Genomic DNA, 57,671 nt, shown 5'->3' with positions numbered 1-57,671 from the left:
CTTCCTCGCGGGCGTCCCGACGATGTACCACCACCTCGTCCGGGCCGCGCGCGAGGAGGGGTTCACGGCGCCGCACCTGCGCATGTGCCTGGTCGGCGGCGCGGTGACCACGGCCGCGCTGCGCCGGGCGTTCGAGGAGGCGTTCGGCGCGCCGCTGCTGGACGCCTACGGCAGCACCGAGACGTGCGGGTCGATCACCATCAACTGGCCGACGGGCGCCCGCGTCGAGGGGTCGTGCGGGCTGCCGGTGCCGGGGCTCGGCGTGCGGCTGGTGGATCCCGAGACCGGCGCCGACGTCGGGGCGGAGGAGGAGGGCGAGGTCTGGGTCCGCGGCCCGAGCGTGATGGCCGGCTACCACGGCCGGCCGGAGGAGACCGCCGAGGCGTTCCGCGACGGCTGGTACCGGACGGGCGACCTGGCCCGGCGCGACGCCGCCGGCTACTTCACCATCACCGGCCGGATCAAGGAGCTCATCATCCGGGGTGGGGAGAACATCCACCCCGGCGAGGTGGAGGAGGTCCTGCGGGGGCGGCCCGGCGTGGCGGACGTCGCGGTGGCGGGCCGTCCGCACGAGGTGCTCGGAGAGGTTCCGGTGGCCTTCGTCGTGCCGGGGCCCGAGGGCCTGGATCCCGAGGCGCTGTTCGCCGCCTGTCGGGAGCGCCTCGCCTACTTCAAGGTGCCCGAGGAGCTGTACGAGATAGCCGAGGTCCCGCGCACGGCCTCCGGCAAGGTCGCGCGGCGCCTGCTGCTGGAGCGTCCCGCTCGGCTGCGCGCGACGGGCGGCGGGCGCCACGAGTCGCTGTTCCGCCTGGACTGGATCCCGCTTCCCTCGGTGCCGGGCTGCTCCGGCGGGGGAGGCGCGCGACCCGAACTGGTGGTGACCTCGGCGGACACGGACGCGGGCGAGTTCTCGGCACGGCTCGCGGCCTGGGCGGCGGGCGACGGCGACGCGGGCGCACACCAGGTCGTCGTCACGCGCGGGGCGGTCGCCGTGGAGGGGACCGGCACCGCGATCGACCGCGCCCAGGCGGACGTGTGGGCGGCGGTGCGCGGCGTCCAGGCCGCGAACCCTGGCCGGTTCACGCTGCTCGACCTGGACGCCGGGGACGCGGAGGATGCCGGGGCCGACGCGGAGCGGTGGGCGGCCGAGGCGCTGTCCGCCGGAGAGCCGCAGGCGGCCGTCCGCTCGGGGGTCCTCCTGGTACCGCGCGCTGTCCGTGCCACCGCTCCGCCGGACGCGGCCCCGCGCGGCCCGATCGGCGCGGGCCGGGCCGTGCTCGTCACCGGCGCCGGCGGCGACCTCGGCGCGGCCGTGGCCCGCCACCTGGCCGACGCCCACGGAGCCGAAGTCGCCACCGTCGCCGACGACGCCGCCGACCGGGACGCCCTCGCCGCGCTGCTCGCCGCGAGCGGCCCGATCGGTGCCGTCGTCCACGCGCCCGGCGGACAGGACGCCGAGGCCGCCCTGGCGGGGGCGGTGAACCTGTCCGAGCTGACCCGGAACCACGACCTCGACGCGTTCGTGCTGCTCTCCCCGGCCACCGGGCTGCTCGGAGCCACCGGACGCGAAGGGGAGGAGGAGGCCGCCCTCGGCGCCTCCTTCGACGCGCTGGCCCGCCGCCGCGCGGCCGACGGGCTGCCCGCGCTGTCCTTGACGCTGGGTCCCGTCGAGGGCGACGGCCGTCCGCCGCCGCCGGGCGTCGGCCGCCTGACGGCCCGGGACCGTATGGCGGCGCTGGACGCGGCCCTCGCCTCGGAGGAGACCTGCCTCGCCGCCTTCCGCCTCGACCCGGCGGCGGTCCGCGGCGACGGGGTCCCGGCCCCGCTGCGCGATCTGATCGAGGCCCCGGCCCGTCCGGTGGCCGCGGACGACGGCGTGGCCGCCGACCTGCGCCGCCGGCTCCTGGACCTGCCCGGCCCGGCCGACCGCGACCGGCTGCTGACGGACCTCGTCCGGACGGCGCTTGCCGACCTCCTCGGCACCGGCGGCGACCTCCCCGCCGACGCGGCGTTCCGCGACCTCGGGCTCACCTCGCTGACCGCCGTCGCCCTGCGCGACCGGCTGGCCGCCGCCTCCGGGCTGCCGCTGCCCGCCACGCTCGCCTTCGACCATCCGACCCCGCTCGCCGTCGCGCGCCACCTGCGGGCGGAGCTGCTCGCCGAGCCCGCCACCCGGGACGCGGCCGTCCCGCACGCCCTGTCCGGCGAACCCGTCGCGATCGTCGGCATGGCCTGCCGCCTACCCGGCGGGATCGCCTCGCCGGAGGACCTGTGGCGCCTCGTCGCCGACGGCGCCGAGGCCATCACGGAGTTCCCCGCCGATCGCGGCTGGGACGTCGACTCCCTGCGGACCGCCACCCGGCACGGCGGATTCCTCCACGACGCCGGCGACTTCGACGCCGGCTTCTTCGGCATCTCCCCGCGCGAGGCCCTCGCCATGGACCCGCAGCAGCGGTTGCTGCTGGAGGTGTCGTGGGAGGCCCTGGAACGCGCGGGCATCGACCCGACGTCGCTGCGCGGCCGCGACATCGGCGTCTTCTCGGGCCTGATGTACCACGACTACGCCACCGACCTCGGCGAAGTGCCAGCTGACCTTGAGGGCTATCTGGGCACCGGCAACTCCGGCAGCGTCGCCTCCGGCCGCGTGTCCTACACCCTCGGCTTCGAGGGCCCGGCGGTGACGGTCGACACGGCGTGCTCGTCGTCGCTGGTGGCGTTGCATCTGGCGGCGCAGTCGCTGCGGTCGGGGGAGTCCTCGCTCGCGCTGGCCGGGGGAGTGGCCGTGATGGCCCGGCCCACCTCGTTCGTCGAGTTCACCCGCCAGGGCGCCCTCGCGGCGGACGGCCGGTGCAAGGCGTACGCCGACGCCGCCGACGGGACGGGCTGGTCCGAGGGCGTCGGTGTGCTGGTGCTGGAGCGGTTGTCGGATGCGCGCCGCAATGGTCATGAGGTGCTGGCGGTGGTGCGGGGCTCGGCGGTGAACCAGGACGGCGGGTCGAACGGCCTGACCGCGCCGAACGGCCCGTCGCAGGAGCGGGTGATCGGGCAGGCGCTGGCCAACGCGGGTCTGAGCGCCGCCGATGTCGATGCGGTGGAAGGCCATGGGACGGGGACGCGGCTGGGCGATCCGATCGAGGCGCGGGCGCTGCTGGCGACCTACGGCCGGGACCGTCCCGCCGATCAGCCGTTGTGGCTGGGGTCGTTGAAGTCGAACATCGGTCATGCGCAGGCGGCGGCGGGCGTGGCGGGTGTGATCAAGATGGTGCAGGCGCTGCGCCACGGCGTGCTGCCTCGGACGTTGCATGTGGACGCGCCGAGCGCGCAGGTGGATTGGTCGGCGGGCGGTGTGCGGCTGCTGACCGAGGCGCGCGCGTGGCCCGAGGTGGACCGGCCGCGCCGGGCCGGGGTGTCGTCGTTCGGCGTCAGCGGCACCAACGCCCACGTGATCATCGAACAGGGTCCGGACGCCGCGCCCGCCGGCGATGCCCTCGCGCCCGATCCGGAGGCGGTGGTCCTGCCGGTCTCCGCCCGTGCCGTCCCGGCGCTGCGCGCGCAGGCGGAACGGCTGCGGAACGACATGCTCGCGCGGCCGGAGACGCGGTCGGCCGACCTCGGGTCCTCGCTGGCCACCACCCGCGCCGCGCTCCACCACCGCGCCGTGGTCGTCGCCGCCGACCGGGACGAGGCGCTCACCGGCCTCGGCGCGCTCGCGGCGGGCGAGCCGGCGCCGACCGTCGTGTCCGGCGTCGCCGACGTCGACGGCAGGACGGTGTTCGTCTTCCCCGGACAGGGGACGCAGTGGGCGGGCATGGGCGCGGAGCTGCTGGAGACGTCCCCCGTCTTCGCGGCCCGGCTCGCCGAATGCGCCGACGCGCTCGCCGCCCACGTGGACTGGTCGCTCACCGAGGCGCTGCGCGGCCCGCTCGACCGCGTGGACGTCGTGCAGCCGGTCGCCTTCGCGGTCATGGTGGCGCTCGCAGAGGTCTGGCGCGCGCACGGCGTCCGTCCTGATGCGGTGGTGGGGCATTCGCAGGGTGAGATCGCGGCGGCGTGCGTGGCGGGTGCGTTGTCGTTGGAGGACGCGGCGCGGGTGGTGGCGTTGCGGAGCCAGGCGATCGCGCGCGGCCTGGCGGGGCGTGGCGGGATGGTGTCGTTGGCGGTGCCGGTCGAGCGGGTTTCGTCGTGGTTGGGCGATGGGCTGGAGGTCGCGGCGGTCAACGGTCCGGGGTCGGTGGTGGTCGCGGGTGAGCCGGGTGCGCTGGACGATCTCGTGGTCAGGGCTGAGGCCGAGGGTGTGCGGGTGCGGCGGATCCCGGTGGATTACGCCTCGCACACCTCGCATGTGGAGTCGATCGAGGCCGAGCTGGCGGGCCTGCTGGATGGGCTCGCCCCGCGAGCGTCGACGGTTCCGTTCTTCTCCACGGTCGAAGGACGCTGGCTGGACACCACCGAACTCGACGGCGGCTACTGGTATCGCAATCTGCGGCGCCAAGTCCGCTTCGCCGATGCGGTGCAAGCGCTGGCGGAGGACGGGTTCCGGACGTTCGTCGAGGTCAGCGCCCATCCGGTGCTCGTGCCGAGCATCGCGGAGGTCGTCACGGAACCGTCCGTGGCGGTCGGGACGCTCCGCCGCGACGACGGCGGGCTGCGGCGCTTCCTGCTCTCGCTCGCCGAACTCCACGTCCGTGGCGTGCCGGTCGACTGGACGGCCGTCTTCGCCGGGTCCGACCCGCGGCGGGTCGCGCTTCCGACGTACGCCTTCCAGCGCGAGCGGTACTGGCTCCAGCCCGCCGGCGCCCACGCGGCGGCCGGATCCGAGCCCGCCGGGCATCCGCTGCTCGACGCGGCCGTCCCGCTCGCCGGCTCCGGCGGCGCGGTGTTCACCGGGCGGTTGACCGAACGCGACCACCCCTGGCTCGCCGACCATCGGGTGGCCGGGGCGGTGGTGCTGCCGGGCACCGCGCTCCTGGACGTCCTCCACCACATCGGCGCCCTGCGCGGTGCCCCGGCCGTCGCCGAGCTCACCGGGTCGGCGCCGATCGTGCTGCCCGAGGGCGGGGCGCTCGACGTCCAGGTCCGCGTCGAGGAGCGGTCCGTCCGCGTCCACACCCGCGGCGGGCCCGACGCGGAGTGGACCGAGAACGCCACCGCGACGCTCGGAGAGGACGAGCGGCCGGGCACCGCCGTCCCCTGGCCGCCGCCTGCCGGCGCGCGCCGTCTCGACCTCGACGGCTTCTACGAGAACCTCAACGTCGAGTACGGCCCCGCGTTCCGCGCCGTCCAGGCCGTTTGGGCGGGTGACGGGGAGGCGTGGGCCGAGCTCCGGCTGCCGGAGGAGGCCGACCCGGAGGGGTTCGGCTTGCATCCCGCGCTGCTCGACGCGGCCCTGCACCCGATCGCCGCCGCGGCGCTGCTGCCCGACCCCGACCGGCCGCGCCTCGCCTTCTCCTGGTCCGGCGTGCGCCTGCACGCGACCGGTGCCCGCGCGCTGCGCGTCCACCTGACCGCGACCGGGCCCGACACCGTGGCCATCAGCGCGGCGGACCCGTCGGGCGTCCCGGTCGTCGATGTCGAGTCGCTCGCCCTGCGTCCGCTCGACCCCGGCCGTCTCGCCGCCGGCGAGGCGCGCGACCGGCTGTTGGAGGTCGCGTGGGTTCCGGCGGGGAAGCCGGGTCACGCGGCGCCGGAGGTCGTCGTCCACCGCGTCGGGAGCGGTGACGCCGGGCGGCCTCTCCCCGAGCGCGTCCGCGCGGTGGGGTGGGAGACCCTGCGCCTGCTGCGCGACTGGCCGGACGACCCGCGCGCCGCGTCGGCCCGCCTCCTGGTGGTCACCGCGCCGGACGACCCGGTGCACGAGGCGGTGCGGGGCCTGCTCCGCAGCGCGCAGTCCGAGCACCCGGGCCTGTTCGCGTCCCTGGTCACCGACGATCCCGGCGAGGAGGCGGTCGCCGCCGCGCTGCCGTTCATCCCCGAGGAGCCGCAGGTCGCGGTGCGCGACGGGCGGGTCCTGGTGCCCCGCCTGGCCCGCGCGCCCTTCCCGGCCCCGCCGGAACGGTCGCGGCTGGCCGGCGGGACCGTGCTCGTGACCGGGGCGACCGGCGGGCTCGGCCGCCTCGTCGCCGAGCACCTCGTGCGGGAGCACGGCGTCGCGGAGCTGGTACTGCTGTCCCGGACGGGCGCCCCCGCCGAATGGGTCGCGGAACTGTCCGCTCTCGGGGCCGGGGTGCGGAACGTCGCCGCCGACGTGGCCGACCGGGCCGCCCTCGCCGAGGTCGTCGGACAGGTCGCGGACCGGCTGACCGGGGTGGTGCACGCGGCCGGCGTCGTCGCCGACGGCGTCCTGGCCTCGCTCGGCCCGCTGGAATGGGACGCCGCCCTGGCGCCGAAGGTGGACGGGGCCTGGCATCTGCACGACCTCACCCAGCACCTCGACCTCGCCGCCTTCGTCCTGTACTCGTCGGCGTCCTCCACGTTCGGCAGTCCCGGGCAGGGCAACTACGCGGCGGGCAACGCCTTCCTCGACGCGCTCGCCCGGCACCGCCGCGAGGAGGGCCTGCCCGCGGTCTCCCTCGCGTGGGGCCTGTGGGGCGGTACCGCCGGAATGGGCGGCCGCCTCTCCGGCACGGACCTGGCGCGGATGGCCCGCTCCGGTACGCGCCCGCTGACCGCCGACGAGGGCCTGGCGCTGTTCGACGCCGCGCTGGAGAGCGACCGGCCGGCGCTGGTGCCGATCCGGCTGGACCTCACCGCCGTCCGCGCCGCCGGAGAGGCACCGCCGCTGCTGCGAGCCCTGGCCCCCGCCCGGCCCCGGCGACCGGAGGCGACGGCGCCCGCGAGGGCGGACGTGACCGCGCCCGCCGACCTCCTCGGCGTCGTCCGCGCGACGGCCGCCGCCGTGCTCGGGCACAGCGGAGCCGACGCCGTCGAGCCGGGACGCGCCTTCAAGGACCTCGGTCTCGACTCCCTCACGGCGGTCGAGCTGCGCAACCGGCTGGCCGAGGCCACCGGCCTCCGCCTGCCCGCGACCCTGGTGTTCGACCACCCCACGCCCGCCCGGCTCGCCGAGCGGCTGCGATCCGAACTGTCCGGGACGGCTCCCCAGGCAGCGGCACCGGAGCCGACCACGGCCGGCGCGGAAGAGGACGCCATCGCCATCGTCGCCATGGCGTGCCGCTTCCCCGGCGACGTGGACTCGCCCGACGCCCTCTGGCGCCTCGTCGCCGCCGGCGGTGACGCCATCGCCGGATTCCCGACGGACCGCGGCTGGGACCTCGACGGCGTCTACGACCCCGACCCCGACGCGCCCGGCGGGACCTACGTGCGGGGCGGCGGTTTCCTGCGCGGCGCGGCCGACTTCGACGCGGGCTTCTTCGGCATCAACCCCCGCGAGGCGCTGGCCATGGACCCGCAGCAGCGGTTGCTGCTGGAGGTGTCGTGGGAGGCCCTGGAACGCGCGGGCATCGACCCGACGTCCCTGCGCGGAACGCCCACCGGTGTCTTCGTCGGGACGCACGGCCAGGACTACGGGACCGGCGGCGCGCGCGGCCGCGCGGACGAGGGATACCTCGTCACCGGGAACGCGGCGAGCGTGCTGACCGGCCGCGTGTCCTACACCCTCGGCTTCGAGGGCCCGGCGGTGACGGTCGACACCGCGTGCTCGTCGTCGCTGGTGGCGTTGCACCTGGCGGCGCAATCGCTGCGTACCGGGGAGTCCTCGCTCGCGCTGGCGGGCGGCGTGTCGGTCATGTCCACGCTGGAGGGCGTCATCGGCTTCAGCCGGCAGCGCGGGCTGGCCGCCGACGGGCGGTGCAAGGCGTTCGCGGAGTCCGCCGACGGCTTCGGCATGTCGGAGGGCATCGGTGTCCTGGTGTTGGAGCGGGTGTCGGACGCGCGCCGCAACGGCCACGAGGTGCTGGCGGTGGTGCGCGGCTCGGCGATCAACCAGGACGGCGCGTCCAACGGCCTGACCGCGCCGAACGGCCCGTCGCAGGAACGGGTGATCCGGCAGGCGCTCGCCGGCGCGGGCCTGACGGGCGCCGAGATCGACGCCGTGGAAGCGCACGGCACGGGCACGCGGCTGGGCGACCCGATCGAGGCGCAGGCGCTACTGGCGACCTACGGCCAGGACCGTCCCAACGACCGGCCGCTGTGGCTGGGGTCGGTCAAGTCGAACATCGGCCACACCCAGGCGGCGGCGGGCGTGGCGGGTGTGATCAAGATGGTGCAGGCGCTGCGCCACGGCCTCCTGCCCAGGACCCTCCACGCGGAGGAGCCGACGTCGGAGGTCGACTGGTCGGCGGGCGGCGTGCGGCTGCTGGACGAGACGCGCGACTGGCCCGAGGCCGACCGGCCTCGCCGGGCGGGCGTGTCGTCGTTCGGCGTCAGCGGCACCAACGCCCACGTGATCATCGAAGAGGCTCCGAGCCTCAACGCCGACGCCTCCGTGCCGGACGAGGAACCCGGCGCCGTGGTGTGGCCGGTGTCCGCGCGCGGCGGGCGGGCGCTGCGGGCACAGGCCGCGCGGCTCGCCTCCTTCGTCGCCGACCACGAGGACTTCACCACGGCCGAGATCGGGCATGCCCTGGCCACCGCCCGTGCCGCGCTGGACGAGCGCGCGGTCGTCGTCGCGGCCGACCGGGAGGAGGCCGCGGCCGCACTCGAAGCGCTGGCCCAGGGCGCTCCGGCCTCTGCCGCCGTCACCGGGACGGCGAACGTCACTGGCAAGACCGTCTTCGTCTTCCCCGGTCAGGGAGCGCAGTGGGTCGGAATGGCGGACGAGCTGGCCGGCGCCTCGCCGGTCTTCGCCGATGCGCTGAACGAGGTGGGAGCGGCCCTGGAGCCGTACGTGGACTGGTCCTTCGAGGAGGCGCTCACCGGCCCGCTGGAGCGGGTGGACGTGGTGCAGCCCGTGTCGTTCGCGGTGAACGTGGCTCTCGCCCGGTTGTGGGAGTCGTTCGGTGTCCGTCCTGACGCGGTGGTGGGTCATTCGCAGGGTGAGATCGCCGCCGCGCATGTGGCCGGGGCGTTGTCGTTGGAGGACGCGGCGCGGGTGGTGGCGTTGCGGAGCCAGGCGATCGCGCGTGGGCTGGCCGGGCGTGGCGGGATGGTGTCGTTGGCGGTGCCGGTCGAGAAGGCTTCGTCGTGGTTGGCCGACGGGCTGGAGGTCGCGGCGGTCAACGGCCCGGAGTCGGTCGTCATCGCGGGTGAGCCGGATGCGCTGGACGATCTCGTCGTTCGGGCTGAGGCCGAGGGCGCGCGGGTGCGGCGGATCCCGGTGGATTACGCCTCGCACACCTCGCACGTGGAGTCAATCGAAGCCGAATTGGCGGGCCTGCTGGACGGGATTTCTCCGCGAACGTCGAACGTCCCCTTCTTCTCCACGGTCGAAGGACGCTGGCTGGACACCACCGAACTCGACGGCGGCTACTGGTACCGCAATCTGCGACGCCAAGTCCGTTTCGCCGACGCCGTCCAAGCACTGGCCGGAGACGGGTTCCGGACGTTCGTCGAGGTCAGCGCCCATCCCGTCCTGGTGCCGAGCGTGCAGGAACTCGTGGAGGAGCGCACGTCGGTGGCCGTGGGGACGCTGCGCCGCGACGAAGGCGGGCTGCGGCGCTTCCTGCTCTCGCTCGCCGAGCTCCACGTCCGCGGCGTGCCCGTCGACTGGTCACCGGTCCATGCGTCCAAGAGCGGACGGCGGGTGCCGCTACCGACGTACGCGTTCCAGCGGCGCCGCTACTGGATCGAGGCGGTCGACCCCCTCCTGGACACCATCGCCCCAGATCCGGACACCGGAGGCGTGCTCGCCGGAGGCCGACTCTCCCTGGGAAGCCGCCCCTGGCTCGCCGATCACACCTTGGTGGGACGCGTGCTGCTCCCGGGCGCGGTCTTCACCGAACTGGTGCTCCAGGCCGCCGCGGAAATCGGAGCGGCGACCATCGAGGAACTGGTCATCGAGACGCCGCTGGAACTCCCCGAGCAGGGGACCGTCCGCGTCTCGGTCACGGTCGGGGAGGAGGACGGGTCCGGGCGACGCCCCGTGAGCGTCCACTCCCGCCCCGAACCGGACGGTCCGTGGACGCGGCACGTCACGGGCCGCGTGTCGGCGGACGCCCTCGACCCCGCGCCGGCAAGCCCGCAGTGGCCGCCGCCAGACGCCGAACCGGCCGCCGTCGACTCCTTCTACGCCGGTCTCGCCGAACGCGGGTACGAGTACGGTCCGGCCTTCCGCGGGCTGCGCGCCGCCTGGACCCGCGAGGACGAGGTGTTCGCGGAGGTGGAACTGCCCGGCGGGATCGAGGCGGAAGGCCACGCCCTGCATCCGGCCCTGCTGGACGCCGCCCTGCAAGCGGCCAACCTCGGCGCGGCACCGCGTCCGGCCGGCGGCGGGACACTCCTGCCGTTCGCCTGGAACGACGTCACGCTCCACACGACGGGCGCCACCGCGCTCCGCGTGCACGCCGCACGGGCGGGCGACGACGCCGTCACGTTCGCGATCACCGACCGGTCGGGACGGCCCGTCGCCGGGATCGGGTCGCTGGTGCTCCGGCCTGCGGCCGTGCCCGCCGCCGCTGCGGCCACCGACGCGCTCCACCGCATCACGTGGACGCGGGTCCGGGCGGTGCCGGACGCCGCGCCGCTCGCCGCCGGTGACGTCCTCGACCTCACCGGCATCCCGGCCGGACCGTCCGCCAAAACGGCCCGCGACCTGGTCGTCCAGGCGATGCGGCGCATCGCCGAGGACCCGCCGAAGGTCGTCCTGACTCGCGGGGGACCGGCGGGCGCCGCCGTGGCGGGCCTGGTCCGCACGGCGCGTCTCGAAGCACCGGACCCGATCACGCTGGTCGAGGCCGACGACCCGGACGCCGCGCGGGCGCTGCTGCCCGCGGCCGTCGCCTCGGGCGAGCCGGAACTCGCGGTCCGCGAAGGCGGCCTCCACGCGCCCCGCCTCGCCCGAGCGCGCGCCACCGGGGAGCCGCCCCGCCTCGACCCGGACGGCACTGTGCTGATCACCGGCGGCACGGGGACGCTGGGCGGGCTGGTCGCCCGCCATCTGGCGACCTCTCACGGCGTCCGCCACCTCGTGCTTGCGAGCCGCCGCGGCCCGGCCGCCCCGGGCGCCGGCGAACTGGCGGACGACCTGCGCGCGGCGGGCGCGGACGTGCGCATCGTCGCCGCCGACGTCTCCGACCGGGATGCTCTGGCGGGCGTCCTCGCGGAGATACCGGCCGGGCATCCGCTGACCGCCGTCGTCCACGCGGCGGGCGCGCTGGCCGACGGGGTGCTCGCGTCGCTGACCCCGGAGCAGGTGGAGGCGGTGTTCCGCCCGAAGGCGGACGCCGCCTGGCATCTGCACGAGCTGACCCGCGACCTGGACCTGGCGGCGTTCGTGCTGTTCTCGTCGGGCGCGGGGATCTTCGGCAACGCCGGGCAGGGCAACTACGCGGCGGCCAACGGCTTCCTCGACGGGCTGGCCCGGCTCCGGCGCGCCGAGGGGCTGCCCGCCCTCTCCCTGGCCTGGGGCCTCTGGGAGCAGGCCAGCGGGCTGACCGGCCGCCTCGGGGAGGAGGGCCGCGACCGTCTGGCCCGTGGCCTGCAACTTGCGCTGCCGACCGACGAGGCGCTCTCGCTCCTGGACCTGGCGCTGCGCGTGGACGGCGAGGCGGTGCTCGTCCCCACTCGCCTCGACCATGCAGCTCTCCGCGACCGGGCCGGTGAGGGCACGCTTCCGGCGCTGCTGCGCGGCCTGGTGCGCACCGCTCCGCGCCGGACCGCCACCGCCACCGCCACAGCGACCACGGCCGACGACGCGGCGGAGCCGGCCCGCGAGACCCTCGCCGACCGGCTGGCCCGGCTGCCGGAAGCCGACCAGCGGCGCGAACTGGCCGGGATCGTCCGCGCCGCCGCCGAGGACGTGCTCGGCCTGGCCGCCGGCGAGACGCTCCGCGCGGACCAGGCGTTCAAGGACGCCGGATTCGACTCGCTGACGGCCGTGCGGATGCGCAACCGCCTCGCCGAGGCGACCGGCGTGCGGCTCGCGGCGACCGCGGTGTTCGACCATCCCACCCCGGCCGCGCTCGCCGAGCACCTGCGCGCCGAACTCGGCGTCGCACCGCGCGCGGCGGTCCCGCCCGCGCTGGCGGAGCTGGAACGGCTGGAACGCGCGCTCGGCGAACCGCCCGAGGACGGCGCGCTCCGGGACCGGATCGTCGCGCGGCTCGACGCGCTGTCCGCCCGCCTCGCCGGGTCCGCCGAGCCCGGCGCCGACCTGGAGGCGGCGACCGACGACCAGCTCTTCGCGCTCATCGACCATGAACTCGGACAGGGCTGAGGAAGGCACATGGCGAACGACGAGAAGCTGCGCGAGTACCTGCGCCGGACCCTCGCCGACCTGCAGCGGACGCGCCGGCGGTTGCACGACGCCGAGGCGCGCCGCACCGAGCCGATCGCGATCGTGGGCATGGCCTGCCGCCTGCCCGGCGGGATCGCCTCGCCGGAGGACCTGTGGCGGCTGGTCGCCGGAGGCCGCGACGCCGTCGGCCCGTTCCCCCGCGACCGCGGCTGGAACCTGGACGACCTCTACGACCCCGACCCCGACCGCCCCGGGCGGACCTACGCGAACGAGGGCGGGTTCCTCGCCGAACCCGGCGGGTTCGACGCCGCGCTCTTCGGCATCTCCCCGCGCGAGGCCCTCGCCATCGACCCGCAGCAGCGGTTGCTGCTGGAGGTCTCGTGGGAGGCACTGGAACGCGCGGGCATCGACCCCACCTCCCTGCGCGGCACGCCCGCAGGGGTCTTCACCGGCCTGATGTTCCACGACTACCGCGACAACCTCGGCGCCCTCCCCGAGGGACTCGAAGGCTACTTCGGCATCGGCAACTCCGGCAGCGTCGCCTCCGGCCGCGTGTCCTACACCCTCGGTCTGGAGGGTCCGGCGGTGACGGTCGATACCGCGTGCTCGTCGTCGCTGGTGGCGTTGCACCTGGCAGCGCAGTCGCTGCGTTCCGGGGAGTCCTCGCTCGCGCTGGCCGGGGGAGTGGCCGTGATGGCGACCCCCGAGGTGTTCATCGACTTCTCGCGGCAGCGCGGCCTGGCTCCCGACGGGCGCTGCAAGGCGTACGCGGACACCGCCGACGGGACGGGCCTTTCCGAAGGCGTCGGCGTGCTCGTCCTGGAGCGGTTGTCGGACGCGCGCCGTCATGGTCATGAGGTGCTGGCGGTGGTGCGGGGCTCGGCAGTGAACCAGGACGGCGCGTCCAACGGCCTGACCGCGCCGAACGGCCCGTCGCAGGAGCGGGTGATCGGGCAGGCGCTGGCCAACGCGGGTCTGAACGCCGCCGATGTCGATGCCGTCGAAGGCCACGGGACCGGCACGCGGCTGGGCGACCCGATCGAGGCGCAGGCACTATTGGCGACCTACGGCCGGGACCGTCGCGTCGACCGGCCGCTGTGGCTGGGGTCGGTCAAGTCGAACATCGGTCACGCTCAGGCGGCGGCGGGCGTGGCGGGTGTGATCAAGATGGTGCAAGCGCTGCGCCACGGCGTGCTGCCCAAGACGCTGCACGTGGACGCGCCGAGCACGCAGGTGGATTGGTCGGCCGGTGGCGTCCGGCTGCTGACCGAAGCTCGCGCGTGGCCAGAGACGGATCGGCCGCGCCGGGCCGGGGTGTCGTCGTTCGGCGTCAGCGGCACCAACGCCCACGTGATCATCGAAGAGGTGGCCGAAGAGCCCCGGCAGGACGTGGGGGACGGCGCGGAACCCGGCGCGGTCCCGTGGCTCCTGTCGTCCCGGACGGCGGAGGGTCTGCGCGCGCAGGCTGAACGGCTCGCGTCGTTCCTGCGCGAGCACGGCGACCTCGCGCCGGCCGAGATCGGGCACGCCTTGGCCACCGGGCGGGCCACATTGGAGCACCGGGCGGTCGTGGTGGCGGCCGACCGCACCGAGGCGATCGCTGCCCTGGCCGAAGTCGAGTCCGTAGGCCCGGCCGAGGTCGATGGCAAGACCGTCTTCGTGTTCCCCGGGCAGGGAGCGCAGTGGACGGCGATGGGCGTGGCGCTGGCCGCGTCGTCTCCGGTGTTCGCCGCCGCCCTCGCGGAGGTCGAGGCGGCGTTGGACCCGTACGTGGACTGGTCGCTCACCGAGGAACTGCGCGGCCCGCTGGAACGCGTGGACGTGGTGCAGCCGGCGTCGTTCGCGGTGAACGTGGCTCTCGCCCGGCTGTGGGAGTCGTTCGGTGTCCGTCCTGATGCGGTGGTGGGGCATTCGCAGGGTGAGATCGCCGCCGCGCATGTGGCCGGGGCGTTGTCGCTGGAAGACGCGGCGCGGGTGGTGGCGTTGCGCAGCCAGGCCATCGCACGTGGCCTGGCCGGGCGCGGGGGCATGATGTCGGTGGCGCTCCCCGCGGACGAGGCCGCCGCCCGGCTGGCGCCCGGCCTGGAGATCGCCGCCGTCAACGGACCCGCCTCGGTCGTCGTCGCCGGGGAACCGGACGCCCTGGACGACCTGCAGACCGCGCTGGAAGCCGAAGGCGTACGGGCGCGCCGGATCCCGGTCGACTACGCCTCGCACACCTCGCACGTGGAGTCGATCGAGGCCGAGCTGGCGGGCCTGCTGGACGGGCTCGCCCCGCGAGCGTCGACCGTCCCGTTCTTCTCCACGGTCGAAGGACGCTGGCTCGACACCACCGAGCTGGATGGCGGCTACTGGTACCGCAACCTGCGGCACCAAGTCCGTTTCGCTGACGCGGTGCAAGCGCTGGTCGAGGACGGGTTCCACGCGTTCGTCGAGGTCAGCGCCCATCCCGTCCTCGTGCCGAGCATCGCGGAGGTCGTCACGGAACCGTCCGTGGTCGTCGGGACGCTGCGCCGCGACGACGGCGGCCTCGACCGGTTCCTGCGTTCGGCCGGGGAGGCGCATGTCGCCGGGGTCGCGGTCGACTGGAGCCGCGCGTTCGGGCCCGGCCCGTTCAGGCGCGCGGACCTGCCCACCTACGCCTTCCAGCACCGGCGCTACTGGCTGGAAGGCGGGCGCGGCCCGGGCGACCTGACCGCCGCCGGGATCGAGGACGCGCGGCACCCGCTGCTCGGCGCCGCCGTCCCGCTGCCCGACGGCGCCGTCCTCACCGGCCGCCTCTCGCTCCGCGACCACGGATGGCTCGCCGACCACGCCGTCGCCGGCACGACCGTGCTGCCCGGATCGGCGATGGTCGAGCTGGCGCTGCGGGCCGGCGCCGAGACGGGCCGCACGACGCTGGACGAGTTGGTCATCGAGGCGCCGCTGACCGTCCCCGGCGACGACGACGTGCAGATCAGGGTCGTGGTGACCGATCAGGACGTGGCGATCCACGCGCGGCGCGGCCAGGCCGGCTGGACCAGGCACGCCACGGGCCGGCTGTCCGACGGGCTCCGCACCGGGGAACGGCTCCCGTGGCCGGTCGCGGACGCCGAACCCGTCCCCATCGAGGACTTCTACGAGCGCAAGGCCGCCGAGGGCTACGCGTACGGGCCCGCCTTCCGGGGGCTGCGGGCCGCCTACCGGCGCGGGGACGAGATCTTTGCGGAGGTGGAGCTGCCCGCCGAGACCGAGGTCCAGGGCTTCGGCCTGCATCCGGCCCTGCTGGACGCCGCGCTCCAGGCCACCGACCTGCTCGGTGCGACCACGCCCGCGGACGGGCGGATACCGCTCCCGTTCGCCTGGACCGGCGTGCGCCTGCACGCGCCGGGCGCCACCGCGCTGCGCGTGCACGCGACCTACCAAAACGATGCGGCCGGGTACGCGATCACCCTCGCCGACCGAGACGGAAAGCCCGTCGCCTCGATCGACTCCCTCAGGCTGCGAGACGTGGACCCCGGCCGGCTGGCGCCCGCGCACGACCTGCTCCACCGGATCGACCGGGTGCCGGTCGCCCTTCCCGGCCCGTCCGCCGAGCCCGTCCCCGGCGAGGACGTCCTCGACCTGACCGATCGCGGCGGCTGGACCCCCGGCGCGGCCCGCGAGCTGACCGCGGAGGCGATCGCCTTCCTGCGCGACCGTCTCGCCTGCGACGGCGGACCGGTCGCGGTGCTCACCGGCGACGCGCCCTACGACCTCGCCGCCTCCGCCGTCCGCGGCCTCGTGCGCGCTGTGCAGCGCGAGCAGCCGGGCCGGATCGTGCTGGTGGAGGCGGAGTCGGGGGAGGACGCCGTCGAGCTGCTGCCGAGGCTCGTCGCCTCCGGCGAGCCCGAGGTCGCCCTGCGCGCCGGACGCGCGCACGCTCCCCGGCTCGCCCATGCCGGTTCCGGCGCGGCGAACCGGGCGTCCCTCGATCCGGACGGCACGGTCCTGGTCACCGGCGGCACAGGGACGCTCGGCGGCCTGGTCGCGCGCCATCTGGTGCGGGAGCACGGCGTCCGCCGGCTCGTCCTGGTCGGGCGGCGCGGCCTCGCCGCCGACGGCGCGACCGAGCTGTACGCGGACCTGCGCGAGGCCGGAGCCCAGGTGACCGTGACGGCGGCCGACGCCGCCGACCGGGACGCGCTGGCGGAGGTGCTCGCGGCGATCCCGGCCGGTCATCCGCTGACCGCCGTCGTCCACGCCGCCGGTGTCCTGGACGACGCCCTGCTGGACGACCTCGGGCCGGGACGGCTCCCCGCTGTGTTCCGCCCGAAGGCGGACGCCGCCTGGCATCTGCACGAGCTGACCCGCGACTTGGACCTGGCGGCGTTCGTGCTGTTCTCGTCCGGCGCCGGGGTGCTCGGCAACGCCGGGCAGGGCAACTACGCGGCGGCCAACGGGTTCCTGGACGGGCTGGCCCGCATGCGCCGCGCCGAGGGCCTGCCCGCCGTGTCGCTCGCATGGGGGTTGTGGTCGCAGGCCAGCGGCATGACCGGCCACCTCGGCGACGCCGCGCTGGGCAGGCTGTCGCGCGGCGGCCTCGGCGCGCTCTCCACGGCCGAAGGGCTGGCCCTGTTCGACGCCGCCCTCGCGGCCGGGGACGCCGTCGTCGTCCCGGCGCGGTTCGACGCCGCCGCGCTCCGCTCGCTCGCCGCCGACGGCGACCTGCCGCCCGTGCTCCGCGGTCTCGTCCGCGCGCCTCGCCGGGACGTACCGCAGGCCGCCGGGCCGCCCGCCGCCCCGTTCGCCGAACGGCTCGCCGGGCTGTCCGCCGCCGAGCGGACGAGCACCGCGCTCGACCTGGTCAGGCGGCACGCGGCCGCCGTGCTGGGGCACGACGCCCCGGACGACGTCGGCGCGGCGCAGGCGTTCAAGGACCTCGGGTTCGACTCGCTCGCGGCGGTCGAGCTGCGCAACCGGCTCGCCAGGGCGGCGGGGGTGCGGCTCCCCGCCACGCTCGTCTTCGACCACCCGACCCCGGCGGACCTGGCACGGCGGCTGCTGGCGGAGCTCGCGCCGGAACCGTCCGGCGCGCCGGACGGGACCGGCGGCATCGCCGCGGCGATCGCCGCGATGGACGTGGACGACCTGGTGGAACGGGCTCTGGGAGGGAACCGATGACCGACGACAAGGTCGTCCGCGCACTGCGCGCCGCGCTGGTCGACAACGAGCGGCTGCGCGAGGAGAACGACCGGCTGCGACGCACCGCCGCCGCCGACTCCGACCCCGTCGCCGTCGTCGCGGCCGCGTGCCGCCTGCCCGGCGGGATCGCCTCGCCGGAGGACCTGTGGGACCTCGTCTCCGAGGGACGTGAGGGCCTCTCGCCCTTCCCCGGCGACCGGGGCTGGGACCTCGACGCGCTCTTCGCCGACGACCCCGGACGGCCCGGCACCTCCTACGTGCGGCAGGGCGGCTTCCTGCACGACGCGGGGGCCTTCGACGCCGCGCTGTTCGGCATCTCGCCGCGCGAGGCGCTCGCCATGGACCCGCAGCAGCGCCTCATGCTGGAGATCACGTGGGAGGTGCTCGAACGCGCCGGCATCGCCCCGACGGCGCTGCGCGGCGAGCGCGTCGGCGTCGTCACCGGCGTCATGTACCACGACTACGCCGCCGCGCTCGCCGAGGTGCCCGACGACCTCGAAGGGCTCCTCGGGACGGGGACGTCCGGCAGCGTCGTGTCCGGGCGCGTCTCCTACACGTTCGGGTTCGAGGGGCCCGCCCTCACCGTCGACACCGCCTGCTCGTCCTCCCTGGTGGCCGTGCATCTGGCGGCGCGGGCGCTGCGCGACGGCGAGTGCCGGCTCGCGCTCGCGGGCGGCGTCGCCGTCATGGCGCGGCCGTCGCCCTTCGTCGAGTTCTCCCGGCAGCGCGGACTCGCGCCCGACGGGCGCTGCAAGGCGTTCGCCGACGCCGCCGACGGCACGGGCTGGGCCGAGGGCGCCGCGGTCCTCCTCCTGGAGCGGCTCTCGGACACCCGCCGCAACGGCCATCCCGTGCTCGCGCTGGTGCGCGGCAGCGCCGTCAACCAGGACGGCGCCTCCAACGGCCTCACCGCCCCGAACGGGCCGTCCCAGCAGCGCGTGATCCGCGCGGCGCTGGACGCGGCGGGCCTGGCGCCCCTCGACGTCGACGCCGTCGAGGGCCACGGGACCGGCACCCCGCTGGGCGACCCGATCGAGGCGCAGGCCCTCCTCGCCGCCTACGGCCGCGACCGCCCGGCCGGCCGGCCGCTCTGGCTGGGGTCGCTGAAGTCCAACATCGGGCACGCGCAGGCCGCCGCGGGCGCCGCCGGGATCATCAAGGTGATCGAGGCGCTGCGGCACCGGACGCTGCCCGCCACGCTGCACGTGGACGCGCCGTCCGCGAACGTCGACTGGGACGCGGGCGCGGTCCGGCTGCTCACCGCACCGCGGGACTGGCCGGACCCGGGACGTCCCCGCCGGGCCGGGGTGTCGTCCTTCGGCGTCAGCGGCACCAACGCCCACGTGATCATCGAAGAGGCGCCGGTGAGCACCGGCGAGGCCCCGCCGCCGGACTTGGGCTCGGCGCCCCGGCCCTGGGAGATCTCCGGGGCGACGGCGGACGCGCTGCGCGCCCAGGCCGCGCGGCTCGCCTCCCACATCCGCCAACGTCCCGCGCTGGACGCCGCCGACGTCGCCGCCTCGCTGGCGTCCGGCCGGGCGGCCCTCGCGCACCGCGCCGTCGTCGTCGCGGCCGACCGCGACGAGGCGCTGGCCGGGCTGCGCGCGGTCGCGGCCGGAGAGCCCGCACCGGCCACGGTCACCGGCGTCGCGGACGTCGAGGGCCGCACGGTCCTGGTGTTCCCGGGCCAGGGGACGCAGTGGGCGGGCATGGGAACCGAACTCGCCGCCCAGTCCGACGTGTTCGCCGCCGCTCTGGCGGACGTCGAGGCGGCCTTGGAACCGTACGTGGACTGGTCGCTCACCGAGGAGCTTCGCGGGCCGCTGGAGCGGGTCGACGTGGTGCAACCCGCCTCGTTCGCCGTGAACGTGGCCCTCGCCCGCCTGTGGGAGTCGTTCGGCGTGGTGCCCGACGCCGTGGTGGGCCACTCGCAGGGCGAGATCGCCGCCGCTCACGTCGCCGGGGCGTTGCCGCTGGATGACGCGGCGCGGGTGGTGGCGCTGCGCAGCAAGGCCATCGCCCGCGGCCTGGCCGGACGCGGCGGCATGGCGTCGGTCGCGCTGCCCGGGGACCGGGTCGCCGCCCGCCTCGCGCCCGGACTGGAGATCGCCGCCGTCAACGGGCCCGCGTCGGTCGTCGTCGCCGGTGACGCCAGCGCCCTGGCCGGCCTGATCGAGTCGTGGGAGGACGAGGGCGTGCGGGTCCGCCGGATCCCCGTCGACTACGCCTCGCACACCTCGCACGTCGAGGCGATCCGCGACGAGCTTCACGACCTCCTGGACGGCCTCGCCCCGAAGCCGTCCCAGGTCCCCTTCTTCTCCACCGTCGAAGGGCGATGGCTGGACACCACGGGGCTGGACGCCGCCTACTGGTACCGCAACCTGCGCGGCACCGTGCGGTTCGACGCCGCCACCCGCGCCCTCCTCGACGACGGATTCCGGTCGTTCGTGGAGGTCAGCGCGCACCCGGTGCTGGCGGCCGAGATCAAGGACGCCGCCGGCCGGGCCGCTGCCGCCGTCACCGGCACGCTCCGCCGGGGCGAGGGCGGGCTCCGGACGTTCCTGCTCTCCGCGGCGGCACTGCGCGTCCGCGGCGGCGGCGTCGACTGGTCGCCGCTCCTCGCCGGGCGGCCCCGCGTCGACCTCCCCACCTACGCCTTCCAGCACCGTCACTACTGGCTGGAATCCGCGCCCACCGGCCCCGCCCGCCCGGCCCCGTCCCCTCCGGAGGAACCGGAGGAAGCGCCGTCGCCGCTCGACGGGTTCGAGAAGCTCGACGAGGACGGGCGCCGGAACGTGCTGCTCGACCTCGTCCGGACCGAGGCGTCGGCGGTGCTGGGACGGCCTCCCGCCGAGACGCTCGCGCCGACCGACGTCTTCTTCGAGGTCGGGTACGTGTCGCTGACCGCGGTGGAGCTGCGCAACCGGCTCTCGGCCGCGACCGGGCTGGAGCTCCCGCCGATGCTGATCTTCGATCGGGCCACCCCGGCGGAGCTGGCCGACCACCTGCTGGCCGAACTGACCGCCACCGCACCCGCCGACCCCGCACCCGCCGACCCCGCACCCGCCGACCCCGCACCCGCCGAGACCGTGGAGGACTGACCCATGGGCTTCGACGTCGCCACCTACCTGGAGGCGCTCGGCCATCGCGGGCCGGCCGCGCCCACGCTGGAGACGCTGCGCTTCCTGCACCACCGCCACCTGCGGACCTTCCCGTACGACAGCGCGCTCAACGCGGGCCGGGGTACGGCGCTGTGGGCGGGGGTGGACATCGACCCGGACACCGCGTTCGACGAGATCGTCGTCGGCGGGCGCGGCGGCGTCTGCTACGAGCTCAACGGCCTGTTCCGCATCCTGCTGGAGGAACTGGGCTTCGACGTCGGCGTGTACGGCGCCGGCATCCGGCAGATGGACGGATCGTTCGGCCCCGACCTGGAGCACGTCTTCAACCACGCCCGCGTGGACGGCGAGCTGTACCTCGTGGACGTGGGCTTCGTCGGCCCGTCCTACCTGGAGCCGCTGCGCGTCACCGCTGAGGTGCAGCAGCAGTACGGCAGCCGGTTCCGCATCGTCCCGGCGGACGGCTACCACGTGGTCGAGCGCAGCGGCCGGACCGGGATCTGGCAGGCGGTGTACCGGTTCCGCGACAAGCCTCGCGACCTCGCCGAATGGCAGGACCCGTCGGCCGAGCTGGAGGCGTTCGCCCGGGCGCTGGCCGGCGCCGGGATCCTGGTGCGGGGCCGGTCCTCCGCCACGGGCCAGCGCGTCCTCATCGGCAAACGTCTGCTCACCGTGGACGACGGCCACGAGACCGTCCGGGTGCTCACCGACCCCGCCGAGCACGAGCGCGTCGTCGCCGAGATCCTCGGTTCACCGGCGGCCGCCGCAACCACGACCAGCGCGGGGAGCGGGCGTTGAGCGGGGCGGGCAGCGACGTCCTCGTCGTCGGGTACGGGCCCGTCGGGCAGGTGACCGCCACGCTGCTGGCGGCGCGCGGGCACCGCGTCACCGTCGTGGAGCGGCGACCGGAGCCCTACCCGATGCCGCGGGCGGTGTCCTTCGACGGCGAGTCCGCCCGCATCCTCGCCGCCGCGGGCATCGGCGAGGCCCTGCGCACCGTCGCCGAACCGTCCCGCGACTACGTGTGGACGAACGGGGCGGGCACGACGCTGTTCGAGGTGGACGTGGCCGAGCGCGGCTGGTCCGGATGGCCGGACTCGCTCTCGATGTACCAGCCCGGGATCGAGGCCGCCCTGGCCGCGCGCGGTGCGGCGCAGCCCACGCTGCGCGTGCTGCGCGGCCACCGCGTGACCGGCCTGCGCGACGAGGGGGACCGGGTGGCGGTCACCGTCGACGGCCCCGAAGGCGGCGTGCTGACCGCCCGGTACGTCGTCGGCTGCGACGGGGCGAACAGCACCGTCCGCGACGCCCTCGACGCCACCGCGACCGACCTGCGGTTCTTCGACGACTGGCTGACCTGCGACGTGCGGCTGCACGAGCCGCGCCGCTTCGTCCCGAACAACCTGCAGGTCTGCGACCCGGCGCGGCCGCGCACCGCCGTCTCGGCCGGGCCCGGCCACCGCCGCTGGGAGTTCATGCGGCTGCCCGGCGAACCGCCGGACGAGTTCGGCAGCGCCGAGAACGTGTGGCGCCTCCTCGCGCTGTTCGGCATCGACGAGGGCTCCGCGACGCTGGAGCGGCACGCCGTCTACACCTTCCAGGCGCGGTACGTCGACCGGTGGCGGGCCGGCCGGATCCTGATCGCCGGCGACGCGGCCCACCTGATGCCGCCCTTCGCCGGGCAGGGCATGTGCTCGGGGTTCCGGGACGCCGCCAACCTCGCCTGGAAGCTGGACCTCGTTCTCACCGGTCGGGCCGGCGAGGCGCTGCTCGACACCTACACCGACGAGCGCCGCGAGCACGTCCGGCACGCCGTCACCATGTCCGTCGACCTCGGCCGCGTCATCTGCCAGACCGACCCGGCCGCCGCCCGCGACCGCGACGCGGTCATGATCGGCGTCCGGGAGCGCGGCCTCGCCGCGCCCCCGCCGTCGGCCGTCCACCCGCTGACCCGGGGGCTGATCGCCCGGGACGCCGCCGGCGGCCCGCGCGGCGCGGCGGGCGGCCTCACCCCGCAGGGCCGCGTCCGGATCGGCGGCCGCGAAGGGCTCCTCGACGAGGTCGCCGGCGCCCCCGGCTTCGTCCTGCTCACCACCGAACCGCCCGGCGAGCTGCTCGACCCCGCCCCCGCCGCGGCCCTGGCACGGCTCGGCACGCGGTTCGTGCGGCTGGACGCGGCGTCCGACCTCGACGGGGTGCACCTGCCGTACCTGGCGCGCGCCGGGGCGGTCGCGGCGCTCGTCCGCCCCGACTTCTACCTGTTCGGGACGGCCGCCGACCGCGACGGCGCGAACGCCCTCGTCGAGGAACTGCTCGCCGGGCTCGGCGCGAGCACGGACCTCGGCGCGAGCACGGCCCTCGGCGGGAGCACGGACCCCGGTGCGAGTACGGACCTCGACGCGGGCGGCGCGGTCAGCCGGTCTTCCTGAGCCCCGCCCACAGGTCGGCGGGCAGCTCCTTGCGGCGCCGGATGCCGAGCTTGCGGTAGATGCGGGTGAGGTGCTGCTCGACGGTGCTGGGCGTGATGTAGAGCTTCGCGGCGATCTCCCGGTTGGTGTTACCGACCACCGCCAGCGACGCGACCCGGCGCTCGGAGTCGGTGAGCGACGCGATGCCCTCCAGCCCGTCGGCCATCGCCTCCGCGCCGCCCAGGTCCGCCTGCACCGACAGCAGCTCCCGGGCGAGCGGCCGCATCCCGCACATGTTCGCGACATGCAGGGCTTGGCGGAGCAGCAGGCGGGCGCGCCGCCGGTTGCCCGCCGCGTGGACGCGGCTGAGGTCGGCGAGGACGCGGGCCTGCTCGTACCGGTCGCCCGACGCCTCGGCGAGGTCGACCGCCTCGGTCAGCAACGGCAGCCGCCGCCCGGCCGGGCTCGCGGCGGCGAGGACCCGCAGGGCGGGACCGCGCCCGTCGGTCCGCGCGAGCTGCTCGCGGACGAGCCGGCGGGCCTGGTCGCGGTTGCCGAGGCGCAGCCACGCCTCGGCCGCGTCGGTGCGCCACGGCACCGGACCGGCGGTGTCCAGGCCCCAGCCGCGGATCAGCTCGCCGCAGCTGAGGAAGTCGGCGAGGGCCGCGTGGGCGTGGCCGGACGCGAGGTGGTGATGGCCCCTGGCGTACAGGTAGTAGAGGCCGTGGCGGCTCTTGAACATCGCCTCGGGCACCGACAGCGCCAGGCATCGGGCGGCCTCGTCGTGCTCGCCGGCACGGGTCGCGGCCAGGACGCAGGTGCCCAGCGGGTACCCGATCGCCACGCCCCACGACTTGGGGCTGAGGCGCGCCAGCGCCTCCCGCGCCTCCCGCAGCGCGCTCGGCAGGTCGCCCGTCCGCAGCGCGACCTCCGCGCGCGCCGCCGCGAAGAACGCCGCCTGGGTGCCGCCGCCCCCGGCCTCGCCGTCCCGCCCTTCGCCGGACGGGGTCTCGCCGGCCGGGGTCTCGCCGGCCGGGGTCTCGCCGGACGGGGCCTCGCACCATGCCGCCGCGGCGTCGAGCCGGTCCGCGCGCAGCAGCACCTGCACGGCGAGCAGGGCCGCCTCGACCGTCCACGGGTTGCGCGGGTGCAGCGGAAGGTCGCGGAGCACCTGCTCGGCGCGGCCCGCCACCGCGTGGCTCCGGCGCCGGGTGAGCCCGTCGGCCAGGATCGCCGCCGCGTGCAGCTGCGGATCGCCGCCGAGGGCCGGGACGGCGAACGCCCGCTCGGCGGCCAGCACGGGCGTGCGCCGGTCGCGGGCGAGCGGCGGGTGCGCGTAGGCCAGCCACACCTCGGCGTCCCGCAGGCCACCGCCCTCGGCGCGGGCGTCCGCGCGCAGCCGGTCCAGCACCCGGACCGCCTCCTCGCCCCGCCCGAACCAGAGCAGCCGGCCGGCGAGGGCCAGCCCGTCGGCGAGGCCGAGCCGGCCGCCGAGGGCCGCGGTCACCAGCGGGGCCAGATGCCGGGCCGCCGACGCCGGCGCGGTCTGCCACTCGGCGCCGGCGAGACGCGTCCGGACCGCGGCGCGCTCCCCCTCGTCGGACAGGCCGCGGTGCGCCAGGCGCAGGAAGCGCGCCCCCTCCTCGGCCCGGCCGTCGAGCAGCGCGTGCTCGGCCGCCTCCGACAGCACGGCCGCCGCCCACGGCTCCTGGGCGTGGTCGGCGTGGACGAGATGCCGGGCGATCCGGGTGGCGGCCGCGCCCCGGTCGTGCAGCAGGCGCGCGGCACGGCGGTGCAGCTCGGCCCGCTCCGCCGGGGCCAGCTCGTCGAGCACCGCGTCCCGCGCCACCGGATGGCGGAACCGGCCGCCGTCCAGCAGCCGGGCCGCGTTGAGGGCGCCGAGGGCGCGCTCGCCGTCCTCGGGCTTCAACGAGACGAGCCGCCACAGCTCCGCCGATCCCGCGTCCTCGCCCATGACCGCCAGCGCGCGCGCCACCGCCGGTGTCGCGGGGTCGCCGCGGTGCAGGCAGCCCAGGAACGCCAGCCCGTACCCTTCCGGGCGGGGGCCGCCCGCGACCCTGGCGTCCTCGGCCAGCGCGTCCAGCAGCAGCGGGTTGCCGCCGCTGATCGCGTGCAGGTCCGCGGCCGGGACCGGCGGGGCGCCGGACGGCCCCGACACCGCGCGGGCGGTCCCGGCGGGCGACAGCGGTCCCACCCGCAGCCGGTGCAGCTCCGGCCTGCGGAACAGCTCCGCCAGGAACGTCAGGTGCCGCGGCCGCGGGACCGGCTCGTCGGCGAGCACGACCAGGACGGGCGCCGACGCCAGCCGCCGGACCAGGTGGAGCAGGAGGTGCAGGGACGGGACGTCGGCGTAGCGCAGGTCGTCCACGGTGATCAGGAGCGGTTCGCGCTCGGCGTGCCCGAGCAGGGCCAGCACGACCTCGTGGTGCGCGCGCACCGCGCGCGGCGACGCGGGGCCGGCGCCGTCCAGGGCGTCCGTCGCCGCCGCGAGCCGTTCCAGGAGGCGGCCGGGCGGACCGTCCGGGTCCTCCGGCCGGGGCACGTCCCGCAGGAGCTGGCCGGCGACGCCGTAGGGGAGCTCTTGTTCGGCGGGGGAGCAGGAGGCGCGCAGACACCGGAATCCGGACCGTTCGGCGCGTTCGGCGAGGCTGCGCAGCAGCGCGGTCCGGCCGGTGCCGATGGGCCCCTCGAGGAGCGCGACCCGGCCGCGGCGCGCCGTGCAGTCCGCGAGCAGGCTGTCGAGTTGCTGGATCTGTTCGTCTCGTTCCACCAGTGCGACCACGGATCCGATGATCGAAGACGCCCGCCCACTGCCCGGCAATCGCGCGCCTATCGGACGACCGAATCCCGGGGTGGGACGCCGGCCTGCCCGCTCCGGTTCACCCGTGACGCGCACGTTCTTCCACTGTCGGGGCCGCCGTAAACCCGAGCGTCCGGCGTGCGAACCCCTGAATATCGGCCCGCCGATGGAGCCGGCGCGGGCGCGGGCGAAGGATCGGCTGCGCCGCCCATGCCCGCAGAGGAGTCCCCCCATGCCCAGCCGCCGTCAGTTCATCGCCGGATCGGCCGCCGGTATCGGCGTGGCCGTCACCGTCCAGGCGAACCTGTCCGCGTTAGCCGCCGCGTCCCGGGTGTTCCGCGGGGCTCCCGCCGACCTCGCCAAGTTCGCCGACCCGCTGCCGATCCCGGCGGTGCTGAAGCCCGACACCGCGCTGACCCTCCGGCAGCGCGCCGGCACCGTGAAGCTGCACTCGCAACTGCCTGACACGCCCGTCTGGGGGTACGAAGGCGCCTACCCCGGGCCGGTCATCGACGTGCCGCGGGGCCGGCGCATCAAGGTGAGCTGGCAGAACCGCATCCAGGGCAAGTTCCCGGTGACCGCCGTCGAGGTCCCCTTCACGGGGCTCGACTCGATCCTCAGCCCCGGGCGCGGCGGCGCCGAGCCGCTTCCCGACGTCGCCGACCTCGCCCCGTGGGTGGTCACCCACCTGCACGGCGGCGAGATCAGCGGCGACAGCGACGGCTGGCCCAAGAACGGGATCTCCTACGGCCAGGCCCAGGCCGCCGAGTACCCGAACGCCCAGCGGGCCGCGACGCTCTGGTACCACGACCACGCGATGGACATCACCGCCTTCAACGTGTTCGCCGGCCTCTCGGGCCTCTACCTCGTGCGCGACTCCGAGGAGAGCGCCCTGAGGCTGCCGTCCGGCGCCTACGAGATCCCGCTGATCATCGCGGACCGCAATCTCGACACCGACGCCGACGACGCCTTCACCGGGCGGCTGCTGCACAAGGTCGGCTACTACGACACCAACGGCCGTCGGGTCTCGCTGCCGTTCGCCGGCCCCTACAACCTCGTCAACGGGAAGATCTGGCCGTACCTGAACGTGGAGCCGCGCTGGTACCGGTTCCGCGTGCTGAACGGCGCGAACGGGCGTACCTACACGCTGGAGCTGAGCAAGGAGAACGCCGACGGCACCAGCACGCCGGTCACCGGCGCGCTCGTCCAGATCGGCACCGAGCAGGGGCTGCTCGGCGCCCCGACCAAGCTGGACCGGCTCACGCTGTCGCCGGCCGAACGCGCCGACATCCTGATCGACTTCTCCGCGTTCAAGGGGGCGCGGCTCCGGCTGTCCAACACCGACACCGTCACCTCACCGCTCGGCCCCGAGGTCATGCAGTTCCGGGTCGGCGGCGCGGCCGTGACCGACCCGTTCACCCTGCCGGCCAAGCTGTCGCCCTCGTTCACCCGGCTGACCGCCGCGAAGGTTCCGTCCGGTTACACCGAGCGGTACGTCGCGACCGCCACCCATGACGGCACGAGCAGCGGCCACCCCGAGATGTGGGAGCTGGCCGAGACGCCCGCCGGCTACGTCCCGCAGAAGGGCGACCGCATCGTCACCATCGTCAAGGACGGCAAGAGCACCACCTACCGGAAGGCGGCGAGCACGTTCGACGAGGCCGTGACGTTCCACGTCTCCCTCGACGGCTGGGAGGTCTGGAACTTCATCGACCTCGCCGGGCCGAACCATCCGATGCACATCCACCTGGTGTCGTTCCAGGCGCTGGCCCGCGACACGTACACGGTCGCCGTGACGTCCGACACCGCCAACGACATCTACACCTACACCGCCACCTACAGCGCTCCGAAGGGCCTCGGGCCCGACGAGCAGGGGTGGAAGGACACGATCCGCATGGACGAGCACGAGCACGTGGCGGTCGCCGGGCGGTTCCACGGCGGGACGGGGAACTACGTGTACCACTGCCACATCCTCGAACACGAGGACCACGGCATGATGCGCCCGTTCGTCGTGGCGCCCAAGACGGTCCAGACCGCGATGGCGGCCAAGATGCGGGCGGCGGCCCGGCCCGCCTCGCCCCTCGGCCACCACCACTGACCGCCCTGGCGGGCCGCCCGGCGTCAGTCCGGCCGGCCCGCCAGGCTGTGCAGGCAGGCGACCAGGCTGCGCGCCTCGACGTTGACGTAGTGGCTGTGGCGCAGCAGCCCGACGAGCTGGTGAAGGGTCAGCCACCGATAGTCGGGGCCCGGGTCGGGCGCGTACCCGGCGTCCACCTCGATGATCGTGTAGCGGTTGCGGGCGTGGTAGAACCGGCCGCCCTCCTCCGACAGCACGCTCGAGAACCGGACCCGCCCGGGCGGCGCGGACAGCACGTCGTCCAGGAAGGGCGGCCGCGCCGCGTCCGGCAGCCAGGCGTAGTTGCCGGGCGTGCACCGGACGGTCGGGCCGAGCTCGAGGACGTCGAGGTAGCCGGGCTGGACGCCGGCGTGGACCAGCGCGTGCAGCACGCCGTCCACCTGCTTCACCAGGAACGCGTTGACGCCGATCCCGATCGGCTCCACCAGCGGCTGGTGCCAGTGCGAGACCTCGCGGTGCCCGCTCCGCACACCGGCCCCGATCACCCGGAAGAACAGGCCGGACTCGTGCTCGATCGCGTCCTCGCCGCGGTGCCACAGCTCGGCCTCGCGCAGCGGCACGCGGTGCGCCAGCACCTCGTGCCGGCTGCGGGACTCGGTGATCCAGCTCAGGATGTCGCCGATGCCGTGCAGCCCCGCGAACTCCTCGCTGCAGGAGCGCAGTACCGACTGCCGGAACTCCTGGTCGCGGAACGGCGAGGACGCCGACAGGCCGACGCCCGAGAACGGCAGGCACGACAGCACCGTGCGGGCGTCCATGTTGACGACCGTGTCGTCCGCCAGCAGCCGGTGGAGCTGGCCGAGCGTCAGCCACGCGAAGCCGTCCAGCGGCTCCACCTCGTCGTCGGTCTCGACGATGATGTTGCGGTTGCGCTTCTGGAAGAACCAGGCGCCCTGCTCCGACTGGAGCACGTCGGCGATCACGCGGTGGCGGCGGGTGTCGCGGAAATAGTCGAGATAGGGGACCGGGCCGCCCTGGTGCACGCGCATGTAGTTGCTCCGCGTCGCCTGGACGGTGGGGGAGATCTCCACTCCCTCGGGGTTTCCGGGCTCGTTCTTGGCCTGCATGAGGAAGTGCAGGACGCCGTCGATCTCCTTGGCGAGGATGCCGAGGATGCCGATCTCGGGTTGCAGCAGGATCGGCTGCGTCCACGCGGGGACCGCCGCGCCGGGGACCTCGGCCGACAGGCCCGTCACCGTGAAGAACCGGCCGCTGTCGTGGCGGATGTCGCCGGTGGCGGGGTCGATGCCCCAGCGCTCCAGCCGGTCCAGCGGCACCCGGTCGACCCGTGCGACGTCGCCGCGGCGGCGCTCGGCGAACCACGCCCGGACCTGCGCCTCGGTCAGCACCCCGCCGGCGGCCTGCGCCGACTCGGCGATCCGCACGGCCCTCCGGTGGTCGGTCGTCAACGCCGTGATGATCCCCGACATCGCTCCTCCTGGAAATGGTCGCGGCAAGGACTCCAATATGCCGATGCCGCTCCATTCCCAGGTGCCGCACAGGAATTGACAGGGGGTGTTCAGGGGGGTCGTCCGGGGGCGATTAGGCCATGTCAGGGGTAACGCGGCCGCAGGGCGTGCCTAGCCTCGTCCTGAATCGATGAATTCGTCAAAAGGAGAGGCGTGCCGGTGAATTCGGGACCGTTGAGAATCGGCGTCCTCGGCTGTGCGGACATCGCCTGGCGGCGGGCCCTTCCCGCGCTGGCGGCCCATCCGGACGTCCGGGTGACCGCGATCGCCAGCCGCGACCCGGCCAAGGCGGCGCGCTTCGCCGGGCGGTTCGGCGGCGCGCCGGTGCACGGCTACGAGGCGCTGCTGGACCGCGCGGACGTCGACGCGGTGTACGTGCCGCTGCCGGTCCACCTGCACGCCGAGTGGGTCGGGCGGGCCCTGCGGTCCGGCCGCCACGTGCTGGCGGAGAAGCCGCTCACGGCGTCCGCGGTGGAGACCGAGGCGCTCGTCGCGCTCGCCGCCTCGCGCGGGCTGGCGCTGCTGGAGAACTTCATGTTCCTGTGCCATTCCCAGCACGCCCGGATCCGCGAGCTGGTCGCGCAGGGCGCCATCGGGGAGCCGCGCACGCTCACCGCCGAGTTCGCGTTCCCGCCGCCGGCCGGCGGCCGCAACCTCTACGACCCGGGCCTCGGCGGGGGCGCGCTGGCCGAGGTCGGCGTCTACCCGCTGCGCGCCGCGCTCCTGCACCTCGGGTCCGCTCTGGACGTGCTCGGCGTGCACCTGCGGGTCGACGAGGCGCGCGGCGTGGACGTGGCGGGCGCGGCCCTGCTGGCCGACCCGTCCGGCCGCACCGCCCACCTGACCTGGGGCGTCGAGCACGCCTACCGGTCGCGGTACGCGCTGTGGGGGAGCGCGGGACGGGCCGAGCTGACCTGGGCCTTCACGCCGTCGGCGGCGCACCGCCCGGTCGTGCGGATCGAGCGCCAGGACCATGTCGAGGAGCTGACGCTGCCCGCCGAGGACCACTTCGCCGGCGCGGTCGCGTCCTTCGTCGGCCGGGTCCGCGACGGTGTGCCCTCCGTCCTGGAGGGCGAGGCGGTGGTGGAGCAGGCGCGGCTGGTGGACCGGGTGCGCCGGCACGCCGCCGACGCGGGCGGGCCGGTCAGACCAGCGGTTCCCACCAGCGCCGGTTCTCCCGGTACCAGGTGACGGTCGCGGCCAGCCCCTCGGGGAAGGGGGTCTGCGGCTCGTAGCCCAGCTCCGCGCGGATCCTGGCGTCGTCGACCGCGTACCGCCGGTCGTGCCCCTTGCGGTCGGGGACGCGCTCGACCCTGTCCCAACCCGTTCCGGTCGCCTCGAGGAGGAGGCCGGTGAGCTCCCGGTTCGTCAGGGACGTCCCGCCGCCGATGTTGTAGACCTCGCCCGGCACCCCCTTGGTGCGCACCAGCTCCAGGGCGCGCGCGTGGTCGTCGACGTGCAGCCAGTCCCGCACGTTCAGGCCGTCGCCGTACAGCGGGACGCGCCGCCCGTCCAGCAGCCGCGTCACGAACAGCGGGATGATCTTCTCCGGGTGGTGGTACGGGCCGTAGTTGTTGGAGCAACGCGTCACCCGCACGTCCAGGCCGTGGGTGCGGTGGTAGGACAGCGCGAGCAGGTCGGCGGCGGCCTTGGACGCCGCGTAGGGCGAGTTGGGGCTGAGCGGCGCGGTCTCCGGCGTCGCACCCGCGTCCACCGACCCGTACACCTCGTCGGTGGACACGTGCACGAACGTCCCGAGGCCCGAGCCGAGCGCCGCGTCCAGCAGCGTGCCCGTCCCGAGGACGTTGGTGCGCACGAACGCGTCGGCCGCCGCGATCGACCGGTCCACATGGGACTCGGCCGCGAAGTGCACGACCTCGTCGTGCTCGGCGACCAGCCGGCCCGCGAGCGCGGCGTCGCAGATGTCGCCGTGCACGAACCGGAAGCCGGGGTGGTCCTCGACGGCGGCCAGGTTGGCGCGGTTGCCCGCGTAGGTGAGCGCGTCCAGCACGGTGACCGACACGTCCCCCGGGCCGTCGGGGCCGAGGAGGCGCCGGACGTAGTGCGACCCGATGAAGCCCGCACCGCCGGTGACCAGGATCCTCGTCATGCGATCCGCACCCGGCTGTAGTCGCCCAGGACGAGGCGGTGGGCGGCCCGTGTGCGCGCGGCGGGGGTGACCTCGACGGCGCGGCCCACCAGGGACGCCTCGATGGGCCGCACGCCCTGGATGGTGGACCCGTCGAGCACGATGGAGTACTCGATCTCGCTGTCCTCGACGCGGACGCCGTCGCCGATGGAGGTGAACGGGCCGATGTAGGAGTCCACGATCCGGGCGCCGGTGCCGATGATCGCCGGGCCGACGATCCGGGTCCCCTTCACGATCGCGCCGGAGGCGATGCGCACCCGTCCGATGATCTCGGTGTCGCCGTCGACCTCGCCCTCGACGCCGTGCTCCAGCCCCTCCAGGACGGTGCGGTTGGCCTCCAGCATGTCGTCGACGTTCCCGGTGTCCTTCCAGTACCCCGTGATGACCGTCGACCGCACGTCCAGGCCCGCGTCCAGCAGCCACTGGACGGCGTCGCTGATCTCCAGCTCGCCCCGCGCGGACGGCGCGATCGCGCGGACGGCGCGGTGGATCGCCGGGCCGAACAGGTACACCCCGACGAGCGCCAGGTCGCTCTTCGGGCGCTGCGGCTTCTCCTCGATGCCGACGATCCGCCCGTCCGGCCCGAGTTCGGCGACGCCGAAGCGGCCCGGGTCGGGCACCTCGGTGAGCAGCAGCCGGGCGTCGGCCGGGCTCGCGCGGAACCCGGCGACGATGTCGGCGATGCCGCCGACGATGAAGTTGTCGCCGAGGAAGAGCAGGAAGTCCTCGTCGCCGAGGAAGTCGCGCGCGATGAGGACCCCGTGCGCCAGGCCGAGCGGTGCCTCCTGCCGCAGGTAGGTGACGCGCAGGCCGAAGCGCGAGCCGTCGCCGACCGCCCGCCGGATCTCGGCTTCCGTCTCGCCGACGACGATGCCGACCTCGGTGATCCCGGCTTCGGCGATGGCCTCCAGCCCGTAGAAGAGGACCGGCTTGTTCCCGACGGGCACGAGCTGTTTCGCGGACGTGTGCGTGATGGGGCGCAGCCGTGTTCCGGACCCGCCCGAGAGGACCAGGGCTTTCATGGTGCCCATCGTCGGGGGCGGCTCCGATGCCCCGGCCCCTGACGTCCGGCCCGGAACCCCTAGAAGGCCGGGCGGATTCCCCATTTAAACGGTAGGGACAATTGACTCCAGGTTCGGGCCGGTGATTCGCTGCGACTGCTCCCGTTCCATCCCCTCGACCCCTTGGAGGCCCGTCCGATGACCGCGACGACCGGTGGTGCCGTGTACGCCGACCCTGTGGACCTGGACAAGCACGGTGTCTACGGGGCGACCGCGCTGAAGGTGGAGAACGGCGGCTGGAACCGGCCGCGGTACCCGTTCCAGGGGCGCATCACCGCCGACGGCTCCAGCGGGTACAAGGCCGAGCTGGGGCGCTACCACCTGTACGTCTCGCACCGCTGCCCCTGGGCGCACCGCACCGCGATCGTCCGGATCCTCAAGGGGCTGCAGGACGTCGTTTCGCTCTCCTACGTCGATGACGAGCGCGACGGGCGGGGCTGGGCGTTCCGGGAGAAGCGCGGCGCCGACCCGGTCAACGGCTTCCGGTTCCTGCGCGAGGCCTACGAGGCGACCGAGCCCGGCTACGAGGGACACGTGTCGGTGCCCGTCCTGTGGGACCGCGAGACGGGCCGGATCGTCAGCAACAACTTCTTCGACATCACCATCGACCTCGGCACCCAGTTCGAGGCGTACGGCGACCCCGGCGTCCACCTGTACCCCGAGGAGTTGCGCGGCGACATCGACGAGCTGAACGAGTATATCTACGTCAACTTCAACGACGGCAACTACCGGGTCGCCGGCGCCGCCTCCGACGAGGCCTACGCCGACCTGCGCGGCCGCGTGATCGCCGCGCTGGAGCGGCTGGACGAGCGGCTGGCCACCCGGCGCTTCCTGTTCGGCGACTCGGTCACCGAGTCCGACGTGCGCTTCTGGGTGACGCTGGCGCGCTTCGACCTCACCTACAACCCGTTCGCCAAGATCAGCGAACGGCGGCTGGTCGACTTCCCGAACCTGTGGCCCTACGCCCGCGACCTCTACACGCTTCCCGCCTTCCGCGACACCACCGACTTCAGCGCGTTCACCCACCTCGGCCCGCCGTTCCTCGACCCGGCCGTGACCCGCATCGACGTCGAACCCCACCGGGCCGACTGGGACGAACCGCAGGACCGCCACCGCCTCGCCGCCTGAGCGGCGCGGAACGGACCCGCCCCCCGACGGGCGAACGGAGGAGCTTCGAGTGCGGGTCATGTTCACCGTGTCCTCACAGGCGACCCACTACTCGGCGATGGTCCCGCTCGGCTGGGCGCTGCAGGCGGCGGGCCACGAGGTACGGGTCCTGTGCACGCCCGACCAGACGGCGCCGGTCGGCCGGACGGGCCTGCTCCCGGTGGCCGTGCTCGACGGCATGAAGGTCATCACCCGGCTCCGGTTGCAGGCCCACCGGGAGGCCGTCGAAGGGAAGCGGCCCTACCCGTGGCCGCCCCCGCACCCCCTCACCGGGGAACCCCTGAGCGATCTCGCCGACTTCGACGCCGCCGGCTTCCAGAACGACATCGCCCCCGTCCTGGCGGAGCGGGCCGCGCGCGGCTTCGACGCGGCCGTCGCGTTCGCCCGCGCTTGGCGGCCCGACCTGGTCCTTCACGATCCGGGCAGCCTGGAGGGGCTGCTGGCGGCCCGCGTCACGGGCGTGCCGGCGGCGCTGTGCCTGTGGGGCCCGGTCGGCACCCGCGAACCCGACCACATGCGGATCGTCCCGACCGACCACAGCGGGTCCTTCCCGCGCCACGGCCAGGGCGAGTTCGACCTGGACATGATCGAACGCGTCCTGGACCCCTGCCCGCCGTCGCTGGCGCCGCCGACCACGGCCGAGCGCGTGCGCTTCGGCTACGTCCCCTTCAACGGGACCGCGCCGGTCCCGGCGTGGGCGCTCGAGCCGCCCGCGCCCCGGCGCCCGCGCGTCTGCGTGACGTGGTCGACGGCCCTGACCGCGACAGCGGGACCCGGCTCCTACCTGCTCCCGGCCATCCTTCAGGCGGTGGACGGCCTCGGCTGCGAAGTGATCGTCCTGGCCACCCCCGCGGACGCGGCCGCCCTCGGCCCGGTGCCCGACGGCGTCCGCGTCGCCGAGAACGCGCCTTTGCGGGCCGTCCTGCCGGGCGCTTCCGCCGTGATCCACCACGGCGGAAGCGGGAGCGCCATGACCGCGCTGTGGGCGGGCGTCCCGCAGCTGACCACCACGTTCGCTTCCGAGCAGGCGGCCACCGGCCGCCGCATAGCCGCCGCCGGCGCGGGCCGCCACCTACCGGGTCACGAGGCCGGTCCGCACGCGGTGCGGGAGGCCCTCCACGACCTCCTCACCGACACCACCTATCGCAACGCCGCCGCCGGTCTGCGCAAGGAGATGCTGGCCCAGCCGACCCCGGCCCAATGCGTCGGCACCCTGGAGCACATCGCGGCACTCGGTGTCCGGCCCGGTGCGCGTCAGGCGGGCACGGGCGGGGCGCCGCCGCCGGGGATCGTGCTGAGCAGCCGGTCCCATTCGGGATAGGCCGCCAGCTTCTTCCGGTGCATCGCGACGATCCGGTCGTCCAGGTCCGGGTCGGCGTCGTCCGACATCCGGACCTGCGTGAGCCGCGCCAGGTGCGGCAGGATCTCGAAGTCGCCTTCGAGATGCACGGGGTCGTACATGTAGCGGTCGAGCGCGTCGAGGTCGTCCAACGCGACGCAGTATCCGTGCGTATAGCCCTCCGCGGGGTCGCCCAAGTCCGCTCCGACGAACGAGAACGACGTCGACTCCACCTGCGACGTACGCCTCATCGCCGCGAGCACGGACTCCTTCCGCTCGGGCGTGGTGCCCGCCTTGAAGCTGAAACGCAGCATCAGAACGATCATTCCGTCTCTCCCTCATACGTTGCGATCACGACCGTAGGACGGCGGAGCGAGACGGCCAATGCGTCACGGTCTCGCTTTCATACGTGATCGTCTTTCCGGCTAGCCTCGGCGCGTGGACGTGCTCAGCGACGTGATCGCCGTCATGCGCACCGGAGAGCCCCGTTCCGCCCGCGTGGAACGGCACGCCCCCTGGGGGCAGCGGTTCCGGCTGCCGCCCGGGACCGCCGGCTTCGAAGTCGTGCTCGCCGGCTCCTACTGGCTGGTCCCAGCGGACGCCGACCCGATCGCCCTCGGCACCGGGGACGTGCTGTTCCTCCCGCACGGAGGCGAGTACGGCGTGACCGACGCCCCGACCACGCGGTTCCTCGATCTCCCGTCCCACGCTCAGGAGCCTGCCGGCCGGGACGCCTCCGTCCGGCCGAGCGCGGTGGTGCTGTGCGGCGCCTACCGGCTCGACGCCGACCGCGGGCACCCCCTGCTGGACGAACTGCCCGGCGTCGTCCACATCCCCGCCGGCGTCGGCCGCCACACGCGCCTGCGCGCCGCGGTCGACCTGCTCGGCGCCGAACTGCAGGAGCCCCGCCCGGGCGCCGCCGCAGTGGTGCCCTCGCTTCTGGACACGCTGCTCGTCTACGTCCTGCGCACCTGGCTGGACGAGCAGCCGGCATGCGGCGGGACCACCGGATGGGCCGCCGCCCTGGCCGATCCGGCGGTGAGCGCGGCTCTCGACGCGATCCACGACGACCCCGCCCGGCCCTGGACGGTCGCGGAACTGGCCGCCCGCGCGGGGCTGTCACGGGCGGCGTTCGCGCGGCGGTTCGCCTCGCTCGTCGGCCGCCCGCCGCTGGCGTACCTGACCTGGTGGCGCCTGACCGTGGCGGCCCGGCTGCTCCGCGACTCCGACGCACCCCTCGCCGCGGTCGCCGAACGCGTCGGCTACGGCTCCGAATACGCCTTCGCGAACGCCTTCAAACGCGCCTTCACCATCGCCCCCGGCCACTACCGCCGAAAATAACGATAGGAGCGGCGGTTCGCCGACGTCACGCGATAAAACAGACCGCACTCTCATTGTGGGGCCCAAGCCGTTTCCCCACTCACCGGGGAGCGGCCATTTTCGTGCCCTTGCGTGCTCTCCAGGTCTGGTGATCTTCAAATGCGTGCGTGGAGGGGTGGTGACAGCGGTCTGGCTGCGTGGAGTGGGTACGCCCTACGGTACGTCGCATCAGCGGCGAGACCGTACGCCACATGGTGTCCGGCACCTACGGCGGCGGCACCGGCCTGGTCGTCCTCACGGACCAGCGGCTGCTGTTCGTCAAGGACGGATGGGTGTCGAAGACCACCGAGGACTTCCCCCTCGACAAGATCTCGTCCGTGCAGTGGTCGAGCGGGCCGCTGACGGGGAAACTGACCGTCTTCGCGTCCGGTAACAAGGCCGAGATCATCAACGTCGGCAAGCAGGGTGGGAAGGTCATCGCCGACACGATCCGCGAGCGCCTCGCGTCCGGGCCCGCCTACCCGCCGACCGCGCCCGTCCAGCAGGCACCGGCGGCACCCGCACCGTCCTTTGCCTGCCGAGATCCACGTCCGTACAGGTGAGAGGCGTAGGACGTGGCGGGCTTTGACGGCACTGACGCCCCCATCCGGCGGGCGGTTGAGTAACGGCAGCTGCTTGGTGAGGGATCAGCGGCGACCGCGTCGGGAGTGCAGGAGCCTTTCGGCGACTAGGAAGCCTGAGCCGGCGCCGAGACCGGGGCCGGGGTGGGTGGAGGCGCCGATGTGCCACAGGTCCGGGACGCCGGTCGCGTGGCCGGTGCCCGACGACAGGGGCCGCCACAGGGCGTACTGGTCGATCCGGCAATCGCCGCCGTAGGGGTCGCCGCCGACCAGGTTGACGTTCATCTCCTCCAGTTCGGCAGGGCCCAGCACCAGACGGTCGGTCAGAGCCGAGTCCAGGTTCGTGATGTGGGGACGGAGGAGGCCGAGGATCCTGTCGGCGTAGGCGTCACGCAGCCGTGGCGTCCAGGTGCCGTCGCCGGGGTCGATGACGCCGGCTGCGTCGCCGCGGACGTGGCGGGGCAGTTCTTGGAGTTGGAGCCACAGCAGGCCCTTGCCCTCGGGGACGCGGCCCGGGTCGATGGTGGCGGGCTGGCCGACGGCGATGGTCGGCCGTTCGGGCAGCAGACCGCGCCAGGCGGCGTTCACCGACCCCGACAGGGAGTCCAGGTCGTCCAGGACGTGCACGAGAGCGACGTCCTCCAGCACCGGGTCGCTCCACCGGGGCCGCTCGCTGAGGGCCAGATGGATCTGCATGGCGGCACGGCCGTGCCGGAAAGCTCGGGCCGCCTGTACACGATCCGCAGGAGCGGCACCGTTCAATAGCCCTTCGTACAGGGCGCGTGGGGTGACCGAGGCGAGGACGGCGCGGCGGGCGTGCAGCATGCGTCCGTCCGCGAGCCGTACACCGGTGGCGCGGCCTTGCTCCACGAGAATCCGGGTGACATCGGCACCGGTGAGGAGCTCACCGCCGGCATCGGTGACGATTGCGGCCAGCGCTTCGACGAGGCGGACGCCGCCGCCTTCGGGGACGGGCATGCCGCCGGTGGCGACGGCCGCGGCGATGACCTTGGTGATGAACGCGGATGCGGCGTCGTCGGGGCCGAGGCCGCTGTGCAGTGCCCAGGGAGCCAGCATCGCGCGGGTGACGGGCGAGGAGAACGTCCGCTCCAGCCAGGGCCGTGCGGGCTCGAGGACTTCCGCGCCGGTCGCGACCAGGCCCCGGCGGCCGAGGCGCCGCAGCGCCCGCCAGCCGAGCCGCAGCGCACCGGGGCGCCAGAAATCGGCACCGAGCAGGCCGAACGCCAGGTCGATCTTGCCGCCGAACTCGGCCGTCATCGCCGACCAGTTCTCGGCGTCACCGACGGAGCTCAAGGTGGCGGTGAGCGCGTCGGAGTCCGTCGAAAGGACGGCCGCCCCATCGCGGCAAGCGACGCCGGTGGGGTTCGCGGTATCGTGGTAGACGACGCCGCGGCGGGCCAGCTCGTCGGCGAGGGCGGCGTAGGCGGGCCCTCCGAGGAACAGAGGGTGCCAGCTCGACAGCAGTTCCACGGTGTAGCCGGGGAAGACCTCCCGGCTGGTATGGATGGCGCCGCCGAGCCGGTCCTCGCGCTCGCATATCGCCACGCGCCAGCCGCCGCGCGCGAGCTGCGCGGCGGCGACGAGGGCGTTGATGCCACTGCCGATGACGACGGCGTCGAATGCATTTATGGGCGGGGCGCCGCCGTTTTGCTCCATAGGTGTCTCCTTCATAGGCGACAGGTACCCAGAATGTGGACGCCCGTGCGACCCCGGCGGCGCGCAGTGGCCGGGGGCTGGGCGCGGCCGTCGGACGACGCCCTCGCGCGGTCACCGCGTCCGGTCAGCGGGGGCGGATGGAACCACCGCCAGCCCCCCGAACAGCCAGAACCCGCCCGTCAAGGAGCGGTTCACCATGACCGTCTTCCGGCTCAGTCTGACCGTCGCCGAGCCGTTTCCCGAGGCCCGCATCGCCGTCATCACCGCGAAGTCCGCTGGGCGCGAGGTCTTCGGCCTCGGCGCCGCAGACATCCGTCTCGCTTGGCCTCTTGTGCGTCAGTCCGGTAGCCAGTGCAGCTCGTGCGCCAGGGTTTTGGCGACGGCACGGATGCGGCGGTGCAGTGGCGACTGCTCGCGCGGGAGGACCAGGTGGATCGTCAGGCTGGGCGCGCCCCGTAGCGGTCGCCAGGTGAGACCGGCCGGTTGTGTCGTGACCGCGGCTTCTCCGGACGGGGCGAGGGTGACCCCGTCGCGCAGGTCACGCTGAGACATGTCGAAAGAGACTGCGGGCGTCTGGAATCGGGGGTGCGGTCGGGTGTCTCGGAACAGTGCGGACATCTGATCATGGATCACGGGGTTGGCCGTACGGTCCGGGAGCCGCAGCGGATACGCGGCCGCGTCGGCGATCTCGATCTCCGGCTGGTCGGCGAGCGGATGGTGCTGCGCCAGCTGGACCCCGATGCGCTGACGCCGCAGCAGGAACCGGCGCACGCCACGGCCCGGCTGTTCGCCGCGGGTGATCCCGGCATCGATGCGGCCGTCGGCGACCGCGGGGGTGATCTCCGGTGTCGCCATCGGGACCGCGCCGACCTCGAGTCCGCTGTTGCCGCGGATCAGCCTGTCCACCAGGGCCGGTGCCGTCTCGGCCCCGGTGCTGAGGCTGTATCCGATGCGCAGCGTGCCCAGTTCACCTGCCGCCGCGCTCCGGGCGGTGTCCCATGCCCGGTCCAGCGCCGCCAGCGCGGGCGGCGCGGACTCCGCCAGAGCCGCACCGGCCGCGGTCAGGACGACGCTACGCGTGTTGCGGACCAGCAGGGCCGTACCGAGTTCCGCCTCCAATCGGCGCATCCGGGCGCTGAGCGCGGGCTGTGCGATACCGATCCGTGCCGCCGCGCGGGTGAAGTTCAACTCCTCCGCCAGCACCAGGAAGTACCGCAGGCTCACCGTATCCGGCGCCACGTGCCCTCCCCGCCGATTGATAACGATCCGTTCTGAGTCTATCCCGTACCGGTCTTTCCCTCGGCCGCACATCAAGCCCTAACCTGCGCATATGACGGTTCAACCGACCGCGGTAACCGTCGCCGGGATCGATCGATCCGAGTGTCAATTCGAAGTCGGACGTGTCCGGCCGAACACAGGAGGTTTCCATGGCCAAGGGCTACTGGGTCAGTGTCTACCCCGCCATTTCCGACCCCGAGAGGCTGACTTCCTACAACAAGCTGGCCCGTCAGGCCGTCCAGGCTGGGGGCGGGCGCACCCTGTCCCGTGGCGGTCGAGTCGTCGCCCACGAGGCCGGAATCAAGGAACGCGTCGTTCTGGTCGAGTTCGACAGCTTTGAACAGGCCGTCGCGACATACGAGAGCGAGGCATACCAGAAGGCGCTGGTCGCCCTCCCCGACGGCTTCGAGCGCGACTTCCGCATCGTCGAAGGCGTCGACTGAGCGAACCTGACGAGATCGCCCACCTGAACCTCCGAAGAAGACAACGGCAGAGCGGAATCCTTAAGGAGTACGAACTTCCGCTTGACCTGCGCGGAGGTAGTTCTCCGCGACTGCAGAGCCGCCGGTCCGCCGTGTCCGTTCTCGTTTGCTCCGGTCGGCGCCGGGCAGCCCCGACATAGGGGTGATCAATATGACCGAGTTCGCCCGGACCGCGGACTTGGACATCGGCTACGAGGTGAGCGGCCCAGAGGACGGGACGCCCTTGGTGGCCGTCCACGGCTGGCCAGACGATCCACATTGCTGGAGCGGGTTGCTGCCGGCTTGGCATGACGCCAGGTACCGGGTGTACCGGCCGTACCTGCGGGGCTTCGGACCGACCCGTTTCCGCTCTGACCAGAAGATGCGCAGCGGGCAGATCGGTGCGCTCGGGCACGACCTGGCCTGCTTCCTGGAGGCCCTCGACCTCGATCAGGTCCTGCTGGTCGGACACGACTGGGGCGCTCGAGCCGGCTACGTGGTCGGAGCGCTGTTTCCCCAGCGGGTCGCCCGCCTGGTGGCGATGTCCGCCGGGTACGCCACCAACCGGGCCGATGCGCAGCTGAGCTGGCCGCTCACCCACGCCTACTGGTACGAGTGGTTCGTTGCCACCGAACGCGGCCGGCGCGCGATGCATGAAGACCGCCGCTCGTTCGCCCGGTACCTGTGGCGCTCCTGGAGCCCGGGATGGGAGTTCCAAGAGGCGGAATTCGCCCAGGCGGCGGACGCCTGGGACAACGACGACTGGCCGCGCATCACCACGCACGCCTACCTGCACCGCTGGGGCGAAGCCCAAGGCGACCCTGTCTACGACGACATCGAGCGGCGCCTGCTCGAACCCGCCCCCGTGCAGGTGCCGACGCTGGTCCTGCACGGCGCCCGCGACGGCGACAACCTGCCCGAGACCTCCGACGACAAGAGCGCGCTGTTCAACGCTGAATACGAACGGATCGTCCTGCCTGACGTCGGGCACTTCCCGCCCCGCGAGACACCCGACCAGGTAGCCGACCTGATCTCCCGCCACCCAGGCGACGGGTGAGAGCCGTCATGGTCAGTGCTCCGGCGAGCAGGATGATTCCGGGGATGCGGGGCGCTACCGGTCAGAAGTGACCCTTTGCGAACGATGGATGATCATTTGCGGTTCGGCGGGTAGGGGCGGGACGTCAGTGATCGTCATGCCGTAGTGGAGGGACTGCCATGCCGTACGGATCTGCCGCCACCGGCGGAACGCTCGCCTATACCGGGTTCGCGATGGGTCATGTCTGGCTGGCCGCGACCGGCCTGGGCCTGGTGCTGGTCGGCACGGTCCTCGTGAGGCTCGGGTTCCGGCGCGGGCGTGGGCCGCTTGAACGCTGAGTTCCGGGCACCGTCCGCGCGGTACGCGCCGCCGCGGACCAGGATCGTGCTGGCGGCGCTGCCGCTGGCCGGGTTCGCCGCCTGGGCCGCGGCCCGTCTCGTCGCGATCGTCACCACCTTCCGGACGCCGTTCCAGGCGACCTGCGTGGCCTGGAAGGTGTCGTTCCTCGCGCTGTGGTGGCTCCCGGTCTCGTGGCTGGAGCGCCCGTACCGGGCGTCCGGTGAGAAACGGTCGGAACTCGACGAGCTGACCGTGACCGTCCAGGTCCCCGTCTACAACGAGGACCCGGTCGCGCTGCGGGCCTGCCTGCGGTCGGTGCTGGAGCAGAGCCGGCGAGTGGACCGCGTCCGCATCGTCGACGACGGCTCGGTGGACGCCGCCGGAAACCCCGTCACCTACGACGACGTGCGCCGCGACTTCGAGACGGCCGCGTCCGCGCTCGGCATCGACACGTCCTGGGACCGCACCCCGAACCGGGGCAAGCGGTTCGCGCAGATGCACGCCCTGGCCGGGGACGACGCCGACGTCTTCGTCACGCTCGACAGCGACTCCGTCCTCGACCGGCACGCCGTCCGGGAGGGCCTGCTGCCGTTCGCGGACCCGCGCGTGCAGTCGGTGGGCGGGCACGTCCTGGTCCTCAACCGGACGGCGAGCCTGCTGACCCGCATGACGTGCGTGCTGTACCTGCCCTTCACCCGCGGCGTGCGCAGCGCCCAGTCGGTGCTGCGGCGGGTGACCATCAACTCCGGGACGCTGGCCTTCTACCGGGGCGGCGTGGTCCGGCGCGCCGCCGGCGTGTACGAGCACGAGCGGTTCGCCGGCCGGCCGATGCAGATGAACGACGACTCCATGCTCACGTTCTACGCGCTCCTTGCCGGCGACACCGTCCACCAGCCGAGCTCGATGGCGTTCACGCTGGTCCCCGAACGGCTCGACCACTACCTGAAGCAGCAGCTCCGCTGGATGCGCGGGACCACCGTCCGGCATCTGTGGTGGCTGCGGTACATGCCGGTGACCGGCGCCGTGTTCTGGATGACGGTGAGCGAGTACCTGCACCTGGTGCTGGCACTGCTCCTGCCGGTCACGTTGCTCATCGACCCCTACTACCGGGAGCACCTCGGCTCGATAGCGTCGTCGGGTTTGCAGGTGGGGATTGTTCTGAGCTACCTGTCGGCTTTGCGCATCTTCGTCGTCCGGCGCAGTGACGAGTCCGCCTGGTCGCGTGCGGCGCTGTTCGCCTGCACGCCGCTGATCGCGCTGTGGCGACTGTTCGTCCTGCGGCCGCTGTACTTGTACGCGGTGTGCACCTGCCGCCGGGTCAGCCACTGGGGGACCCGGCAGGCGGTCGAAGTCTCCCTCGGGAATCCTGTGACCGCGTCCTCCTTTCAGGAGGGCCGAGGCCGCGAGGAGGCCCCGACCGGTGCTCCGCAGCAGCAGCCCGGCAGATGACGACGTCCTACCTACCTGGCCGATCCAACCGCCACTGGGGCGCCAGCGGGATGGAACGTCCCGTGGCTAGAGCCAGCCGTTGCGCCTGGCCTTCTGGATCGCCTCGATGCGGTTGCGCGCGCCGGTCTTCTGGATGATCCCCGACAGGTAGTTGCGGACCGTGTTCTCCGACAGGCTCAGCAGCTCGGCGATGTCCGCGGCGGTGGCGCCGTGGTCGGCCGCCGCCAGCACCTCGAGCTCGCGTTCGGTGAGCGGGTTCGGGCCGACCGCCAGCGCGGTGGTCGCGAGCTCGGGGTCGATCACCCGCTCGCCCGCCAGCACCCGCCGGATCGCGCCCGCGAGCTCGTGCCCGGGACTGTCCTTGACCAGGAAGCCCGCGGCACCGGCGTCCATCGCCCGGCGCACGTAGCCGGGACGGCCGAACGTGGTGACGATCAGCACCCGGCAGGTGGGCAGCCGCTCGTGCAGGTCGGTGATGACGTCCAGGCCGCTGCGGCCGGGAAGCTCGATGTCGACCACCGCGACGTCGGGCCGGGTCTCCAGCGCGCGCGGCACGACGTCGTCGCCGCGGTCGGTCTCGGCGACGACCTCGAGGTCCTCCTCCAGGTTCAGCAGCAGCACCAGGGCGTCGCGCATCATGCCCTGGTCCTCGGCGAGCAGCACACGGATCATGCCTTCTCCTTGACCGGGCGGTGCGCGGGGAGCGTGGCGCGAAGGCGGAAGCCGCCGCCGCGACGGGAGGACGCCTGCACGATACCGTCGGTGGCCGCCAGGCGCTCGCGCAGCCCGCGCAGCCCGTTGCCGGACGGCTCCTCGCCGTCCCGGGCGCCCCTCCCGTCGTCGCGGATCTCCACCGACAGCTCGTGGTCGTCGTTGCGGACGTCGATCTCGCAGCGCCCGGCGCCGCTGTGCCGGATGACGTTGGTGACGCCCTCCCGGATCACCCAGCCGAGGAGGGTGTCGGCGTCGGCGGGCAGCGCGGTGCCCGACTGGCGGATGACGCACTCGATCCCGGCGTCGCGCAGCGTCTCGAACGACTTGTCCAGCTCGGCGGCGACGCCGGACTCGCGGTAGCCGGTGACCGCCTCGCGCACCTCGCGCAGCGCCTCCCGGCCGATCTCCTCGATGTCGCCGGCGAAGCGCTCGGCGACGCCCGGATCGCGGGGCGCGACGCGGCGGATGCCCTCGGCCTTGACGACGATGACCGACAGCGTGTGGCCGAGCAGGTCGTGCAGGTCGCGGGAGAACCGGAGCCGTTCCTCGACCACCGCGTGCCGGGCGAGTTCCTCGCGGGCGTCGCGCAGCTCGTTGATGACCGCCATGAGCCTGGTCAGGATCGCCACCACGATGCCCGCCGACAGGCTGCCGTACCAGAGGGTGAAGACGTCGCCGCCCTGCCACCAGGCCATGAGGGCCGCGACGCCGGACACCGCGCCGACGACGATGGGCGGCAGGAAGTAGCGCCACGGGACGATGAGCCCGCAGGCGATCGACAGCAGCGCGAACAGCGGATCGGTGTCGGGGCCGAACCCGGCGTTCATCGCGACGGTCAGCGCGGCGAGCGCCACGAGCGCGACCAGCGCCGGGACCTGCGCCTGGCGGCGCAGGTGCAGGTGGATCGCCACCACGTCCAGCACGGCGAACGCGGTCAGCCCGAGGCCCGCCAGCCAGGTGGGCTGCAGATCGCCGTCCAGCACGCCGGAGGCCGTGCCGGTGGCGATGACGAGCCAGAAGTAGAACGGGAGGGGAGTGAGCTGGGTGTCGAACTGCTCGTGTGACGGGGCCTTGCCGCTCACCTTCACCGTCGTGTCGCTCCCTGCGGAATCGGTCCGGAAGGGGCGTGCGTGCCCGTTCAGAACTCTGCCCCAATCACGTCGCCCGCGCATCCTTTCGGCTCCGGCGGGTCAGGCGCGGCGGCCGGTGCGCCGGTAGGCGAACAGGGCCAGCGCCATCAGCGCGACGGTCCAGGCGGCGAGGGCGCCGATGTCGAGCGCGTGCGGGGCCCTGTCCCAGCCGACGCTGCGCGGGATCTCGGCGTAGCTGTAGACGGGCGTGATCTTGGAGACGACCTGCAGCCAGCCGGGGAAGTCGGAGACCTCGATCCACAGCCCGCCGATCATGGACATGCCGACGAAGAGGGCGAGGCCGATCGCCTGGGCCTGCTGCGGGGCGCACAGGTAGCCGATGCCGAGGCCGAGCAGGGCGACCGGCGCGATGCCGATCCAGAGCAGGGCGGCCACCCCGGCCCACTGCGCGACGCTCAGGTCCACGCCCTTGACCGCGCCGGCGGCGCACACGATCGCGATCGGCGGCAGCGACAGCGCCATCGCGCACAGGCCGCGCGCCACCACGACCTTGGCGGGTCCGAGCGGGAGCAGCCGCAGCTGGCGCAGCCAGCCGCGCGCCCGGTCGTCGGCGATGCCGGTGCCGCTGTTCAGCGTGATGCCCACCGCGCCGAAGCCGGCCATGCCGACCATGAGCTGGACGAGGTCGTGGTTGGTCGCCTCGTCGCCGAGGCTGGAGAAGAGCAGGAACATGCCGACCGGCAGCAGCACGCTCACGAGCACGTAGCTGCTGTCACGGACGAGCCTGCGCAGTTCGAGCCAGAGATAGGGGAACATGGCGCTCTTTCGGGTTCGCGCGATCATCGGTCTGTCGGGGGTCATGTCGACGGTATTGATCTGCGGGCCGCCGCCAGTAGAGGAGAAAATCAGGTTCTCGACCTGACACATGCACTAGGCGATCGCCGTACCGGGCGGTCTCGGCTGCCCGGCGGTCTCCGCTAGCCGGCCGTCTCCTCCAGCAGCGAGACGAGGGCGGCGGGGGACGGGAGCCCGCTCATCTCGTCGGCGATCCGGGCCGCCGCCTGCCGGTGGCCGGGATCCTCCAGCAGCCTGGTGAGGGCCTTGCCGATCGCCTCCGGGTCGCGGCGGGCGCCGGGGTCGCTGATCGCGAGGCCCAGGCCGCGGTCCTCGACCAGCTCGGCGGTGGCGCCCAGGAACGGCTCGTCCTGCGGCACCACCAGCTGCGGCAGCCCGTGGTGCAGCGCCGTCAGCGTCAGGCCGCCGCCGCCGTGATGCACCATGAGGTCGCAGGCCCCGGCCAGCAGGCCGACCGGGGTCCGGTCGATCACGTGCACCGCGGCGGGGACGTCGCCGAGGTCGCCGTGCCGTTCGGCCGGGAACGGCAGCACGGCCGTCGCACCGGCGGCGGCCACGGCCTCGCCGACGGCGCGGACGACCGCGGCCCGGTCGCCGTCCTGCCCGACGGCCTGGCTGCCCCACATGCCGAGGCAGATGCACACCCTCGGCGTGGTGCGGGGTTCGAGGGTCCAGGGCGGCAGGGTTCCGGTGCCGTTGTAGGGGACGAACCGCACCGACCGGGCGGGCGCGGCGGCGGGGTCGCGCAGGCTCGGCGGGCACGGGTCGATGACCACGCCCGGGTCGGGGAAGGCGTCCACGCCGTACTCGGCGCACAGCCCGGCGAGCGCGGTCCTGGCCCGTTCGTGCAGAACCGTGGTCACGGTGTCGGGCCCCCACCGGTGGACGGCCGTGGGGACGCCCAGCGCCTCTCCGACGATCAGACCGCCGAACTCCACCGGGTCGGTCACCACCAGATCCGGGCGGACGTCGCGCGCCAGGGCCAGGAACCCGTCGAGGTAGCCGCGCAGCCGCTTCTCCCAGCGCCGTCCGGCCCGCTCCCAGTGGCCCTCACCGGGCGCGCCGGGTCCGGTCACCGCGGGTCGCGCGATCGCGCCCGGGCGGGCGAGCCGGGCGACCTCGTTCTCCTCCGGGCCGATCGGACGGGTGAGCAGGCCCGCCTCGCGCGCGGCGGCCGTCACCTCGGGCATACCGCAGACCAGGACGTCGTGGCCGGCGGCTCGCAGTCCCCAGGCCAGCGGGACCATCGGCATCAGGTGGCTCGGCACCAGCGCAGTGAGAAGGACTCGCATCGCGTTCTCTGCCTTTCGTCTTTCGAAGGTGGTCGGCGGCGGGTGGCCGGCGGCGGGCCGCCTGTTCGGGCCGCCTGTGGCTCGTCACCGGCGGGTCGCCAGCTTCTCCAGGTCGTCGACCAGCTCGTCCATGGGCGGCGAGGCGAGGATCCGGCGGCTCATGGCGCGTGCCCGGTCGCGGTACGCCGGGTCGGACAGCAGGGTCCGGACGGCCGCGCCGATGGTGGCGGGCGTGGCGCCGGGACCGGGTACCGACAAGCCCACCCCGAGCTCCGCGCAGCGCGCCGCCGCGTGGGGCTGGTCGTCGTACATCGGCGTGACCAGCAGCGGGACGCCCGCCGTGAGACCCTCCCGGATGCCGCTGAAGCCGCCGTGGGTCACGAACACGTCGCACATCGGGAGCAGCCGCGGCTGCGGCAGCCAGGAATCGACGAGGCGCACGTGCGGCGGCACCGCGCCGAAGGCGTCCAGGTCCCGGTCGAGACCGACCGACACGATCGCCGAGCACTCGATGTCGCCGAGCGCCGCGACGACGGAGGTGAGCACCTCGTCGGACTGCCACGGCATCGACTGGGCGATCGTCCCGATCGAGGCGTACACGACCGGCCGCCCGGCGGGCAGCTCGGCGAGCCAGCCGGGGACGCGCTCGTCCTGCCGTTCGGGGGCGGTCTGCCGGTAGCAGCGCAGGGTCTCGGAGGCCAGGTCGCCGCGCACGTACTCGCGCGGCAGCAGGCTCGCCAGCAGGTACCGGTAGCAGGTCAGCTCCGAGGGGTCGGGCGGCAGGCCGAGCTCGGCGCGCAACCCGTTCAGCGGGTCGCGCACGACGTCCGGCGGCAGCAGGTGCGTGGACCCGCCGGCGATCCCCGCGTGCGGGACGCCGAGGGCCTCGGCCACCAGGTAGCCCGCCATGTCCTCGCCCTCGCGGACGACGAGGTCCGGCCGCCAGGACCCGGTGACCTCCAGCAGGTCGCGGGCCATGTCCAGGGCGGGGCGGCCCAGGACGCAGTCATGGGTCAGCACCCGTTCGTAGGCGGCCTGGTCGCGGGTGACCAGCGTGGGGGCCAGCGCCAGGACCGTGTCGCGGTTCTCGCCCCAGTCGTAGCCCGCCTCGAAGAAGCGCAGGCCGTAGCGGGCGGTCTCCGCGCGCATGCTCGCCGCGGAGGCGACGGCGACCTCGTGCCCCCGCCGGGCCGCGGCCTGGGCGGCGGGGACGACCAGCCGGAGATGGGAGACCGCGGCGTGCACGGTGAACAGAATCCGCATGGTCGGATCGTGCCGGGGCGGCCACGAGGCCCGCTCGAGCCGGAGCGGGCTGCACGGGGCTTCCAGCGCGGCTCGAGGACGGCCGCCCAGCATGGACGCACGCCGGGACACTACGGAGAAGGAGCTTCGGTGCGCTGGGAATCGGTCTACCTCGCGGGCCTGGGGACCTGGCTTCCCCGCCCGGTTCCGGTACGGGACGCCGTCGACGCCGGTGTGATCGGTCCGGAATGGATCGACGACTACGGCTACGAGTCGGTGCTGGTCGCCGAGGACGTCGCGCCCCCCGACATGGCGGTCGAGGCCGCGCAGACCGCGGTGAAGCGCTCGGGGGCCGCCCCGGAGGACTTCTCGCTGATCCTGCACGGCAGCACGTGGTTCCAGGGGCTCGACATCTGGCCTGCCGCCTCCTACATCGCGGGCCGCACGATCGGCGACAACGTGCCCGGCTTCGACGTGCAGCAGCGGTGCAGCGTCGGCGTGAGCGCGCTGGAGCTGGCCGCGAGCCAGCTGGCGACGGGCGTCCGGCCGGGGCACGCCGCCCTCGTCACCACCGCGGACCGGTTCGGTCCGGCCGGGGTGACCCGGTGGACGCTCCGGCCCGGCGTCGCCTACGCGGACGGCGCCACCGCGACGGTGCTGTCGACGCGCGGCGGGTTCGCCCGGCTGCTGTCGACCTCGACCATCGCCGACAACACCCTGGAGGGCCTCGCGCGCGGGTCGGAGCCGTTCACCGCCGTCTCGACGGCGGCCGGACGCACGATCCTGCTCGAGGAACGCGCCGAACAGTACCGGAAGGCGCACGACGAGTCGGAGATCTCGCTGCGGCAGGCGCGCGCGATGTTCAAGGTGAAGCTCGAGGCGCTGTCCCACGCCGGGGTGGAGATGGACGACATCTCCTACATCATCATCCCGGGCACCGGCCGCGCGAAGGGCGAGTTCCAGCTCCACGACGTGCTCGGCGTCCCGGAGGAACGGACCACCTGGGCCTTCGCCAAACGCACAGGTCACGTCGGTACGGGCGACTACTGCGCGGCGCTGGAGCACCTGGTCGTGACCGGCGCCGTCGGCGAGGGCGACCGGGTGATGCTCTACGGCATCGGAGCCGGGTTCACCTGCTCGGCGGCCGTCGTCGAGCTGCTGGAAACACCGGGGTGGTAGGCGGATGAGATCAGTGGCCGACACTCATACGCACGACCTGGTGCACCACCTGCCGGCATCGGCGGTCGCGCAGCGGCCGGAGGCCCCGGCCGTCACCGACGCTCACGGCACCTGGACCTACGCCGAGCTCGACGCGCGCTCGGCCGCGTTCGCGACGTGGCTCGGGGAACGGGGCGTGGCCCGCGGCGACCGGGTGCTGTCCCGGATCGGGAACGTCCGCGAGTTCGTCGCGATGCTGTTCGGCACGCTCCGGCACGGCGCGGTGTTCGTGCCGATCGGCGCCGGAATGAAGGCCTACCACCTGAACGCGGTGCTCGAGGACTGCGCGCCCGCGCTGGTCGTCGCGGCCGAGAACGACGGCGGCGTACCGCCGGGCCCGCACGTCCACATGCTGGAGAAGCTCTGGCCGGAGGTCGAGGAGATCGCGCTGGGCGGGCCGGAGGAGCCGGAACCGGCGCGCCCCGAGGTGTCGCCGGACGAGCTGGGCCTGCTCATCTACACCTCCGGCAGCACGGCCGCGCCGAAGGGCGTGATGAGCCCGCACCGGGCGATCACCTTCGCGGCGGCCGCGATCGCCGAACGGCTGCGCTACCGGTCCGGCGACGTGGTCCTGACGGCGATCCCGCTGTCCTTCGACTACGGCCTCTACCAGGTCTTCCTCTCGGTGCAGGCGGGCGCGCACCTGGTCCTGTCCGGCCCGGACGAGCACGTGCGGCTGCCCGCGCTGATGCGCGCACACGGCGCGACGGTCGTGCCGGTGGTGCCGTCCCTGGCCGAGATGCTGATCCGGCTGGTCGGGCGCGGCTCCGCCGAGCCGCCCGCGGTGCGGCTGTTCACCAACACCGGCGCGGCGCTCACACCGCCGCTCGCGGCGCGCCTGCGCGCGGCGTTCCCGACCGCGAGCATCGCCCTGATGTACGGGACCACCGAGTGCAAGCGCACCACGATCATGGAACCGGACGGCGATCTGGACAGGCCGCACGCGCTCGGCCGTCCGCTGACCGGGACCCGGGTGACGATCCTCGGGGAGGACGGCCGGCCGGTGCCCGCGGGGGAGACCGGGGAGATCGTGGTCTCCGGCCCGCACGTGATGGACGGCTACTGGAACGCGCCCGAGCTCACGGCCGAGCGGTTCCGGCGCGACCCGGAGACGGGCGAGCGGCGGCTGCACAGCGGCGACTACGGCCGGCTGGACGCCGACGGCCACCTGTACTTCGAGGGCCGCCGCGACGACCTGTTCAAGCGCCGCGGCGTCCGCATGTCCTGCCAGGAGATCGAGGCGGCGGCGGTGGACGTGCCGGGCGTGGAGGCCGCCGCCGTGCTGCCGCCCGCGGACGGGCACGACCTGACGGTGTTCGCGGTGACCGGCCTGCCCGCCGCGGACGTCCTGGCCGGGCTGGCCGAGCGCCTCGAGGACGCCAAGGTCCCGGCGGACTGCCGCCCGGTGGCCGGGCTGCCCCTGACCCCCAACGGCAAGACCGACAAGCGACGGCTCACCGAGCTGCTCGGGTGAGCCGTCGCTTGTCGTTGACGAGAGCACCGGCGTTGACGAGAGACCCGGCGTGACGAGAGGGAGACCATGACCGACAGGGAGACCCTGGCCGACAGGGAGACGCCGGCCGGCGACGCGCTCGACGAGCGGTTCGTCGAGTTGCTGCGGGGGGTGCTGCCCGCCGCCAAGCGGGCCGAGCCCATCACGCCCGACCTGGATCTCAAGGCCGCCGGGCTCGACTCGATGGCCACGATCGAGCTGCTGCTGCGCCTGGAGAACGCGTACCGGGTGACGCTGCCGGACTCGGCGCTGAACGGGCGGACCTTCGCCACGCCGGCCGCCGTGTGGGCGGCGGTGGAGGAACAGCGCGAGGCCTGATCCGGAAAGCCGGACCAGGTTGGGAAGGCCGAGGCTGAGAAGGGCGAGGCCGAAGGGGCCCGGCCGCCGTTCAGGCGGACCGGGCCCCTTCGACGTCGAGCGCGGCGGTGAAGACCTCCACCGCGCGCTCCAGCGGCCCCTCGATATCGGGGTCGAGGGTGATCCCGCCGTCCCTGCCGACGGTGACCAGCCGCTGGTGCACGAACACGCCGCGGACGATGTGGTCGGCGCCCATGGCGACCAGCACGGGCCGCAGCGCGTAGTCGAGGACCAGGACGTGCGCCATCGAGCCGCCGGTCGCCAGGGGCAGGATCGGCTTGCCCTGCAGCGCGTGGCGCGGCAGCACGTCCAGGAGGCTCTTCAGCAGGCCCGAGTAGGCGCCCTGGTAGATGGGCGTGGCGATGACCAGGCCCGCCGCGCGTTCCACCGCGGCGACGACCGAGCCGATCACCGGGTGGGCCGCGTCGCCTGCCAGCAGCGCCGCGGGCGGCAGCTCGCGGGCCGCGGTCGTGCGGGTGTGGAAGCCCTGCCCGGCGACGCGCCCGGTCACGTATCCGGCGACGGAGGCCGTGAGGGACGTGCGCGACGGGCTGCCGACGATCGTGAGGACCTCCGGCGCCGCCGCGTGCCCGTTCTCGAGCGCCGGGGCGGCCACGTCCGTCCGTCTCATCGGGCGACCCTGTCCCGGACCTCCGCCAGGCGCTCCAGCCCGTCCAGCACTTGCCGCGGCTCGTCCACGAAGTCGACCAGGCAGGCCAGCTCGTCCGCGCCGGACTCCATGAGCCGCCGCGCCGTGGCGGCGCACGTCCCGACCGAGCCGATGAGGGAGTTGCCGTCGAGGTAGCGGTTGACGCCGAGCTCGGCCAGCCGCGCGCGGGCGTCCTCCGCCGACATGAAGTCGCGGCCCTCGCGCCCGCCGCTCATCCCGCCGCCCGCGCTCACCGCGGCCGACTCCAGGTCGATGGCGGTGAGCAGGTAGCGCTTCAGCGCCGGGACCGCGACGGCACGGGCCGCCTCGTCGGTCTCGCCGACGTAGGTGTGCATCATGACGGTGACCTTGCCGCGGTCGTGACCGGCGGCGCGGCGCGCCTCCCGGTACATGCCGATCTTCTCGCGCAGCGCCTCGGGGTCCTGGTTCTCCAGGTGCGTGAGGACGTTGGTGCCGAGCGCGCCCGCCTGCCGGAACGTCTCCGGGCTGCGGGACGCGGTGATCCACAGCTCCGGCTCCGCGCTGACCGGCCGGGGGAAGATGCGCAGCTCGACCTGCTCGCCGCGCGGGTTCTCGCCCTTCCACCCGCCGGTCCGCCAGGCCTCCCGGATCGCGCCGATGTCGTCGATCATCCGCTGCCGGCGGGTCTCGAACGCGCCGGGGGCGAGCACGAAGTCGTTGACGTTCCAGCCGGAGCCGACCGACATCGCCGCGCGCCCGCCCGACATGGCGTCCACCATCGCGAAGTCCTCGACCACCCGGATGACGGGGTGCATCGGCGTGATGACGCTGCCGGCCCGGATCTGGACCCGCTCGGTCACCGCGGCGATGGCCGCCGAGGTCACCGCCGGGTTGGGGAAGGCGCCGCCGAAGCGGTGAAAGTGGCGTTCGGGCGTGGAGACGAACCCGAAGCCGAGCCGGTCGGCGCCGCGGGCGCAGTCGAGCATGAGCCGGTACGTCTCGGCCGCCGACGCGCCGACGGCGGCGAAGAAGAAGACGCCGAACCCGAGGCCGGGCCCGGCCGCCTGCCCCTCTGGCTGCTCCATGAGATCCGCTCCTCACTCGCCCGCGCGACACACGGCGCGGCACGGTCGTCCGCCTCGTCCCGGCCAGTGTCGGGGGCCGGGTTCGAACGCCGCTAGAGGAGGCGGCCAGCCCGGTCGTCACCCGTCTGACCTGGGTCGATTCCGGTCGCGGCCGGTGGCCGGCCGGTCCCGGCGGCCCATGTGACAAGTGTCATCAGCGATCGGGGATGAAGTGATCTGGTCCAGAGATTGGGCAGAACCAAGACTTGGATAGCAATCCAATCGGGGTAGATCGGCGTTGCTGGAAGGGACGGGCACCATGGCCGGTACGGCGGACGCAGCCCTGACAGTGATCATCGTGGACGACTATCCGCTGTTCAGAGACGCGATCCGCGCCGCCATGGACGCCGAGCCCGACATGCGGGTCGTCGCCGCTGTGGCCGACGCGGACGCGGCCGTCGCCGAGGTGACCCGCCACCGGCCCGACGTCGTCCTGCTCGACGCCCAGATCCCCGGCGAGGACACCGCGGCGACGCTCGGCCGGCTCCGCGACGCGTCCCCGGACACCCGGGTGGTCGTCATCAGCCCGCACGACGATCCGCGGCTCACCCGGCAGCTGCTGCTCCTCGGCGTGTGCGGCTACCTGCTGCTCAGCTCCGGGCTGGAGGAGCTGCTGTCGGCCGTGCGGACCGCGCGGACCGGCAGCGGGCGGATCACCCTGTCGATCTCCCGGACCAGCCTGCGCCGGATGCACGCCGCGCCCGAGGTCAGGCTCTCCGAGCGGGAGCGCGGCGTGCTCGTCCTGGCGGCCCAGGCCATGCGGAACGCGCAGATCGGTGAACGGCTGCACATCTCCGAGGAGACCGTGAAGCGGCATTTGCGAAACGTCTTCGTTAAATTGGACGCCGAATCCAGGATGGACGCCGTGAACAAGGCCATCGAGGCCGGGCTGATTCAGGGCGGCGGGGTGGTAGTCCGGGCGGGCTAGGGGTACCCCCTATGTTTCCTAAGGAATAGTCGGCTTACTCGTTGGCTGCAAGTGCCTGGCGTGCGGGTAAATGTCATGGCTAGTCTGATTTCGACTTCGGTCGGCGAAAGTGCTCCTACGACCGGAAAGGAAGAGGACGGCCAATGAGGTTTGGCGTACTCGGAACTCTCGAAATCGTCGACGGCGACGAGGTCTACATGCCGAGTGCCCCCAAGGTGTGCCAGGTGCTGAGCCTGCTGCTCATGAGGGCCAATCGGATCGTGGGCACCGACGCGGTCATCGAGGAACTGTGGGATCAGGCCCCGGTTCGCAGCGCGGTCACCACCGCGCAGACCTACATCTACCAACTGCGGAAGACGCTCATTTCCTACGAGGTGCCCGGCTCCGGTGAGCCGAAGCTCCTCACCCGCCCTCCGGGGTACGTCCTGCGCGTCAAGGACGACGAGCTCGACGCCCAGATCTTCGGCAGGCTCACCTCCCAGGGGCGGCGGCTGCTGGAGGAGGGGCGTCCCGAAGAGGCGCGCAACCGCTTGGGCGAGGCGCTCGCGCTGTGGCGCGGTCCCGCGCTCGCCAACGTCGCACGCGGCCCGCTGCTGGAGGGCCACGTCGCGCGGCTGGAAGAGCTGCGCGTCGAGGCGCTGGAGATGCGCGTCCGCGCCGACCTGGAACTGGGCCGGCACCGCGAGCTCATCCCCGAGCTGCGCACCATCGTGGCCTCCCACCCGCTGCACGAGTGGTTCCACGGCCGGCTCATCGAGGCGCTCCACCGTTCGGGCCGCCGCGGCGAGGCGCTGCGGGCCTACGAGGACACGCGCCGCATCCTGGACGAGCAACTGGGCCTGGAACCGTCATCGGAGCTCCAGGACCTCCAGCTCCAGGTGCTGACCACGGAACGGCCGCGCTCCACCGGCACCTTCGCCGGGGTGAGCTGAGCCCGCCCCGGCCGACCGCCCGCACCCCGCATCGTGATCCCGCGACCGTCCTGGACGGCCGCGGGATCACGGTTTCGGCGGGTGCGCGCCGCGCCCGCGCGTCACCAGGTCGTGGGCAGGGCGGCCACCAGGCTCCTCGCCTGCACGTTGAGGTAGTTGCCGTGCCGCAGCAGCCCCATGGCCTGGTCGACGGTGATCCAGACGAAGTCCTCGGGGACGTCCTCCGGGGCGAACCCGGCGGGCGTCTCCACGATCATGTAGCGGTTCTGCGCCCGGTAGAACCGGCCGCCCTCCTCGGACTGGATCGAGTCGTGCCTGATCCGCTCGGCCGGCGCGGCCAGCACCTCGGCGAGATAGGGCGGCGCCGGGCGCCCCCGGTAGTTGCCCGGGATGCACTGGACGGTCGGCGCCAGCTCGGCGCCCGCCAGCGATCCCGCCTCCGTCCTCGCCTGCATGAGGATGTGCAGCACCCCGCCGATCGGCCGGACCAGGAACGCCGACACCCCGGTCGCGTGCGGGTCCAGCAGCGGCTGCGACCAGCTGGCCACCTCGCGGTTGGTCGCCGTCACCTCCGCGCCGACGATCCGGAAGTACCGGCCGTCCTCGTGGGTGATCTCCTCGTCGGACCGGCGCCAGTGCTCGACCTCGTCCAGCGGGATCGTGCGCTGGACGAGCCGCTGGCGGATCCGCGCCTCGGTGAGGAGGCTGAGCACCTCGTCGTCGGTGTGCCGGCCAGGGGCGCCCATCATCGACCGGCACAGCGCCGCCCGGTACCCGTCCCCGTCCGCGCCCCGGTCCGCGCCCTCGCCCGCCGCGTCGGACGGGGGCGCGGCGAACGGGACGCAGGACAGGACCGTGCGCGAGTCCATGTTGACCACGTTGTCGGCGGTCAGAAGGCGCCGGATCTGGCCGAACGTGAGCCAGCGGAAGTCCTCGTGCCCGGGGACGTCCTCCTCGGTCTCCACGACGATGTTGCGGTTCCGCTTGTGCAGGAACCACGAGCCCTGCTCGGACTGGAGCGTGTCGACCAGCACCCGGCCCGGCCGCGGAGCGCGGAAGAATTCCACATAGCGGGTGGGCCGCCCGCCGTGCACCCCGGTGTAGTTGCTGTGGGTCGCCTGCACGGTGGGGGACAGCTGGATCGTGTTCACGTTGCCGGGCTCCATCTTCGCCTGCATGAGGCAGTGCAGGACCCCGTCGAACTCCTTCACCAGGATCCCGAGGATCCCGATCTCCGGCTGGTTGATGATGGGCTGCGCCCACCGCCGCTCGTCCACCTGCACCCGCAGGCCCTCGATGGAGAAGAACCGGCCGCTCTCGTGGGACAGGTCGCCGCGTTCGGGATCGATCCGCCAGCCCGCCAGCCCGGAGATCGGGCCGATGGAGACCTCGAAGCGGTTGGCCTCGGTGCGCTCGGCCAGCCACGCGGCCAGCTCGTCGTTGGGCGTCACGCGGCTGTCCTCGGTGAGCGCCGAGAGCGTGAAGCGCCGCGGATCGTCCTCGTTGGCACCGGGCGGGATCCGCGCGCCGGGCGGGATCCCGGGAGCGGGCCGGTCGATCGTGGTGGTCATGTCGTCGGTCATGCGGGGCTCCGAATCACTCGTTCCTCAGGGGCTTCCACCAGGCCGGGTTGCTCCGGTACCACTCGACGGTCCGGGCCAGGCCGGTGGCGAAGTCCATGGCGGGCGCGTAGCCGAGCTCGCGGCGGATCTTGGAGTCGTCGATCGCGTACCGCAGGTCATGGCCCTTGCGGTCCTCGACGTGCTCCACCCGGTCCCAGCCGGCGTCGCAGAGCTCCAGCAGCAGCTCGGTCATCTCCCGGTTGCTGAGCGCCGTCCCGCCGCCGACGTTGTAGACCTGCCCCGCGCGCCCCCGGGTCAGCACGAGCTGCAGGGCGCGGCAGTGGTCGTCGACATGGATCCACTCCCGCACGTTCGTGCCGTCCCCGTAGAGCGGGACCGTGGCGCCGCTCAGCAGGTTGGTGACGAAGCGCGGGATGAGCTTCTCGACGTGCTGGTAGGGGCCGTAGTTGTTGGAGCACCGCGTGACGCGGACGTCCAGCCCGTGGGTGCGCCAGTAGGACCGCGCCACCAGGTCGCTGCTCGCCTTGGAGGAGGCGTACGGCGAGTTCGGCTCCAGCGGCCATTCCTCGGTCCACTGCCCCGTCTCGATCGAGCCGTACACCTCGTCGGTGGACACGTGAACGACCGTCTCGACGCCGGTGTGCAGGGCGGCGTCGAGCACGCTCTGGGTGCCGAGGACGTTCGTGCGCATGAAGTCGGCCGCGCCCACCAGGGACCGGTCGACGTGCGACTCGGCCGCGAAATGCACGACGGCGTCGTGGCCGCGCATCGTCTCGCGCAGCATGGCCTGGTCGCAGATGTCGCCGCGGACGAGCCGCATCCGGGC

Annotated in this window: 36 protein-coding genes (2 of these 36 running past the window's edge); 20 read left to right on the top strand and 16 right to left on the bottom strand. The window is 73.9% G+C overall.

Annotated features, from left to right (window positions below; all coding sequences use genetic code 11):
- The 5 genes in view from AB0C78_RS03855 to AB0C78_RS03835 are tightly spaced (at most 9 nt apart) and all read left to right on the top strand, a layout consistent with a single transcriptional unit that may run on beyond the window.
- Positions 1-12,331, top strand: partial view of an SDR family NAD(P)-dependent oxidoreductase gene (locus AB0C78_RS03855; protein ID WP_360741317.1) — the 3' portion only. It extends 776 nt beyond the left edge of the window; the window shows 12,331 of its 13,107 coding nt (coding positions 777-13,107); the start codon falls outside the window, past its left edge; the stop codon is at positions 12,329-12,331.
- A gap of 9 nt (positions 12,332-12,340) precedes the next feature.
- Positions 12,341-17,494, top strand: coding sequence for a type I polyketide synthase (locus AB0C78_RS03850; protein WP_360741315.1), 5,154 nt, complete (start codon positions 12,341-12,343; stop codon positions 17,492-17,494).
- Entirely contained in the window at positions 17,491-20,616 is a 3,126-nt protein-coding gene (locus AB0C78_RS03845; protein WP_360741313.1) for a beta-ketoacyl synthase N-terminal-like domain-containing protein, read from the top strand. Before AB0C78_RS03850 ends, AB0C78_RS03845 begins: the two co-directional genes overlap by 4 nt.
- Before the next feature lie 3 nt (positions 20,617-20,619).
- A complete protein-coding gene (locus tag AB0C78_RS03840) occupies positions 20,620-21,432 on the top strand; it encodes an arylamine N-acetyltransferase (RefSeq protein WP_360741311.1) in 813 nt (270 codons plus the stop codon).
- Positions 21,429-23,063, top strand: coding sequence for a bifunctional 3-(3-hydroxy-phenyl)propionate/3-hydroxycinnamic acid hydroxylase (locus AB0C78_RS03835; protein WP_360741309.1), 1,635 nt, complete (start codon positions 21,429-21,431; stop codon positions 23,061-23,063). Before AB0C78_RS03840 ends, AB0C78_RS03835 begins: the two co-directional genes overlap by 4 nt.
- Here AB0C78_RS03835 and AB0C78_RS03830 read toward each other — a convergent pair.
- On the bottom strand, positions 23,047-25,845 hold the full coding sequence (locus AB0C78_RS03830; RefSeq protein ID WP_360741307.1) for an AAA family ATPase: 2,799 nt from the start codon (positions 25,843-25,845) through the stop codon (positions 23,047-23,049). The two genes, AB0C78_RS03835 and AB0C78_RS03830, sit on opposite strands and share 17 nt — an antisense overlap.
- Before the next feature lie 250 nt (positions 25,846-26,095).
- Here AB0C78_RS03830 and AB0C78_RS03825 point away from each other — a divergent pair, with 250 nt between their 5' ends.
- On the top strand, positions 26,096-27,961 hold the full coding sequence (locus tag AB0C78_RS03825; protein WP_360741305.1) for a multicopper oxidase domain-containing protein: 1,866 nt from the start codon (positions 26,096-26,098) through the stop codon (positions 27,959-27,961).
- Between the two features lie 23 nt (positions 27,962-27,984).
- Here the strand turns inward: AB0C78_RS03825 and AB0C78_RS03820 are convergent, their stop codons facing one another.
- Entirely contained in the window at positions 27,985-29,430 is a 1,446-nt protein-coding gene (locus AB0C78_RS03820) for an NDP-hexose 2,3-dehydratase family protein (protein ID WP_360741303.1), read from the bottom strand.
- Positions 29,431-29,622: 192 nt separating this feature from the next.
- On the opposite strand from AB0C78_RS03820, the gene AB0C78_RS03815 reads away from it, so the two are divergent.
- Entirely contained in the window at positions 29,623-30,660 is a 1,038-nt protein-coding gene (locus AB0C78_RS03815; protein ID WP_360741301.1) for a Gfo/Idh/MocA family oxidoreductase, read from the top strand.
- Here the strand turns inward: AB0C78_RS03815 and rfbB (AB0C78_RS03810) are convergent.
- Complete coding sequence (gene rfbB, locus AB0C78_RS03810) at positions 30,614-31,579, bottom strand: dTDP-glucose 4,6-dehydratase (protein ID WP_360741299.1); 966 nt, start codon at positions 31,577-31,579, stop codon at positions 30,614-30,616. The genes AB0C78_RS03815 and rfbB (AB0C78_RS03810) overlap by 47 nt on opposite strands.
- The gene (locus tag AB0C78_RS03805) at positions 31,576-32,640 is read right to left on the bottom strand and encodes a glucose-1-phosphate thymidylyltransferase (RefSeq protein ID WP_360741297.1); all 1,065 of its coding nucleotides are present in this window, start codon (positions 32,638-32,640) and stop codon (positions 31,576-31,578) included. Before AB0C78_RS03805 ends, rfbB (AB0C78_RS03810) begins: the two co-directional genes overlap by 4 nt.
- Before the next feature lie 177 nt (positions 32,641-32,817).
- Here AB0C78_RS03805 and AB0C78_RS03800 point away from each other — a divergent pair, with 177 nt between their 5' ends.
- Complete coding sequence (locus tag AB0C78_RS03800; RefSeq protein ID WP_360741295.1) at positions 32,818-33,807, top strand: glutathione S-transferase C-terminal domain-containing protein; 990 nt, start codon at positions 32,818-32,820, stop codon at positions 33,805-33,807.
- A 58-nt stretch (positions 33,808-33,865) separates the two neighbouring features.
- Positions 33,866-35,167, top strand: coding sequence for a nucleotide disphospho-sugar-binding domain-containing protein (locus AB0C78_RS03795; RefSeq protein WP_360741386.1), 1,302 nt, complete (start codon positions 33,866-33,868; stop codon positions 35,165-35,167).
- On the opposite strand, the gene AB0C78_RS03790 is transcribed toward AB0C78_RS03795, so the two are convergent.
- Positions 35,101-35,511 carry a Dabb family protein gene (locus AB0C78_RS03790; RefSeq protein WP_360741293.1) on the bottom strand — a complete coding sequence of 137 codons (411 nt, stop codon included), beginning with the start codon at positions 35,509-35,511 and terminating at the stop codon, positions 35,101-35,103. The two genes, AB0C78_RS03795 and AB0C78_RS03790, sit on opposite strands and share 67 nt — an antisense overlap.
- Positions 35,512-35,623: 112 nt before the next feature.
- Here AB0C78_RS03790 and AB0C78_RS03785 point away from each other — a divergent pair, with 112 nt between their 5' ends.
- Together AB0C78_RS03785 and AB0C78_RS03780 are read left to right on the top strand one after the other, a co-directional pair.
- The gene (locus AB0C78_RS03785; RefSeq protein ID WP_360741291.1) at positions 35,624-36,526 is read left to right on the top strand and encodes an AraC family transcriptional regulator; all 903 of its coding nucleotides are present in this window, start codon (positions 35,624-35,626) and stop codon (positions 36,524-36,526) included.
- Between the two features lie 176 nt (positions 36,527-36,702).
- On the top strand, positions 36,703-37,107 hold the full coding sequence (locus AB0C78_RS03780) for a PH domain-containing protein (RefSeq protein ID WP_360741289.1): 405 nt from the start codon (positions 36,703-36,705) through the stop codon (positions 37,105-37,107).
- Between the two features lie 84 nt (positions 37,108-37,191).
- Here the strand turns inward: AB0C78_RS03780 and AB0C78_RS03775 are convergent, their stop codons facing one another.
- Both AB0C78_RS03775 and AB0C78_RS03770 read right to left on the bottom strand, forming a co-directional pair.
- A complete protein-coding gene (locus AB0C78_RS03775; RefSeq protein WP_360741287.1) occupies positions 37,192-38,802 on the bottom strand; it encodes an NAD(P)/FAD-dependent oxidoreductase in 1,611 nt (536 codons plus the stop codon).
- Positions 38,803-39,138: 336 nt separating this feature from the next.
- Positions 39,139-40,041, bottom strand: coding sequence for a LysR family transcriptional regulator (locus AB0C78_RS03770; protein WP_360741285.1), 903 nt, complete (start codon positions 40,039-40,041; stop codon positions 39,139-39,141).
- 188 nt (positions 40,042-40,229) lie between these two features.
- On the opposite strand from AB0C78_RS03770, the gene AB0C78_RS03765 reads away from it, so the two are divergent.
- The 4 genes from AB0C78_RS03765 (at position 40,230) to AB0C78_RS03750 (ending at position 43,365) form a co-directional block, all read left to right on the top strand.
- Entirely contained in the window at positions 40,230-40,523 is a 294-nt protein-coding gene (locus tag AB0C78_RS03765) for a DUF1330 domain-containing protein (RefSeq protein ID WP_360741283.1), read from the top strand.
- Positions 40,524-40,713: 190 nt separating this feature from the next.
- On the top strand, positions 40,714-41,598 hold the full coding sequence (locus AB0C78_RS03760) for an alpha/beta hydrolase (protein WP_360741281.1): 885 nt from the start codon (positions 40,714-40,716) through the stop codon (positions 41,596-41,598).
- A gap of 158 nt (positions 41,599-41,756) precedes the next feature.
- A complete protein-coding gene (locus AB0C78_RS03755; protein WP_192808812.1) occupies positions 41,757-41,915 on the top strand; it encodes a hypothetical protein in 159 nt (52 codons plus the stop codon).
- On the top strand, positions 41,905-43,365 hold the full coding sequence (locus AB0C78_RS03750; RefSeq protein WP_360741279.1) for a glycosyltransferase family 2 protein: 1,461 nt from the start codon (positions 41,905-41,907) through the stop codon (positions 43,363-43,365). Before AB0C78_RS03755 ends, AB0C78_RS03750 begins: the two co-directional genes overlap by 11 nt.
- Before the next feature lie 66 nt (positions 43,366-43,431).
- Here AB0C78_RS03750 and AB0C78_RS03745 read toward each other — a convergent pair whose 3' ends face one another.
- The 5 genes from AB0C78_RS03745 to AB0C78_RS03725 all read right to left on the bottom strand — a co-directional run bounded on the left by AB0C78_RS03745 (position 43,432) and on the right by AB0C78_RS03725 (position 48,580).
- Positions 43,432-44,037: a response regulator transcription factor gene (locus tag AB0C78_RS03745; RefSeq protein ID WP_360741277.1), complete on the bottom strand. Its 606-nt coding sequence runs from the start codon at positions 44,035-44,037 to the stop codon at positions 43,432-43,434.
- On the bottom strand, positions 44,034-45,161 hold the full coding sequence (locus AB0C78_RS03740) for a sensor histidine kinase (RefSeq protein WP_360741275.1): 1,128 nt from the start codon (positions 45,159-45,161) through the stop codon (positions 44,034-44,036). Before AB0C78_RS03740 ends, AB0C78_RS03745 begins: the two co-directional genes overlap by 4 nt.
- Before the next feature lie 108 nt (positions 45,162-45,269).
- The gene (locus AB0C78_RS03735) at positions 45,270-45,986 is read right to left on the bottom strand and encodes an ABC transporter permease (protein WP_360741273.1); all 717 of its coding nucleotides are present in this window, start codon (positions 45,984-45,986) and stop codon (positions 45,270-45,272) included.
- A gap of 161 nt (positions 45,987-46,147) precedes the next feature.
- Complete coding sequence (locus AB0C78_RS03730) at positions 46,148-47,317, bottom strand: nucleotide disphospho-sugar-binding domain-containing protein (RefSeq protein WP_360741271.1); 1,170 nt, start codon at positions 47,315-47,317, stop codon at positions 46,148-46,150.
- A gap of 84 nt (positions 47,318-47,401) precedes the next feature.
- Positions 47,402-48,580, bottom strand: a complete 1,179-nt coding sequence (locus AB0C78_RS03725) for a glycosyltransferase (protein WP_360741269.1) — start codon at positions 48,578-48,580, stop codon at positions 47,402-47,404.
- Positions 48,581-48,709: 129 nt separating this feature from the next.
- Here AB0C78_RS03725 and AB0C78_RS03720 point away from each other — a divergent pair, with 129 nt between their 5' ends.
- The 3 genes from AB0C78_RS03720 (at position 48,710) to AB0C78_RS03710 (ending at position 51,608) form a co-directional block, all read left to right on the top strand.
- Positions 48,710-49,738: a ketoacyl-ACP synthase III family protein gene (locus AB0C78_RS03720; protein ID WP_360741267.1), complete on the top strand. Its 1,029-nt coding sequence runs from the start codon at positions 48,710-48,712 to the stop codon at positions 49,736-49,738.
- Between the two features lie 13 nt (positions 49,739-49,751).
- Positions 49,752-51,251, top strand: a complete 1,500-nt coding sequence (locus tag AB0C78_RS03715) for an AMP-binding protein (protein ID WP_360741265.1) — start codon at positions 49,752-49,754, stop codon at positions 51,249-51,251.
- Positions 51,252-51,317: 66 nt separating this feature from the next.
- Positions 51,318-51,608, top strand: coding sequence for a phosphopantetheine-binding protein (locus tag AB0C78_RS03710; protein WP_360741263.1), 291 nt, complete (start codon positions 51,318-51,320; stop codon positions 51,606-51,608).
- 70 nt (positions 51,609-51,678) lie between these two features.
- On the opposite strand, the gene ssuE is transcribed toward AB0C78_RS03710, so the two are convergent.
- The gene (gene ssuE / locus AB0C78_RS03705; protein WP_360741261.1) at positions 51,679-52,278 is read right to left on the bottom strand and encodes an NADPH-dependent FMN reductase; all 600 of its coding nucleotides are present in this window, start codon (positions 52,276-52,278) and stop codon (positions 51,679-51,681) included.
- Entirely contained in the window at positions 52,275-53,363 is a 1,089-nt protein-coding gene (locus AB0C78_RS03700; protein WP_360741259.1) for a MupA/Atu3671 family FMN-dependent luciferase-like monooxygenase, read from the bottom strand. The genes ssuE and AB0C78_RS03700 overlap by 4 nt, the downstream gene beginning before the upstream one ends.
- Positions 53,364-53,700: 337 nt before the next feature.
- On the opposite strand from AB0C78_RS03700, the gene AB0C78_RS03695 reads away from it, so the two are divergent.
- Entirely contained in the window at positions 53,701-54,330 is a 630-nt protein-coding gene (locus AB0C78_RS03695; protein ID WP_360741257.1) for a response regulator transcription factor, read from the top strand.
- Positions 54,331-54,473: 143 nt separating this feature from the next.
- Positions 54,474-55,262, top strand: a complete 789-nt coding sequence (locus AB0C78_RS03690) for an AfsR/SARP family transcriptional regulator (RefSeq protein ID WP_360741255.1) — start codon at positions 54,474-54,476, stop codon at positions 55,260-55,262.
- A gap of 101 nt (positions 55,263-55,363) precedes the next feature.
- Here AB0C78_RS03690 and AB0C78_RS03685 read toward each other — a convergent pair whose 3' ends face one another.
- On the bottom strand, positions 55,364-56,845 hold the full coding sequence (locus AB0C78_RS03685) for an NDP-hexose 2,3-dehydratase family protein (protein ID WP_360741253.1): 1,482 nt from the start codon (positions 56,843-56,845) through the stop codon (positions 55,364-55,366).
- A 13-nt stretch (positions 56,846-56,858) separates the two neighbouring features.
- Positions 56,859-57,671: the 3' portion of a dTDP-glucose 4,6-dehydratase gene (gene rfbB / locus AB0C78_RS03680; protein ID WP_360741251.1), read on the bottom strand. 156 nt of this gene lie beyond the right edge of the window; 813 of the gene's 969 nt are visible here — the last part of the coding sequence; the start codon falls outside the window, past its right edge — the gene reads right to left on this strand; its stop codon occupies positions 56,859-56,861.

The sequence above is a fragment of the Actinomadura sp. NPDC048394 genome, assembly GCF_040651755.1.
GTDB classification, from domain to species: Bacteria; Actinomycetota; Actinomycetes; order Streptosporangiales; family Streptosporangiaceae; genus Spirillospora; species Spirillospora montaniterrae.
Note: the sequence above shows the minus strand (reverse complement) of the source record. Positions and strands in the feature narration are given on the sequence as shown.

Excerpts from the sequence above, each read along its gene's own strand:
- AB0C78_RS03850 (WP_360741315.1), top strand. The coding sequence starts at position 12,341 with ATGGCGAACGACGAGAAGCTGCGCGAGTACCTGCGCCGGACCCTCGCC.
- AB0C78_RS03845 (WP_360741313.1), top strand. The coding sequence starts at position 17,491 with ATGACCGACGACAAGGTCGTCCGCGCACTGCGCGCCGCGCTGGTCGAC.
- AB0C78_RS03840 (WP_360741311.1), top strand. The coding sequence starts at position 20,620 with ATGGGCTTCGACGTCGCCACCTACCTGGAGGCGCTCGGCCATCGCGGG.
- AB0C78_RS03825 (WP_360741305.1), top strand. The coding sequence starts at position 26,096 with ATGCCCAGCCGCCGTCAGTTCATCGCCGGATCGGCCGCCGGTATCGGC.
- AB0C78_RS03820 (WP_360741303.1), bottom strand. The coding sequence starts at position 29,430 with ATGTCGGGGATCATCACGGCGTTGACGACCGACCACCGGAGGGCCGTG.
- rfbB (WP_360741299.1), bottom strand. The coding sequence starts at position 31,579 with ATGACGAGGATCCTGGTCACCGGCGGTGCGGGCTTCATCGGGTCGCAC.
- AB0C78_RS03805 (WP_360741297.1), bottom strand. The coding sequence starts at position 32,640 with ATGAAAGCCCTGGTCCTCTCGGGCGGGTCCGGAACACGGCTGCGCCCC.
- AB0C78_RS03800 (WP_360741295.1), top strand. The coding sequence starts at position 32,818 with ATGACCGCGACGACCGGTGGTGCCGTGTACGCCGACCCTGTGGACCTG.
- AB0C78_RS03795 (WP_360741386.1), top strand. The coding sequence starts at position 33,866 with ATGTTCACCGTGTCCTCACAGGCGACCCACTACTCGGCGATGGTCCCG.
- AB0C78_RS03790 (WP_360741293.1), bottom strand. The coding sequence starts at position 35,511 with ATGATCGTTCTGATGCTGCGTTTCAGCTTCAAGGCGGGCACCACGCCC.
- AB0C78_RS03775 (WP_360741287.1), bottom strand. The coding sequence starts at position 38,802 with ATGGAGCAAAACGGCGGCGCCCCGCCCATAAATGCATTCGACGCCGTC.
- AB0C78_RS03765 (WP_360741283.1), top strand. The coding sequence starts at position 40,230 with ATGGCCAAGGGCTACTGGGTCAGTGTCTACCCCGCCATTTCCGACCCC.
- AB0C78_RS03760 (WP_360741281.1), top strand. The coding sequence starts at position 40,714 with ATGACCGAGTTCGCCCGGACCGCGGACTTGGACATCGGCTACGAGGTG.
- AB0C78_RS03755 (WP_192808812.1), top strand. The coding sequence starts at position 41,757 with ATGCCGTACGGATCTGCCGCCACCGGCGGAACGCTCGCCTATACCGGG.
- AB0C78_RS03745 (WP_360741277.1), bottom strand. The coding sequence starts at position 44,037 with ATGATCCGTGTGCTGCTCGCCGAGGACCAGGGCATGATGCGCGACGCC.
- AB0C78_RS03735 (WP_360741273.1), bottom strand. The coding sequence starts at position 45,986 with ATGTTCCCCTATCTCTGGCTCGAACTGCGCAGGCTCGTCCGTGACAGC.
- AB0C78_RS03730 (WP_360741271.1), bottom strand. The coding sequence starts at position 47,317 with ATGCGAGTCCTTCTCACTGCGCTGGTGCCGAGCCACCTGATGCCGATG.
- AB0C78_RS03725 (WP_360741269.1), bottom strand. The coding sequence starts at position 48,580 with ATGCGGATTCTGTTCACCGTGCACGCCGCGGTCTCCCATCTCCGGCTG.
- AB0C78_RS03710 (WP_360741263.1), top strand. The coding sequence starts at position 51,318 with ATGACCGACAGGGAGACCCTGGCCGACAGGGAGACGCCGGCCGGCGAC.
- ssuE (WP_360741261.1), bottom strand. The coding sequence starts at position 52,278 with ATGAGACGGACGGACGTGGCCGCCCCGGCGCTCGAGAACGGGCACGCG.
- AB0C78_RS03700 (WP_360741259.1), bottom strand. The coding sequence starts at position 53,363 with ATGGAGCAGCCAGAGGGGCAGGCGGCCGGGCCCGGCCTCGGGTTCGGC.
- AB0C78_RS03690 (WP_360741255.1), top strand. The coding sequence starts at position 54,474 with ATGAGGTTTGGCGTACTCGGAACTCTCGAAATCGTCGACGGCGACGAG.
- AB0C78_RS03685 (WP_360741253.1), bottom strand. The coding sequence starts at position 56,845 with ATGACCGACGACATGACCACCACGATCGACCGGCCCGCTCCCGGGATC.